The sequence below is a fragment of the Citrobacter sp. 21OH12SH02A-Citro genome, assembly GCF_027919895.1.
Taxonomy (GTDB): domain Bacteria; phylum Pseudomonadota; class Gammaproteobacteria; order Enterobacterales; family Enterobacteriaceae; genus Citrobacter; species Citrobacter braakii.
Genome location: NZ_CP114801.1, coordinates 2,245,393 through 2,303,063, shown reverse-complemented (window position 1 = coordinate 2,303,063; position 57,671 = coordinate 2,245,393). Strand labels below are relative to the sequence as shown.

Genomic DNA, 57,671 nt, shown 5'->3' with positions numbered 1-57,671 from the left:
CAATAAGATAGCGCATTACTTTATATGGCACGCTGTTACACGTGCCGTCGGGAATATAAAGAACTCAGACTCAATGAGGCCTCAGTTCTCCATCGCTATGTTTAGGTCCTAAACGACCAGCTTCTATCAGAATTTCCTCAATGAGCTCTTCGAGGCACTCCCTACCATGATGATCGCAGACCAGATGTACCTGCCGGGAAATCTCCTCAGGTTTCATACCATCACATAATGCCGCCTTAAGCATTAAGGTGGCCCATCGCTTTGCTTCAGAGTGAGTTAACATGACCCCTCCCGATATTTGCTACCTGTATAAGCGTAGCTGTCTGGATGTGATTCGGCTGGCTTTTTACCTGCATCGATTACGGGTATTGAGTTGGACGGAAAAATATCCAGTTGTTGAAATTGAGTAACCTGCCCACACTAACAACAGATGCGCTGAAATTATTCATTACGCCTATGACTATCAATAACTTTTTAGATTTTGTAAAATAATTTGAATTGGATTAATGTGACGTCAAAATCACTGGAGAAAGTCTTATGAAACTCGCCATCTATAGTACAAAACAGTACGACAAGAAGTATCTGCAGCAGGTTAACGAGGCTTTTGGTTTTGAACTTGAATTCTTTGACTTTCTGCTGACGGAGAAAACAGCCAAAACAGCCCATGGCTGTGAAGCTGTCTGTATCTTCGTCAACGACGATGGCAGCCGCCCTGTTCTGGAAGAGCTGAAAAAGCATGGCGTGAAATATATTGCGCTGCGTTGTGCCGGCTTCAATAACGTCGATCTCGACGCGGCAAAAGAGCTCGGCCTGCAGGTCGTCCGTGTGCCAGCCTATTCACCGGAAGCCGTCGCTGAACATGCGATTGGCATGATGATGACGTTGAATCGCCGTATTCACCGCGCCTATCAGCGTACTCGTGATGCCAACTTCTCTCTTGAGGGGCTGACCGGCTTTACCATGTATGGCAAAACGGCTGGGGTGATCGGTACCGGTAAGATTGGGATTGCGGCACTGCGGATCCTGAAAGGTTTTGGGATGCGCCTGCTGGCGTTTGATCCCTACCCAAGCGCTGCCGCACTAGAGTTAGGCGTTGAATATGTCGATCTTAAAACGCTGTTCGCGGAGTCCGATGTCATCTCCCTGCACTGTCCGTTAACGCCGGAGAATTATCACCTGCTCAATCACGAAGCCTTTGAGCAAATGAAAAATGGCGTGATGGTTATTAACACCAGTCGCGGGGCATTGATCGATTCGCAAGCCGCTATCGATGCGCTGAAAAACCAGAAAATTGGTTCTCTGGGTATGGACGTGTATGAAAACGAACGCGACCTGTTCTTTGAAGATAAATCCAATGACGTGATTCAGGATGATGTGTTCCGCCGTCTGTCGGCCTGTCATAACGTGCTGTTCACCGGTCACCAGGCGTTCCTGACTGCCGAAGCATTGACCAGCATTTCTGAGACCACGCTGCAGAATCTGGCACAGATCTCCAAAGGCGAAACCTGTCCAAACGCCCTCTTCTAATCCCTGTGCTCCCCTGGATTCAGGGGGGCATTTTCAGATAATCACCGATGCTAAAATCTTCAGTATCATTATTATATTGAATGTATTCCCGTCACAAACGTAGAGAAATTGAATGAAAAAAGTTGTCACGTTGATTACGCTCAGCATGCTGATGGCTGGCTGTGTGAGCAATGGAAAAGTTTCCGTCAATCGCGAACAGTTGCAGCATCACCGCTTCGTTTTGCAGAGCGTGAATGGTAAAGCCGTCACCGTCGCTAATAACCCACCCGAATTGAGTTTTGGCGAAAACATGACGGTATCGGGAAAGATGTGTAATCAATTCCACGGTCAGGGCAAACTGTCCGACGGCGAGTTGAAGGTTAAAGATATGGCGATGACCCGCATGATGTGCGCCGATCCGCAGCTTAACGCGCTCGACGGGATCGTCAGCGACATGTTTAAGCAAGGCGCACAGGTCGATCTGACTGCTGACCAGTTAACACTGGCGACAGCAGAACAAACGCTGACGTATAAACTCGCGGATTTAATGTAGGAAACGCGGTGGCTTAATAGTTGCCACAGCTTCCGGCGGCAAGCGACTGCTCACTACAGCGTTTGCCGTTGGGTAACGCACACATTCCGATAGCTGAACCATCAAGCTGACGGGCAACGGAGAGCGAACCCCCAATCATGGCGCAATTAGCTTCTCCAGAACTGGACATTGCGGCCTTCATCCCCGGTGCGACATGCGCGGCGGTTGCCTGCTGAACAGGTTCACTACTACAAGCCGATAATAATAACGCGGCACACCCTACCCAAAACGCTGCGCGCATCTTACTCCCCTCTGAATATTAACCAAACGACACAGCCATAAATAATAGGCAGCGGAAACACCGCCGTCGAGAGGCAATATGCGCATTTATGCGCACTGTTTACATTTTCTGGCAATTTTTTGGCTGCTCCTTTGATCAAACCATTCATTCTGTTGATTCGAGGGACACAAAAGCGAAAATCTGTCTTTAGCGCTTTTGCTAAACTAAAAGGATAACTACAGGATTCGCCGCTGTTACGCGTGTCCCTTTTTTTGCGCAATGTAAGGGTGTCAGTATGATCACAATTGACGGTAATGGTGCGGTTGCTTCGGTCGCATTTCGTACCAGCGAGGTTATCGCCATCTACCCGATTACGCCCAGTTCGACGATGGCTGAACAGGCGGATGCCTGGGCCGGGAACGGGCTTAAAAACGTGTGGGGGGATACCCCTCGTGTCGTAGAAATGCAGTCGGAAGGCGGTGCGATAGCGACCGTTCACGGCGCGTTGCAGACCGGTGCGCTCTCTACGTCGTTTACTTCATCGCAGGGCCTGTTGCTGATGATCCCGACGCTGTACAAACTGGCCGGTCAGTTGACTCCGTTTGTGCTGCACGTTGCGGCGCGTACGATTGCCACTCACGCATTATCCATCTTTGGCGATCATTCCGACGTGATGGCGGTGCGCCAGACGGGATGCGCAATGCTGTGCGCCAGCAGCGTTCAGGAAGCACAAGACTTTGCGCTAATTTCGCAAATGGCCACCCTGAAAAGCCGGGTCCCGTTTATTCATTTCTTTGATGGTTTCCGCACATCGCATGAAATCAATAAAATAGTGCCGCTGGCCGATGACACAATCCTCGGGCTGATGCCGCAGGCGGAAATCGATGCTCATCGCGCGCGCGCGCTCAACCCGGAGCATCCGGTTATTCGCGGTACGTCTGCGAACCCGGACACCTACTTCCAGTCACGCGAAGCAACAAACCCGTGGTACAACGCGGTTTACGATCACGTAGAACAGGCGATGAACGATTTCGCTGCTGCGACGGGCCGTCAGTACCAGCCATTTGAATACTACGGTCACCCGCAGGCAGAACGCGTCATTATTTTGATGGGCTCGGCGATTGGAACCAGTGAAGAAGTCGTCGAAGAGCTGCTGGCACGCGGCGAGAAAGTTGGCGTTCTGAAAGTGCGTCTGTTCCGCCCATTCTCTGCCAAACATTTACTGCGCGCTCTGCCGGAAACGGTACGGAGCATCGCCGTCCTGGATCGCACCAAAGAGCCCGGCGCGCAAGCTGAACCGTTGTATCTGGATGTAATGACTGCGCTGGCGGAAGCCTTTAACTGCGGCGAACGAGAAACGCTACCGCGCGTGATTGGCGGGCGTTATGGACTTTCTTCCAAAGAGTTTGGCCCGGACTGCGTCATGGCGGTCTTTAATGAGCTGAGTAGCGCGAAGCCGAAATCTCGCTTTACGGTCGGTATCTATGATGATGTCACCAACCTGTCGCTACCGTTACCGGAAAACACCCTGCCCGGTACCGCGAAGCTCGAGGCACTGTTTTACGGGCTGGGCAGTGACGGTAGCGTGTCGGCCACCAAAAACAACATCAAGATTATCGGTAACTCTACGCCGTGGTATGCGCAGGGTTATTTCGTCTATGACTCGAAAAAAGCAGGCGGTCTGACGGTTTCTCACCTGCGCGTTAGTGAACAACCTATTCGCTCAGCGTATCTGGTGTCGCAAGCCGATTTTGTTGGTTGTCACCAGTTGCAATTTATCGATAAGTATCAGATGGCTGAGCGCCTGAAACCTGGCGGTATATTCCTGCTTAATACCCCGTACAGTGTGGATGAAGTCTGGACACGTCTGCCGCAGGAAGTTCAGGCTGTTCTGAATCAGAAGAAAGCGCGTTTCTACGTGATTAATGCGGCCAAAATCGCCCGCGAATGCGGTCTGGCTGCTCGTATTAACACCGTTATGCAGATGGCGTTCTTCCATCTGACGCAAATCTTACCAGGCGACAGCGCTCTGGCTGAATTGCAGGGTGCGATTGCGAAAAGCTATAGCAGTAAAGGGCAGGATCTGGTTGAACGTAACTGGCAGGCGCTGGCCCTGGCGCGTGAATCCGTCGCCGAAGTGGCGCTTCAGCCGGTTGACTCACATAGCGCTAATCGCCCACCGGTGGTTTCTGATGCCGCACCTGATTTCGTGAAAACCGTCACCGCGGCAATGCTCGCCGGTCTGGGCGATGCCCTCCCCGTTTCAGCGCTGCCGCCAGACGGCACCTGGCCGATGGGCACCACGCGTTGGGAAAAACGCAATATCGCTGAAGAGATCCCCATCTGGAAAGAAGAGCTGTGTACCCAGTGTAACCACTGCGTAGCCGCTTGCCCGCACTCGGCTATCCGCGCCAAAGTGGTTTCACCAGAAGCGATGGAAAATGCCCCTGCCAGCCTGCATTCTCTGGATGTGAAATCACGCGATATGCGCGGTCAGAAATATGTCCTGCAGGTTGCGCCAGAGGATTGCACCGGGTGTAATCTGTGCGTCGAAGTATGCCCGGCGAAAGATCGCCAGAACCCGGAGATCAAGGCCATCAATATGATGTCGCGCCTTGAGCACGTGGAAGAAGAAAAAGTTAACTATGACTACTTCCTCAATCTGCCGGAAATCGATCGCACTAAACTGGAACGCATTGATATTCGTACCTCGCAGTTGATAACACCGCTGTTTGAGTACTCTGGTGCCTGCTCTGGCTGTGGTGAAACGCCGTATATCAAATTGCTTACGCAGTTGTACGGCGACCGCATGCTGATCGCCAATGCGACCGGCTGTTCATCAATTTATGGCGGTAATCTGCCCTCAACGCCTTATACCACCGACGCCAATGGTCGCGGGCCTGCGTGGGCAAACTCCCTGTTTGAGGATAACGCCGAGTTTGGGCTGGGCTTCCGCCTGACGGTGGATCAGCACCGTGTACGCGTCATGCGTTTAGTGGAACAGTTTGCCGATAACATTCCGGCTGAACTGAATGACGCCCTGCACGCTGAAGCTACGCCAGAGGTGCGCCGTGAGCAAGTTGCAGCACTGCGCCAGCACCTGAAAGATGTCGACGGCGCACAGCAGTTGTTAACCGATGCCGATGCGCTGGTCGAGAAATCTATCTGGCTGATTGGCGGTGATGGCTGGGCTTACGATATTGGTTTTGGGGGACTGGATCACGTCCTGAGCCTGACCGAGAACGTCAATATTCTGGTACTGGATACCCAGTGTTACTCCAATACAGGCGGACAAGCATCGAAAGCTACGCCGCTCGGGGCCGTCACTAAATTTGGTGAGCATGGCAAGCGCAAAGCTCGCAAAGATCTTGGCGTCAGTATGATGATGTACGGGCACGTGTATGTTGCACAAATCTCTCTGGGCGCGCAGTTGAACCAGACGGTGAAAGCTATCCAGGAAGCGGAAGCCTATCCAGGTCCGTCGCTGATTATCGCGTATAGCCCATGTGAAGAGCATGGTTACGATCTCGCACTAAGCCATGATCAGATGCGTCAGCTCACGGCAACCGGGTTCTGGCCGCTGTACCGCTTTGATCCACGTCGAGCAGATGAAGGTAAGCTGCCGCTGGCGCTGGACTCTCGGCCACCGTCAGACGCCCTGGCCGAAACATTGCTTAACGAGCAGCGCTTCCGCCGCCTGAATGCCCAACAGCCAGAAGTCGCAGAACAGCTCTGGAAAGACGCCGCAGCCGATCTGCAAAAACGCTACGACTTCCTTGCGCAGTTGGCTGGAAAAGCGGAAAAGAGCGGTACCGAGTAATGCGTTTATCTCAGTATTAACCTGGAACCCAAAAAAAAAGCCCGAACAGTTGTTCGGGCTTGTCAATTTATTCGCTGGCTAATTAATAATAGCTATCAATACGTCAACGAAAAATAAAACGTGACAATAAAGGCATATAACACGCGCAGAATAGCCCAACACAATTCACTTGTATAATTTTTATTTTATATATTTACCATCCATACATTCACCACAATTATCATCATTTCCGTAGAATTATTTCTTTAAGGTTTTACTTAAGGCGTAACAATTCATATTTATCCCTTTACGGAACTTCTCCTTTAGCATGCTTTTACTCCCTACATGGGTAGTCACAGGTTAATAAAAAAACTAAAGGATTATTTCAATGAACAGAAAAGTACTGGCTCTCGTAATTCCTGCCCTGCTGGCTGCAGGCGCTGCTCACGCGGCTGAAGTTTATAATAAAGACGGCAACAAATTAGATCTCTATGGCAAAGTAGACGGCCTGCATTATTTCTCTGATGACGCTAACAGTGATGGCGATCAGACTTATATGCGTATGGGCTTCAAAGGCGAAACTCAGGTTAACGATATGATCACCAGTTACGGCCAGTGGGAATATCAGGTTCAGGCTAACGGCACCGAAGGTGATAAAGGCGACTCCTGGACTCGTCTGGCATTCGCAGGTATTAAAGTCGGCGACTACGGCTCATTCGACTACGGCCGTAACTACGGCGTAATGTACGACGTTGAAGGCTGGACCGATATGCTGCCGGAATTCGGTGGCGACTCTTACACCAAAGCAGACAACTTCATGACCGGTCGTGCGAACGGCGTGGCGACCTACCGTAATACCGACTTCTTTGGTCTGGTTGACGGTCTGAACGTGGCGTTGCAGTATCAGGGCGCGAACGAAAATCAGTCACCAGAGCAGGAAGGCACCAATAACGGTGGCGACGATCGTAACATGAAGAACTCCAACGGTGACGGCTTCGGTATCTCCTCGACCTACGATTTGGGTATGGGTGTAAGCTTCGGTGCAGCATACACCTCTTCTGACCGTACTAACGAGCAGGTTAACGATTCTACCGCGGGCGGTGATAAAGCTGACGCATGGACAGTCGGTCTGAAATACGACGCGAACAACATCTACTTGGCAACCATGTACTCCGAAACCCGCAACATGACCCCTTATGGTGGCTCAAACGGTAGTGATAATACGATTGCCAACAAAACTCAGAACTTTGAAGTGACTGCGCAATACCAGTTCGACTTCGGTCTGCGTCCGGAAGTGTCTTTCCTGATGTCTAAAGGTAAGGATCTGGGTGTAAACGGATCTGATGGCGACCAGGATCTGGTGAAATATGCATCCGTTGGCGCTACTTACTACTTCAACAAAAACTTCTCCACCTATGTTGATTACAAAATCAACCTGCTGGATGAAGATAAAAACTTCTACAGCCAAAACGACATCTCTACCGATGACGTAGTAGCACTGGGTATGGTTTACCAGTTCTAATCCGTCAGCCCGCTGGCAACAGCGGGCTCTCTTTATGTTCTAACAATTCTGTTTTATCCAGATCAAAACATTATATCTGTTGCGCTAAAACACATCTCTGATAGATGATATCTTGCATTAAGACCTGTAGTAGAGGATACCTGCAATGAATCATCATCCTGTAAAATCATCCCGTATTGCATCCGTCGGCTATGACGAATCCTCCCGCACGCTAGAAATTCGCTTTCACCAGTTGTCTACTCTGCAATATCAGCATGTCCCTGCTCGTATTTTTCGTGATTTCCTGAGCGTCGTTTCTAAAGGTCGATTTTACGATGGAGTAATAAAAGGAAAGTTTCCTGAAATAAAAATAAAGTGATGCCAAAATGTGATCTTTGTCATTGTACATAAAGTGCCATTACGCGGTAAGCTTTGGGTGGATACTTAAACAGGAGGTTTTATGAACAGAACGATTCTTGTACCCATCGATATTTCAGACTCAGAATTAACTCAACGTGTTATTGCCCATGTTGAAGCAGAGGCAAAAATTGACGATGCACAGGTTCATTTTTTGACCGTAATTCCGTCACTACCCTACTATGCTTCCCTGGGATTGGCCTACTCGGCAGAGTTACCGGCCATGGAAGATCTGAAAGCCGAAGCAAAATCTCAACTGGAAGAGATTATCAAGAAGTTCAATATCCCAACGGACAGAGTGCACGTTCATGTCACAGAAGGCGCGCCAAAAGATAAGATTCTGGAGATGGCCAAAAAATTACCGGCTGATATGGTCATTATTGCCTCACATCGACCTGACATCACTACCTACCTGCTGGGGTCTAACGCCGCAGCCGTGGTGCGTCATGCGGAGTGTTCGGTACTGGTAGTCCGCTAAGCTGTCTGGCCCGCACATCGCTGCGGGCTTTTTGTTTCTACCTCTTATACCCCACGATTCCTGTCCTAAATGTGCTGACATTTTTCCCGCTTATCCGTACCATACACGCCACAGTTTTTATATCAGACTTCTTTTGCCGGACTATCCGGCGTGATGCATACTCTTCTGATGCCACACTATGAATTGAGCCTCTATTAAATGTCGCAAAATCAAGATATTAGTAAGAAAGAACAATACAACCTGAACAAATTGCAAAAACGTCTGCGCCGTAACGTGGGCGAAGCCATTGCCGACTTCAATATGATCGAAGACGGCGATCGCATTATGGTGTGCCTTTCCGGGGGGAAAGACAGCTATACCATGCTGGAGATCCTGCGTAATTTGCAGCAAAGCGCCCCGATCAGTTTTTCCTTAGTTGCGGTTAACCTCGATCAGAAACAGCCTGGCTTCCCGGAGCATATTCTGCCGGAATATCTGGAACAACTGGGCGTGGAGTATAAGATTGTCGAAGAAAACACCTACGGGATCGTCAAAGATAAAATCCCTGAAGGCAAAACGACCTGCTCGCTCTGTTCTCGCCTGCGTCGCGGCATTCTGTACCGCACGGCAACTGAGTTAGGCGCCACCAAGATTGCGCTCGGTCACCATCGCGACGACATCCTGCAAACGCTGTTTTTAAACATGTTCTACGGCGGGAAGATGAAAGGTATGCCGCCGAAGTTGATGAGCGATGACGGTAAACATATCGTTATCCGTCCGCTGGCTTACTGCCGTGAGAAAGATATCGAGCGTTTCTCCGAAGCGAAAGGTTTCCCGATTATTCCATGTAATCTGTGCGGCTCACAGCCTAACCTGCAGCGTCAGGTCATTGCCGATATGCTGCGCGACTGGGACAAACGCTATCCAGGGCGTATTGAAACCATGTTCAGCGCAATGCAGAACGTTGTACCTTCACATCTGAGCGATATCAATCTGTTCGATTTTAAAGGCATCAGGCACGGTTCAGAGGTTGTGGACGGCGGTGATTTAGCGTTCGATCGTGAAGAGATCCCGTTGCAGCCTGCGGGGTGGCAGCCAGAAGAAGATGATGCTCAACTGGATGAGCTGCGCCTGAACGTCGTGGAAGTGAAGTAAGTCGATAGTGCCGGATAAGCGGAGCGCCATCAGGCGCTCCGACGAGTGGTTATTTCAATAACCGAACCCGGCAAGTCTTGCCTTTTATCTTACCGTTTTGCAATTGCTTCCATGCCTTATGCGCTACAGTCTGGCGAACAGCGACATAGACATGCGCCGGATGAACGGCAATTTTGCCGATATCGGCGCCTTCCAGACCAATATCACCGGTCAGCGCACCGAGAACATCGCCGGGACGCATTTTAGCCTTTTTACCGCCATCAATGCATAACGTCGCCATCTCAGCTTCCAGCGGCAGGATTGGGCCGTTAGCTGGAGCTGGCAGCCAGTTCAGCTTCAGTTGCAGCATTTCAGAAAGAATATTGGCCCGCTGCGCTTCTTCCGGTGCACAGAAGCTAATCGCCAGACCACTGTTGCCGGCACGCGCGGTACGTCCGATACGATGGACGTGGACTTCCGGATCCCACGCCAGTTCGAAGTTAACCACCAGCTCAAGTGATTTAATATCCAGACCACGCGCGGCCACATCGGTAGCAACCAGAACGCGCGCGCTGCCGTTGGCAAAACGCACCAGCGTCTGATCGCGATCGCGCTGCTCAAGATCGCCATGCAGTGAGAGCGCGCTTTGCCCCGCCGCATTCAGTGCGTCACACACGGCCTGACAATCTTTTTTGGTATTACAAAAAACTACGCATGATGCAGGTTGATGCTGACTGAGCAATTTTTGCAGCAGCGCAATTTTGCCGTGGCTGGAAGTTTCGAAAAACTGCTGCTCAATCGCCGGCAGCGCGTCAACGGTATCAATTTCGATCGTTAATGGATTTTGTTGCACCCGGCCACTAATGGCGGCAATGGCTTCCGGCCAGGTCGCAGAAAACAGTAAGGTCTGACGCGAAGCCGGCGCAAAGCGAATGACATCATCAATCGCATCGCTAAAGCCCATATCCAGCATGCGATCGGCTTCATCCATCACCAGCGTATTCAGGGCATCCAGAGAAACAGTGCCTTTTTGCAGATGGTCGAGTAAACGCCCTGGCGTGGCGACAATAATATGTGGCGCATGCTGCAGGGAGTCACGTTGTGCGCCAAAGGGCTGCCCACCGCACAACGTTAAGATCTTGGTGTTTGGCAGAAAGCGCGCTAAGCGACGCAGCTCACCCGCCACCTGGTCAGCAAGCTCGCGCGTTGGGCACAGCACCAGGGACTGCGTCTGAAACAGCGCGACATCAACATGCTGTAATAATCCAAGACCAAAAGCCGCCGTTTTGCCACTGCCGGTTTTAGCCTGCACGCGAACATCTTTCCCCGCCAGAATTGCCGGTAACGCAGCAGCCTGAACAGGCGTCATTTCAAGATAACCCAGCTCGTTAAGATTCTCGAGTTGGGCAGCAGGTAAAACATTCAGGGTTGAAAAAGCGGTCACAATTTAATCTCGCGGTAAAAACTCACAATCAGCAGGCGCGTATCCTCGCAGATCTGCGCCCGCGATGCGACAATTTAATCGGCTCTTCATCCGGTGGGGGATCCGGCATTGGCTGCGGACGAGGTATGGGATCGGGAATGGGAACCGGGTCGGTCGGTAGCGAATCAGTGTGCGGCGTTGCAATCAGACAGTTCATATACCCCTCCAGTTATTCAGGTTGGCTCTTTTAGGGTAGACGCTGATTTCCTGCAGGCAAAAAAAAGCCGACTAATCTAAGTCGGCGTCGTACGAATCAATTGTGCTATGCAGTAATTCAAAAAAGGAAGTAAGACAATATGGAGCGCAACGCCCATCGCTTGACGTTGCATTCACCTGCGAGAGAGATATTGCCCCGAATAGGTAGATGGTTTATTGACTTCGCTCAAAAACCAGGACGTTTTCATGCGCAAAAGTCACTAAAAAACGTTGTTGTTACAACCATTTACTACGATGCAACCATAAAGTAACACCACCAATCAGGACCACTAACAGAATACAAAAAAGTGAGAAGCCAAACTGCCAGCCACCGCCAGGGATACCGCCGAGGTTAACGCCAAACAGCCCGGTTAAAAATGTGCTGGGAAGAAAAACCATTGCCATCAATGACATTGTATACGTTCGGCGAGCCAGAGACTCCTGCATAACCTGCGCAATTTCATCCGCCATAATACCAGTCCTGGCAATGCAGGCATCTATTTCATCCAGCCCTCTCCCTAGCCTGTCAGCGATATCCTGCATCCGCCGCCGATGGTCGTCGGTCATCCAGGAAAAACGTTCGCTCGCCAGTCGGGAATAGACATCGCGTTGAGGCGCCATATAGCGGCGCATCACAATTAACTGCTTACGCAGCAATGCCAGGAAACCACGCGGCGGAATCTGCTGATCAAGCAGGTTATCTTCCAGATCGATAATTTTATCGTGCAGTTGTTCGATAAACTCACTGGCATGATCGGTTAGTGCATCGCAAACATCCACCAGCCAACTACCACAATCAGCCGCTCCCGTGCCTTCCTGGAGATCGCTGACCACATCATCCAGCGCCAAGACTTTACGCTGACGCGTTGAGACAATCAGACGTTCATCCATATATAAGCGCATCGCAACCAGTTGGTCAGGTCGCTCGTCGGTGCTGCCGTTAATACAGCGCAGCGTAATCAACGTACCTTCCCCTACCCGGCTTACGCGTGGGCGCGTGCTTTCACCCGCCAGCGCATCACGCACGTTATTGGGAAGTAAAGGCGTTGTCGCCAGCCATTGCGCGCTTTCAGAATGGGTATAATTAAGATGCAGCCAGCAGGGATGTTGACTGTCGATAACATCGTTATCTTCCAGTGGTTTCACCCCACCACGGCCATCCAACAGCCAGGCAAACACGGCATCCGGCACATTAACATCCGTTCCCTTAATGGCTTCCACAGCGCCTCCACAAACATTCAGCTTTTTTCGTTAGTCTAGCTGTCAGAATATGTTAAGCAATATCTCATTGTCCCATTGTGCTGAAATGATTCATAAAAAGTATCTGATAATAAGAAAAGCGCCGACGAATGCGGCGCTGGTTACGAGATGACCGTCTCAGGCCCGCTGGCGTCTCTCTGATTCAAGCGCATGACTTAAGCGAAATTTATGCGTTCGCGATTGAAGGTCAATCACCTGGTTTTTCAGGATACCTGAGGAGTCAGAAAGCTCATCAACCATAATGGCATTACTTTGGGTGACGTTCTCCAGTTCGGCCAGAGCATGGGTAATTCTGATTATTCCTTTCTCCTGCTCCTGCGTAGTGGTTAATATCTCGCCCATCAGTTGGTTTAATTGCCCGGCCCCCCCGACAATATCATGCATGTTTTTCTCAGCTTCACGCACAATAGCAGCGCCTTGCTGAACATTTTGATGGGTTTGGGCAATCAGTTGCTTAATATTCTTAGCTGCATCTGCACTGCGGTGTGCAAGCATTCTTACCTCACCGGCCACCACAGAAAAACCTTTGCCATGTTCACCGGCCCTTGCAGCTTCCACAGCAGCATTCAATGCCAGAATATTGGTCTGGAATGCAATACCATCTATCAGCGTAATAATTTCTGTCATTTGCTGTGCGCATTCGGTAATTGAACGCATATTTGTCGCAACCTGCACCATTAATTCGCCACCCTGACGTGCGCATTGCGTGGCAATTGTTGCCTGGGCGCTGGCTATTTGCGTGTTATCAGCATTATTCCGCGTATTAACCGCTATTTCATCCATGTTGGCAGCCGTCTGCATTAATGCTCCGGATTGCTGTTCTGTTTTCACTGAAAGCTCGGCGCTGCGTTCCGCCAGCTGTTCAGAAAGCGCCATCGCCGTTTGCGAGGATGTTCTGATCTCATTAACGAGTGCTGAAATATTACTTGATAAACTATTGATGCCAGGAATTAGTCTACCCGCACAGTTATTACCAAATTCGGGAATACTGATTGCCAGATTCCCGGATGTTACTTCTTCAATGCTTCTTTTAACCGTATTAATCGGCATGACCAGATATTTCGTCATGTACCACCACAAACATAATATAGAAATAATGCTTACCGCATTAGTGCCAATAATAATTTCTGGGGTAGCCGAAAAAATCATTTCAACAACATTGAGCGCAACCGCTGTAATGAGCAGAAATAAAACAATAAAGGTTCTGACGCTAATATCATTTAACATTTTAACCCTGTGCACCAAGAAATAACGTGGATGTTATTTTTATAGCATCTGCAATACAGATTTCCATTGCTCTGTGACGAAAGCTGAACTTTCAATGAGAGCCAGCAGACCTTTTACTTAAGTCAATAAATTACACTAGCCATTCATAATAGCTCAGCACTTTATCCCGCCAATGGCGGTAATGTTCCCCACCATCAGATTATTGTGATGGCGAGCACGTGACGAGCATAAAACACACAGAAACATAATTTTTATGAATGGTTATATAAGTAATGGATTATCATTTTCAATATCTTGCTCTTCGCTCTAATACTCATTGTAAAAACACAAGAACATTCCTGGTTTTATCAGGTTAACTGGACAAAACCTGCTAGATTTATCATCACGGCTTTTTTTCGATAGGTAGTAAGATGTTGCACGTGTCGTGGGACCCTGTATTGATTGGGATTTCCTTTGTTGTCGCGTTTATTGCCTCCTTTATTGCCCTCGACAGTGCGGGTAAGGTAGCAATCTCCAGCAAACGTGAATCTACCTTCTGGCGGCTATCTGGCGGCGCTACGCTGGGTATGGGGATCTGGTCGATGCATTTTATCGGTATGCTGGCCATGAAAATGACTATGCCGATCAATTATCACCTATCACTCACCGCGTTTTCGTTCTTTATTGCGCTCATTTCTGCAACCCTCGCCATCAATATCGCTATTTCCGGTAATACGTTATCAACAAAACGACTGGTCATTGCCACCAGCATATTGAGTGCCGGCGTTGTCACGATGCACTACGTTGGCATGTATGCCATTATCGAACATGTGGCCATTTCATGGGATCGCTCGCTGATTTTGCTCTCTGTGATTATTGCCGTCGTTGCGTCTGGCGTAGGTTTATGGCTGGCCTTCCATTTACGCCAAAACACCCGTCGCGTGCTGATTAACCGACTTATTGCTGCCCTTATTATGGCGCTGGCAATTGCTTCTATGCATTACACCGGTATGGGAGCGGCAACGTTCACCCATTTTGGACACACTGCGCACGATGGCCTCAGTACGCTGGAACTCTCTGTCTGGGTCTGCGCCGTCACGCTGATTATTTTGGGTATCATGCTGGTCGTCTCGATGGTGGATTCACAACTGCGCACTTCCCGACTGGCTGACAACCTGCATCAGTTGAACTGCCAGCTTGAACATCAGGTCCACTTCGACGCGCTGACGGGACTTGCTAATCGAACGCAAATAGATACCCGCTTACAAGCCTGCCTGCGGCATTCCAAATTGCATCAACAGCATTTCGCGTTGGTATTTATCGACCTCGATCGTTTTAAAGTCGTTAACGATACCTGGGGGCATCACATCGGCGATCAACTGCTGATTGCTAGTACACAGCGTATCTACAGTTGCCTTGATGATTCAATGACGCTGGCAAGACTGGGGGGAGATGAATTTATCCTGCTGGTTCCAGACTGCAACCAGCAGGCTATCTCCGCCTTGCTTGCGCGAATCTCAGATGCGATCGGTGACCCCTTTACCTTATTCGGTCATACCATTCGGGTTTCGTTAAGTGCGGGAAGCTGTATTTATCCCGAACATGGCTCGACTCTGCATGAGCTAAAAGTGAAGGCCGATATGGCGATGTATCATGTCAAACAGGCGGGCAGAAACGGCTGGGCTATTTATAGTCCCCAGATGGAAGCTATCGCTGATACGCCGCCGACATTTCTACAGGAACTTTCACAAGCGCTTGAACGCAACCAGTTTGAGCTATGGTATCAGCCTAAATATACCGCCGGAGATCATTCCCTGACTGGTTTTGAAGCGTTATTACGCTGGCATCATCCGGAGCGCGGCATGCTGCTACCGGCTGAATTTCTGCCTGCGCTGGAAGAAACGGGCCTGATTATTCCCGTCGGCAAATGGGTTATCCAACAGGCATGTTTGCAGTTGCATCAGTGGACATTACAAGGGAATACAGAATGGACGCTCGCCGTTAACCTCTCCCCCGCTCAGTTTGAACAGCATGATATTATTGATGTTGTTTGTAACGCCCTGGCGCAATACCAACTTTCACCTGCCTGTCTCACGCTGGAGCTCACGGAGAGCACTGCACTTAAAAATTTAAAACGCAGTATTGAAATCCTGAATGCTTTTTCGGCTTTGGGGATCACCGTTTCTATTGATGATTTCGGCACTGGTTATTCAAATATATTGATGTTGAAGTCACTTCCGGCACGGGAATTAAAAATCGACAGGATATTTGTCAAAGATATTAGCGAGAACAGTAAAAATACAAAAATTGTGTCTACCATTATTGACATAGCTCACTCCATGAATATGCGCGTGGTGGCTGAAGGAATAGAAACCCAGGAGCAGGAATTACTTCTTACCCAGATGGGATGTAGCATGCTGCAAGGTTTCCTGTTTGCAAAACCGCTGCCAGCGCATAAGATTCATGAACTGATCCAATCAGAAAACAGCATCAAACAAAAGCCAGTCGTACAACCCTTGTCTCACCGACAATCAAAAACTTTGTGAGACTGTAATATCTAAAATATTCGCCATTAAACGGGCAACACAGCAGATAAAGATAACGGGATTATCGATGAGCACAACCGAGCTGCATTCACTGGATTTGTTAACCTTTCCGGTGTGGATTGTTTCGCCACAAACCGAAGAACTGGTGTTCGCTAATATCGTTGCACGTGAGCTAATGCAGGATCTCTGTTTTTCCCCACTGCGCAAGGGCATATTCTCAACACATTCTCAAAATGATTTAACCATGTATCTCAGTGACTTGAGCAATCATCATCACGTTGTTGAGATCCTCACGGTTTACCGCGATGGTGAGGAAATCGCGTTGGCTAGCCGCCTGTCCATTAAATCTCTGCCGGGCGTGGGGGATGTTATCCTTTTCGAAGGCATTGAAACGCCTACTGCGCAAGGTCTGAAAGCCAGCCGTTCAGCAACTTATCAACGAAAAAAACAGGGCTTTTATGCGCGTTTTTTCCAGACCAACTCCGCGCCAATGTTACTGATTGATCCGTCCCGCGATGGCCTGATCGTTGATGCAAACCTCAGTGCCCTGAATTTTTATGGTTACAACCTTGATGTGATGTGCCAGAAACATACCTGGGAGATCAACATGCTGGGCCGCCATATATTGCCGGTAATGCATGAAATCGCCCATCTGCCCGGCGGCCATAAGCCTTTGCACTTTGTCCATAAACTGGCAGACGGCACCTCACGTCATGTACAAACCTACGCCGGACCGATTGAAATTTACGGTAATAAACTCATGTTGTGCATTATTCATGACATTACCGAACAAAAACGGCTGGAACAGGAGCTTGAGCATGCCGCTCTGCGTGACCCTTTAACGGGATTACTTAATCGCCGACATTTTTATCAGGTAACCGAGCCGGAGCAGACGCATGCGGTATCATTGACGCAGGACTACAGCCTTTTATTGATCGACACCGATCGTTTTAAAAGCATTAACGATCTCTTCGGTCATTTAAAAGGCGATGAAGTGCTTTGCGCTCTGGCCCGCACACTGGAATCCTGTGCACGAAAAGACGATCTTATTTTTCGCTGGGGTGGTGAAGAATTTGTGCTGCTGCTGCCGCGAACCTCGCTGGATGTCGCCCTCAATCTTGCAGAAGTGATCCGCGCGACGGTAGCCAAGGTTACTCTCCCTGGTCTTCCCCGCTTTACCGTCAGCATTGGCGTTGCGCGGCACGAAACGAACGAAAGTATTGATGAATTATTCAAACGCGTGGACGACGCGTTGTACAAAGCCAAGCACGAAGGCAGGAACAGAGTATTGGCCGCCTGATGAATACGTTGATCAGCGGCTGCGCTTAGCGTGACGCTCCCAGTTTTCCTGTTTTGCCTGCGCGGTTTTACGTAATGCCACATAGCATGCCCCGCTGCCGCCGTGATGCGGCAAAGCGGCGCAGTAGGCCTGGACGTCGTCAAATTCTGTCAGCCAGCGCGCCACATAGCTGCGAACAATATTGGCATGAGCGTTATCGTCACGCCCCTTACCGTGTATCACCAACACGTTACGTAATCCATCTTGCTGTGCCTGCAGAATAAAACTGAATAGCATCTGGCGGCATGTTTCTACGGGCTGGCGGATGAGATTAAGGCTCGCCTGCTGCGGATATTTTCCGGTTCGCAGTTTGTCAGTCACGCCGTGCTGTAAACCTTCGCGACGAAACTCAAGCGGCTCGTTCAACGGGATAATATCGAGAAACCCCGTCGTGAGAAAGTTATCCAGTTGAAGCGTATCGATACGCGCCGGAGTGCGGATATTACGCGTTGGCTGCCAGTGTACATCGGCGCAGCCCTTCAGCGGTTGGACATCCCCCATAGCATCCAGAAACAGCGAAGCATCATCAAGGTTCATGTTTCTTTCTCCAGCGAATTACGACGAGCATTATCATAACCGCGCACTATTATACCGACAACGGTTTACGATTATTTCCAATAATTCACCCGGCTCGCTCCGCTGAAAAGATCTACTCACGACATACAGATATCCGTTTTTAGGGGTATAGCTGCAACTGTTGCTGCCGTGATAATGTGTAACCTCGCCTGAACGCTGTAATGAGAGAAACGGATGCTGAACTTACTGGAAGATATCATCGACACGCCGCTGGGCCCGCTGTGGGTTATTTGTGATGAGCAATTTCGCCTGCGCGCGGTGGAATGGGATCAGCACCGCGATCGCATGGAACAATTGCTGGATATTCATTACCGCACAGAAGGTTATCAGCGTTTTACAGCCAAAAACCCTGGCGGATTAAGCGATAAACTGTCGGAGTATTTTGCCGGGAATCTCAGCATTATTGACACGCTGGAAACGGCAACGGCTGGCACACCTTTCCAGCGCGAAGTCTGGCAAGCATTACGCACTATCCCGTGTGGGCAGGTCATGCACTATGGTCAACTGGCCGAACAGTTAGGGCGCGCCGGTGCTGCAAGAGCCGTCGGTGCGGCCAATGGCGCCAACCCGGTAAGCATTGTGGTCCCCTGCCATCGCGTCATTGGGCGTAACGACACCATGACTGGATATGCTGGCGGCGTACAGCGAAAAGAGTGGTTATTGCGTCACGAAGGCTATTTGCTACTCTAGATTCCAGGCAATTAATGCCTTATTCGTCACACTTTCGCATAATGTGACCACAAATTTAATGCGGTTAATCAAGGAGATACAAACATTCATTCCGGTTATACCTGAATTATTCTCTATTGGGAGTAGCTCAGGCTTACGTGCTCACCAAAAAGATGTTAAAATTGACAAATATCAATTACGGCTTGAGCAGACCTATGATCCCGGAAAAGCGAATTATACGGCGCATTCAGTCTGGCGGTTGTGCTATCCATTGCCAGGATTGCAGCATCAGCCAGCTTTGCATCCCGTTCACACTTAACGAGCATGAGCTTGACCAGCTCGATAACATCATCGAGCGCAAAAAGCCTATCCAAAAGGGGCAAACGCTCTTTAAAGCAGGTGATGAACTTAAATCACTCTACGCTATCCGCTCCGGAACGATTAAAAGCTATACCATTACCGAACAAGGCGATGAGCAAATTACCGGCTTCCATCTGGCGGGTGATCTGGTCGGTTTTGACGCGATTGGCAGCGGACATCACCCGAGCTTTGCCCAGGCGCTGGAAACCTCAATGGTTTGCGAAATTCCTTTCGAAACCCTTGATGACCTGTCCGGAAAAATGCCGAATCTGCGTCAGCAGATGATGCGTCTGATGAGTGGCGAAATCAAAGGCGACCAGGATATGATCCTGCTGTTGTCGAAGAAAAATGCAGAAGAGCGCCTGGCGGCCTTTATCTACAACTTGTCTCGCCGCTTTGCCCAGCGCGGATTCTCGCCTCGTGAGTTCCGCCTGACCATGACCCGCGGCGACATCGGTAACTACCTGGGTTTGACGGTTGAAACCATCAGCCGCCTGTTGGGTCGTTTCCAGAAAAGCGGTATGCTGGCAGTGAAAGGCAAATACATAACTATTGAGAATAGCGACGCGCTGGCAGTTCTTGCTGGCCACACGCGTAACGTAGCGTAATCTTTCCGCAAGCATTTCTGTTATCCTTCTGTCAAATCGCTAAATTTTCCCGATTTATTGATCTGGCAGGAGGTTCTCCCCTGTTTCAATCCACATTATTGGGTTACTCTTTTAATTACAAACTGCGATGACAGTTGTAAGGAGACCCTGTATGGCTATGTATAAAAATATGCTGGTCGTCATCGATCCAAACCAGGACGATCAACCAGCATTACGGCGAGCTGTTTATTTGCATCAACGGATTGGTGGCAAAATTAAAGCCTTTTTGCCAATCTATGACTTTTCCTACGAGATGACTACCCTGCTGTCGCCCGATGAGCGTACGGCAATGCGTCAGGGGGTCATCAGCCAGCGAACAGCCTGGATCCGTGAACAAGCAAAATACTACATCGAAGCAGGGATCCCTCTTGAAATTAAAGTGGTATGGCACAACCGTCCCTTTGAAGCCATCATCCAGGAAGTCATTAGCGCTCAGCATGACCTGGTCCTCAAAATGGCACACCAACACGACCGCCTCGAAGCCGTAATTTTCACGCCTACCGACTGGCATTTATTGCGCAAATGTCCAAGCCCGGTATGGATGGTTAAAGATCAGCCATGGCCTGAAGAGGGTAAAGCGCTGGTTGCGGTGAACCTCGCCAGTGAAGAGCCTTATCACAACGCGCTCAATGAAAAACTGGTCAAAGAGACGCTGCAACTAGCAGAACAGGTTAACCATACTGAAGTGCATCTGGTTGGCGCCTACCCTGTTACGCCAATCAATATCGCAATTGAACTACCTGAGTTTGACCCCAGCGTTTATAACGACGCGATCCGTGGACAGCATCTGCTGGCCATGAAGGCGTTGCGCCAGAAATTCAGTATCGATGAGAAAGTGACGCACGTTGAAAAAGGATTGCCTGAAGAGGTCATTCCTGATTTAGCCGAGCACTTGCAGGCGGGTATTGTAGTACTGGGTACCGTCGGTCGTACCGGTATTTCTGCCGCGTTCCTTGGTAACACCGCTGAACAGGTTATCGATCACCTACGCTGCGACCTGCTGGTCATCAAGCCGGATGAATATCAGACGCCAGTTGAACTGGATGATGAAGAAGACGATTAACCACACAACTCAATGCCGGATGGCGATCTCATCCGGCATAACAAACGCTTAGTGTTGCTCTTCGCCGCCGAGGAAATAGATTCCCAGCGGGATAGCCAACAGAATCGTAAACACCATGCTGTAGACACAAATCATTGCCGATTGAATGGCGTACATTGAAGCGGTCCAGTCGGATAGCGGAATGTCATACTGTTCAATCACACCACCGATCGTCGCTCGCGTCACGACCGACGCTGCGATAATAAACACCCCAAGCAGGCACAACAGAAACTTCCGTCCCTTCGCTGTCTTCAGCTTAGCCATGATCATAGTACTGTCCTTTTGCAGATGAAAACCTTGTTACTTTGCGCTAACAATACCATGACATCAACTGACTGTCTGCTACATAAACCGCTTTCAGGGTGGATACCAGCGCTATTTCGCCGAAAATAGCGCTAATTGCATTATATATCTCCCCTATGGATTAATGATCTGACCGCCAGAACTGAGTAAAATATTCGAGGATTAGGATATCAGAAGATATTCCACTACCACGGAGCTGTTGGAAGAATCATGATCGCTGAACTGTTTATAAATAATGCGTTTAATTTGACGGTAATTCTCAGCTGCTGTGCCACGCTGGTTCTGATGAGCGTCTGGTATCATCGTGGAGAGCGTCGCTGCAAAGGATTCATATTTCATGCCGCGCAATTTTTTATCTATGCCATTATCATCGGGACGTTAGGCAGTATTGCTAATAACGTTATCGAAAATTACAGCCTGAAATTTATCTCCTCGAGCGTGGTCGACTTTATCTGCACCTCGTTGATTGCGCAGATCCTCACCATCAAACTTTTTCTGGTAATTAATCAGTTTGAAAAGACGCAGATTAATAAAGGCAGAGATATCACCAGCGCGAGGATCCTGTCGCGAATCATCAAGATTACCATCGTGGTTGCCATCATTTTGCTGTATGGCGAACATTTCGGAATGAGCTTATCCGGCCTGTTAACCTTCGGCGGCATCGGCGGTATCGCTGTAGGTATGGCAGGCAAAGACATTCTGAGCAACTTTTTCTCAGGGATTATGCTCTACTTCGACAGACCCTTTAGCATCGGCGACTGGATCCGCTCCCCGGACCGCAATATTGAAGGTACAGTTACGGAAATCGGCTGGCGAATGACCAAAATAAACACCTTCGATCATCGTCCGTTATATGTCCCAAACTCGATTTTCTCCTCTATCAGCGTAGAAAACCCAGGAAGGATGACGAACCGCCGCATCAAAACGGTGATCGGGTTACGATATGAAGATGCTGATAAAGTCAGTGCCGTTGTCGAGTCGGTCAGAGAAATGCTGCAAAACCATCCGGGAATAGACCAGAAACAAACCCTGCTGGTTTATTTTAATGAATTCGCCGATTCATCGCTGAATATCATGGTGTATTGCTTCACGAAAACCACCGTGTGGGAGAAATGGCTTGCGGTACAGCAGGACGTTTATTTAAAGATTATTTCGATAGTCAAGGCACACGACGCCGACTTTGCGTTCCCCAGCCAGACGCTGTATATGGATAATCCTGAAGCATCGCCATCGACACACTAACAAAAGAAAAGGCGCGGAAATCCGCGTCTTTTTTCTGCACTTATTTCAATGAGGCAATATCAATGACAAAGCAGTACCAGCGTCAGAGTTGGAATATACGGATTCAGGTCATGTAGATACGGGACTGTATCAATAATCAGCTCAAAGTGATTCACTTCGGGCATCGGATTCTTTACCTGCAGAACGCGTGCCCCGCACAGCTCAGGGGAGCAGATTGTACTCAGCGTCGCTTACCGGTTCAAGCCACTCGTTCGATGCGCCAGCGGCCGGGATTTCCACAGCGATATGGGCAAACCAGCTATCACGCGCGGCGCCGTGCCAGTGTTTCATTCCCGCCGGGATGTGTACGACATCACCAGTTTTCAGTTCACGCGCCGGTTGATTCCACGCCTGATACCAGCCTCTGCCGCCGGTCACCAGCAAGATTTGTCCCCCTTGATGATGGATATGCCAGAAGTTACGACAGCTCGGCTCAAATGCTACGTTACCAATGACCACGCCTTCCATGGAGAGCATGGTCAGATAGCTGTCGCCAGTGAAATATTTCGCATACGCTTCATTTTTCTCTCCGCGAGGAAAGACGCTGTTACCATCAAATTGTTGATTCATATTCTCCGCGCCGGCGCTGGAGACGGTATTCCGTTGATTTTGCATTTCGACTCTCCAAAACGGTGGCAGCACGCGCCACCGGATGCTGAAAACTATAAAAATTATAGAGACTCGACAGGCGGGTGATTAGAGGTGAAAAGAAGGACAACCTTATGAATCATGCTCATCAATAGTCGGTAACAGGTACAACATTTCTACTGGAGATGGCGTGAAGCCTTAGGCCACAATTTCAATCAAGTTGCCGTCAGGATCGCGTATCACCGCTTCGTAATAGCCATCACCGGTGGTGCGCGGACCAGAAACTAATATCCCCTGTTCTTTTGCTCGCATCGCCATGGCATCAACGTTTTCACTGCCGCCAACTGAAATGGCGAGATGCACCCAGCCTGAGGTGTTATTGTCGGGAGCATGTTTTGTCAGTCCAGGCTTAGTCATTAACTCAATCGCGATATCCTCACCAATTTTGACAAAATAGGATTCAAATCCAGGATTGGTTTTACTGCAGTATTTTTCGTTGATCTTTGCGTCAAAAAACGTGACCCAGAATTCAGCTTGTTGCTCAAGATCCCGTGTCCATAACGCCACATGCGCAACCTTCATAGCTAACCTCTTCTTGTTGTATCCAAACAATAGGTTCCCTAAAGGGATGTTGACATCGTGAACCATAATGCACAATTATGCTTGTTATTGCTCGATGTTTATTTCACTGGAGTATTGATGCTCGATTACGCAGCATTCCCTGAACAGCGCCAGGCGCTTATCTATCAGATCTTGCAGGAAAACGGCAGAGTCATCTGTTCCGAACTCGCCAGTAGGTTAGGCGTTTCGGAACATACAATCCGTCGCGATCTGCATGAACTGAGTAAAGATGGCGTGTGTAAAAAAGTCTATGGCGGCGCAGTCATTGCACTCCCTGAATCCGAAGACATCACCGTGCGCAAGAGTATTAATGTGGCGAAAAAGAGCAATATCGCGCAGAGATGCGCCCGGATGGTCAAATCCGGAAGCTGCATTTTTATCGACACGGGCAGTACTAATCTGGCGATGGCTGAAGCCCTACCCGCCGAGCTGGCGTTAACCGTGGTAACAAATTCCCCGGAGATTGCCGCCGTTTTACTAAAAAAACCACTGTTTGATGTCATTATGCTGGGCGGCACGGTGCAACGATCTTCTGGAGGGTGCGTGGGTGCCACCGCTATCTCGCAGGTGCAGGGCATTTTATTCGATCAGGGTTTTATTGGCGGCTGCGCGATGTCGCCTGAATCCGGCTTAACCGGATTTGATTACGCGGATTGTGAGTTCAAAAAAGCGGTGATCAAACAGTGTAATGAAACCATTGTCGCGCTGACGGCTGAAAAGATCCCGGCCGTCGCCCGTTATGTCGTTACCGAAAGCAGCAATATCGATGTAATTGTCGTCGAGGAAAATATCAGCAAAGAGTATGCCACAGCGTTTCAGGCGCACGACATTCGTATTTATACAGTGTAACCCATTCTATTGGGTGATACTTTTCCATTGCTTTCATGACCCACCTTCCCTACAACCTTGTCTGTTCGGGAAATCGCCAATGCAACGTCCCGAACAGGCCAGCTATATCAGTGCTTCACAATATACATTGTGCGGCTATAAGCCACATCTTCAGGGTTAGTAATCGGATACCCTTTCAGCCACGGTTTAATTAAACGCCCGTTGGTGTACTGATAAATCGGCGCAATGGGAGCCTGTTCCATCAGAATGTTCTCCGCAGCGTTATAATCAGCATTGCGTGCTTTCTGCGTATTCTCCAGGGTTGCCTGGGTCAACACTTTATCGTACGCCGGATTATTAAAGCGGGAGATATTGCCCGTATGGGTTGATGTTAATAGCGACAGGAACGTAGATGGCTCATTGTAATCGCCCACCCACGAGGCGCGGATCACATCAAAATTACCGGTATTGCGGCTATCGATATAGGTTTTCCACTCCTGGTTTTGCAGTTTCACGTCAACGCCGAGATTTTTCTTCCACATAGACGCGACAGCAATAGCAATCTTCTGATGATTTTCAGAGGTGTTATACAGCAGCGTCAGTTTAAGTGGTTTCTGTGGACCATAGCCCGCCGCACGCAGCAGCGTTTTCGCCTGAGCGTTCAGCTCTTCCTGACTCATTTGCTCAAACGGTGAAGGTTCCGGCACAAACCCTGCCGTTACATCCGGCGTAAAATGCCATGCGGGCTTTTCGCCGGTACCCAGAACTTTCTCCGCCATCAGGCGACGATCGATAGTCATGCTGAGCGCCAGGCGCACGCGTGAGTCGGCAGTCGGTCCCTTCTGGGTATTAAAGGCATAGTAGTAAGTGCCAAGCTGCGGCGGGGTGTAAACCTGGCCCGGGATGTCCTTCAACAGTTTCTGATACATGTTTTTCGGGAACGACTCGGTAATATCGATATCACCAGCAAGATAGCGCTTGGTCGCTGCCGATTCCTGGTTAATAGGCAGGAAGGTGACTTTTTGCAGCACCGTTTTGGCGTTGTCCCAATAATGCGTGTTCGGCACAACGTCCAGTTTTTCGTTCACCACGCGATCTTTGAGCACATAAGCGCCGTTACCAATTAGATTACCCGGTTTGGTCCAATCTTTACCGCTCTCAACGTTAGCTTTTTGTACCGGATAGAAAGCAAAACTCGCCGTCAGATTGGCAAACCAGGGCAGCGGTTTATCCAGTTGGACCTTCAATGTACGCGCATCGATCGCGCTAACGCCGAGCTTATCTGGCGAGGCTTTTCCATCGATGATCGCCTGTGCGTTGTTAATACCCGCCAGCGCAGCAAACCAGGCAAACGGCGACAGCGTTTTCGGGTCAACCAGACGCTGCCAGCTATAGACAAAATCCTGCGCCGTTACCGGCGTACCATCTGCCCATTGCGCATTGTCGCGCAGCGTAAACGTCCAGATACGGTTATCGTTACTTTTCCACTGAGTGGCAACACCGGGCACAATCTCGCCCTTCTCATTCTGGTTGACCAGCCCTTCAAATAAATCACGAATAACCTGAATTTCAGGAAGCCCGACGGCCTTTGCCGGATCCAATGACGCCGGTTCGTCTTTGATATGACGCACCAGTTCTTGCTTTTCTGCCAGTACCGTTCCGCTGGGAACATCAGCAGCCCAGGATAATGAAATGCTGCTTACCAATAGCGCACAACAGGTTACTGAAACAGAATGCTGCATAAAATACCCTCAATTCCGGCTACTAAGTGAATGTGTAATTATTTGTATCGCCAGCAGGAAATGCAATTAACTTTCGACAAGGAAATAATATTACATCTGAAAAGATAAGTGTGTGAAAACGATTTGATTATCCATACATTTTGCACAACACTGCGAGTAACAATCCACGCATTCAGAGATGACTATGACCGTTACCCGACCCCGTGCCGAGCGCGGCGCATTCCCACCTGGAACCGAACATTACGGACGTTCATTATTAGGCGCGCCGCTAATCTGGTTTCCCGCAATGGCGGCCGATCGTGAAAGCGGTCTGATACTGGCAGGAACGCACGGCGACGAAAACGCATCGGTTGTCACCCTTTCCTGCGCATTGCGTACGCTTAATCCTTCCTTACGTCGTCACCATGTGGTGCTGGCGGTTAACCCTGACGGTTGCCAGCTCGGGCTGCGCGCAAATGCGAACGGAGTGGATCTAAACCGTAACTTTCCCGCTGCCAACTGGAAAGCGGGTGAAACGGTGTATCGCTGGAACAGCAGCGCAGAAGAACGCGATGTGGTGTTGTTGACCGGCGAAAATCCGGGCTCAGAACCAGAAACCCAGGCGCTGTGCCAGCTTATTCACCGAATTCATCCTGCGTGGGTGGTCTCTTTTCACGATCCGCTGGCCTGTATTGAAGATCCCAGGCGCAGCGAATTAGGCGCGTGGCTGGCGCAGTCGTTTGAATTACCTCTCGTCACCAGCGTAGGTTATGAAACGCCCGGCTCATTTGGAAGCTGGTGCGCAGACCTGAACTTACACTGTATAACCGCCGAATTTCCGCCCATCTCTTCAGATGAAGCGAGCGAGAAATACCTGCTGGCCATGTCCAATCTCCTGCGCTGGCACCCTAGAGATGAAGTTGTCCGGTCGTAAAATGCAGGGCCGGCTCCGCGTCGCTGGCAAGCCAGGTAGGGCCATCAAGATCGGCAAAGTTAACCTGCGGCGTAAGGGGTAACGCCGCGCCAATCGCCCGGGAAGTACACAACATGCAGCCCAGCATTAGCGCAAATCCCTGCTCGCGGGCTTCGGTTGCCAGCGCCAGCGCCTCCGTCAGGCCGCCTGTTTTATCCAGTTTGATATTGACCATTTCATAGCGCCCGTGCAGCGCTTTCAGGCTGCTGCGGGTGTGGCAGCTTTCATCTGCGCAGATCGGCAGCGGATGCACAAAATTTTCCAACGCGGCATCGTCCTGCGCTGGCAGCGGCTGCTCCAGCATCGCCACCCCTAAATCAGCCAGAAGCTGGCAGCGTGCCGCCAGACCTTCTGCCCGCCAGGATTCATTGGCGTCGACAATAATCGTGGCATCAGGGACTGCTGCACGAATAGCAACCATCCGCTCGCTAATCAAGCGCGCATCCAGTTTAACTTTTAGCAGTTTCGCGCCATTTTCCCACAGTGCAGCCGCACTCACCGCCATTTGTTCCGGCGTGCCAATTACCACTGTTTGCGCCGTCGTCACCACTTCCGCCAGTTCACTTCCCACCAACTCTGCCAGTGACAGTTGCTGTTGACGCGCACTCAGATCCCACAACGCGCAGTCCACAGCATTACGCGCGGCTCCCGCTGGCAGCAGCTTTTGCAGCTCTTCACGCGTCAGTCCATTTTCCAGTTGTGGGGCAATGCTCATAATTTGCGCCAGCACTGAGGCATCGCTTTCACCATAGCGCGGATACGGTGTGCACTCGCCGATACCCGTGACGCCGTTTTCTGCCACTTCAACCACCACCACATGCGCTTCGGTTCTTCTCCCACGGGCAATAACAAAGGGAGTGTGCAGCGGCCAGGCTTCCTCATATACCTTAACTGTTCTCATTTGCTTTCCTTAATGCAGTCCCTGAAGCGGATATCCGCAAATAGCGTTTGCCGTGTTAACTGCTGATGGCATAAACTAGCCTCGACGTTAACTATATGTAAACAGGAAGATAACCATGTCACAAACCGTTCATTTCCAGGGCAACCCGGTTACAGTTGCCGGCTCAATTCCTCAGGCCGGAAGCAAAGCTCAGGCTTTTACCCTTGTGGCTAAAGACCTGTCTGACGTTACGCTGGGCCAGTTCGCAGGCAAGCGCAAAGTGCTGAATATTTTCCCAAGCATCGATACCGGCGTTTGTGCGGCATCGGTACGTAAGTTTAACCAACTGGCGACAGAAATCGACAATACCGTCGTACTGTGCATTTCGGCCGACCTGCCATTCGCCCATTCACGTTTTTGCGGCGCGGAAGGTCTGAGCAACGTTATCACGCTGTCCACCCTGCGCAACGCAGAATTTCTGAAAAACTACGGCGTAGAAATCGCTGAAGGCCCACTGAAAGGTCTGGCCGCACGTGCCGTGGTCGTTATTGATGAAAATGACAACGTCGTTTTCAGCCAACTGGTCAATGAAATCACCAACGAACCAGACTACACTGCTGCGCTGGACGTACTGAAAGCTTAAGCCACGTCTGCATACAAAAATGCCTCCGCAGGGAGGCATTTTCATTTACCGTGTTACTCTTCGCTTTTTTTCTGCTGGCTCAGGCCGTATTCACGCAATTTGTTGGCAATCGCGGTGTGCGAAACGCCGAGGCGCTTGGCAAGTTTGCGCGTGCTGGGATAATTCATATAAAGCTGCGTCAGCACAGAGCGTTCAAAGCGGCTGGTAATTTCATCCAGCGATCCTTCCATCACCTCTTCTCCGACCGCAACCGTTGCCGCATCGTAATCCGGCAGTAAAATATCCTGCGGCCGCAGCTCATAGCCTTCAAGCTGGGTCAGCGCCCGGTAGATGGCATTTTTAAGCTGACGCACGTTGCCCGGCCAACCGTAGCGGGTTAACACCGTGCTGAGATCGGCAGACAGCTTCGGACGCGGCACGCCCTGCTCGTCGGCGAAGCGCGCCACAAACAGTTCGGTAAGCGGCATAATATCCTGCGGGCAATCGCGTAGCGGCGGCAGATTTAGCGTCAGTACATTCAGACGATAATAGAGATCTTCACGGAAAAGCCCTTTCTGCACCATTTCCACAAGGTTCTTTTGCGTCGCGCAAATCACGCGGACATCAACATGAACTTCGTGATCTTCTCCCACGCGGCGGAACGTGCCGTCATTGAGAAAACGCAGCAATTTGGTCTGCATACGCGGCGACATTTCGCCAATTTCATCTAACAGAACCGAGCCGCCATTCGCCTGCTCAAAGAAGCCTTTTTTGCCTTCCGGGGCATGGCCAAACAACTCACTTTCGACCGCATCTTCAGGAATTGACGCGCAGTTCAGCGCCAGATACGGCTTCGACGCACGCGGGCTTGCCAGGTGGCAGGCATGGGCAAAGAGATCTTTGCCGGTGCCGGTATTACCAGTAATCAGCAGCGGCGCACTCAGTGTCGCCAGCTTACGCGCCTGTTCCACTACGTGTTTCATTTTGGCGCTGACGGCAATAATCTGGCTAAACGCGCTCAGATCCTGCGTAGTCATATTTTGCAGCTGACGCCCCATCCGGATGGTGGAGCGCAGCATGACAACAGCACCAGTCAGCATCTGCTCCTGATTTTCACCCTGCAAATGGACAGGCGTAATCTCCATCAGGAAGTTCTGTCCGTTAATTACGACATGCTCGCTATGAGAATCCTGCGGATTGCTTTCGAGCCAGCGCTGGAAGTTAAACCCATTGATTAACTGGGCGGCGGTATGATTGCGCATCCGATCCTGAGTGTGCGCGAAAAGCTGACAGCTCGCAGGGTTCGCCATCTCGATTTTGCTTTTCATATCCAGAGAAAGGACCGGTTCTGGTAACGCCTCAAGCAGCGCACTCAGCGCAAGATGTTCTCGTTCGGAAGGCATCCAGGGCACGGTACGCACATCCGTAACCCCTGAAATACGGCGGATTTCAGCCATCAGGCTACTGAAGTTGGTGAACTCCAGTTCCGCAAAATTGAGGTAAATCCGCCCGATGGGGTCAATCTCGATACCGCGTAAATCAATGCTTCTCAGCACCAGTAAATCGAGCAATTCGCGGGTCAGACCAAGTCGGTCTTCACAAAAGACTTCCAAACGCATAGGAACCTTCACCTGGACAAGGGATTATGTATTAAATGATAAGACAGTATTGGGTTTGCAGGAAGAACTCTGTCAACAAATATTGACAGCTCGCTGGAAAATCAGGCGCCAGGACGTAAAGTTAAACGACTGGCGCCCAAATTTTAGCTAACTTTCGCGCGGCGATTTGTTCTTTTGTAAGGTTTCTTTCACCTGACCAATCAGTTGACGGCGAAAATCGCCCAGTCGTGGCTTATCGTCATCGATCCACGGCAGCGGTCGGCAAAGTTCCATGGCTTTAATACCCAGACGCGCCGTTAATAATCCCGCGCCAATACCCTGCGCGGCACGCGTCGATAAGCGAGCGGCTAAATCCTGCGACATCCAGTCCATTCCCACTTCCCGCACCAGCTCACTGGCCCCGGCAAAAGCGATATTTAGTAGCACCAGGCGGAACAAACGCAGGCGGCTGTAATAACCGAGTTCAATGCCATACAGCGATGCGATGCGATTAATCAGCCGCAGGTTTCGCCAGGCAATAAACGCCATATCCACCAATGCCAGCGGACTGACGGCAATCATCAGCGTGGACTCCGCCGCTGAACGGCTAATCTCACGTCGGGCCTGCGCGTCCAGCACCGGCTGCACAAGATGGGCATACAGGTTGACGACTTCGCGATCGTTCTGCGTTTCATGAATTGAGGCATACCAGCGCTGTAGCGCCGGATGGGACTGATCGATACCCGCCTGCTGCGCCAGCTTTTCGCAAAATGCACGACCTTTTCCGGTTCCATGGCTGTGGAGCAGATCTCGCGCTTCATCACGCTCGTGCGCACGCTGGCGCAAACGCCATAGCCGACGCCACTCGGTCGCAACCGATCCGACACCTGCGCCGATAATCAATGCGCCAGCGGCACATCCTCCCAGCGCGACCCAGTCCTGAGTCTGCCAGGCGTTCATAGTCCATTGTACGCCCTGAGCGACAACGCTCGCGCCAAACAGCGCCAACCCGCCCATCACCATTTTGCGCCACAAACTGCGTTTGGGGCGTAGGGCCGCATCAATGACGGCTTCTGCCTGACCTTCGTCTTGCAGAGGTTCATCCACTGTCGCCGGAGAAAAAGTCTGCGCCTCTGTTTCATTGAACATCTGCTGCGCTTTAAACGCCGCGTTTTGTTCCACGTCCAGCGGACCTGAGAAATCGATACGCGGTTTTAACGGCTCGCTCATCGCAATTTATCTCCTATTAAAAACTCCATCGCGGCATCAAGACGAATATGCGGTAAGGGTTTATCAACATCCATAACCTGCGGGCGAAACGCTTCAAACTGAAAGCCCTGGCTGTCCCAGAATGCTTGTCCAGGTAAACGCGCGGGCACTTCCCCCGGATAAACGGTTAGCGGTTCACCATCGCTCAGACGATGACCACGCAGCGCCGGGATCTTTTCGCCCTTCACATCGATCAGGCCGCTGGTGGTTGCCTGTACTGATGCCAGTCCCAGACAATCCATGCTGATACCTTCAAACGCGGCGTTTTGCCAGGCGTCCTGGATCAACTGCTGCAATAACGACACCATATTGGCGTGCTGATCGACCGTGACGTGGTCGGCTTTGGTGGCGGCAAACAGCAGTTTGTCGATCACCGGGGAAAACAGCCGACGAAACAGCGTACGCTGTCCGTAATGGAAGCTTTGCATCAGTTGGGTGAGTGCCAGACGCATGTCGTTAAACGCCTGTGGCCCGCTGTTGAGCGGTTGCAAACAATCGACCAGCACAATCTGACGGTCAAAGCGCAGGAAGTGATTCTTATAAAATCCCTTCACGACTTTTTCACAGTAATAATTAAACCTGTCGCGCAGCATGCCTGCATTGGTGTGTTTGTCTGCCTGCGCCAGCTTCGATTCCCCCCAGGCATCAACGTCCGGCCACGGGAAGAACTGCAGCGCAGGAGCGCCCGCCATATCTCCGGGCAGAACAAAACGGCCCGGCTGAATAAAATGCAGTCCCTGCTGCTTGCACTGGTGCAGATACTCCGTCCAGGCGGCAGCGATTTCCGCCAGACGGTTTTCATCAGCAGGCGCCAGCGGATCCAACCCCTGGCATAACTGCCGCCATCTTGCCGACCATTCGCCCCGCTGTCCCTGTAATAATCCGGTCATTTGCCGCGACCAGCTGAGATAATCCTGGGCCAGCATCGGTAAATCGAGCAGCCACTCCCCCGGATAATCGACGATTTCCAGGTACAGCGTGGAGGTGTCTTTAAAGTGGCGCAGCAATGAATCATTGGATTTGTAGCGCAGCGCGAGGCGTATTTCACTCACGCCGCGCGTAGGTGTCGGCCAGGTCGGCGGTGAGCCATACAGCTGCGCCAGTCCCTCATCATAGGTAAAGCGCGGAATACCAAAATCGCGTTGTGGAACCCGTTTAACGCCGAGCAGACGCTCTTCGCGCACGCAACTGAGCAACGGCAGACGCGCACCGGCATGAATATTGAGTAACTGGTTTACCATCGCGGTAATAAACGCTGTCTTACCGCTACGGCTAAGTCCGGTGACAGCCAGGCGCAAATGCCGGTCTACGCCGCGATTAACCAGCGAATTGAGTTCATTTTTAAGTCGCTTCATCGCCATCCCGTTTTGCTGAAGGAACCGAAGAAATTATAACAAACAGGAAGTAAAGATAGGGGTCAATTCTTACTTATCAACTACCTGAGCTGTAACAGGCGGCATTATTCTTACCGCCTGGAGCAGAAGGAATGCGAGCGGTTTATTGATTCTCTACTTTAGGAAGCGCTATCTGATTGATGCCACCTTCGTTGGTCACCTGCGTGTAGCCCATTTCCGTCAACATATCCTTCGCCTGCCCCGATTGACGCCCGGAGTTGCAGTACAGCTTCACGGTGTCGGTCTTATCAGGAACTTCAGCAGCGATACGCGCCTTCATCTCTTTTAATGGAATGTTGACCGCCCCCTGAATATGCTGCTGTTGATACTGTTCAGGAACGCGAACATCAATCCAGTGCTCGGCTGCAAAAACCGGCATGCCGATGACCAGTGCCAACGCTAATACGCCTTTTTTCAACATAATATCTTCCTGACTGATAGTTGGATTTAACCAACACACTATACGCCAGTTCTTAAGAAAATATTGCGATCGCATTATCACCCTCTGCACCCGTGGACGAGACTTCCTCTGGTTGCGCATACTGCGGTTAGTTTTTTGATTTTTCTGCCCGCATTCCGATATTGTTGTCATTCGCCAATTAACTCCATAATATGTTCGCCATTGACTCTCGGACGGAGCTTGGGATCTATGTCTCCTACCATTTATGATATTGCACGAGCCGCTGGCGTATCAAAATCCACGGTATCGCGCGTGCTTAATAAGCAAACCAATATCTCGCCGGAAGCGCTTGAAAAAGTGCTGCGTGCTATTGATGAGTTACAGTACCAGCCCAATAAACTTGCTCGCGCACTCACCTCTTCCGGGTTTGATGCAATAATGGTGATATCTACCCGTTCAGCAAAAACAACCGCCGGTAATCCGTTTTTCTCTGAAGTGCTGCATGCTATTACTGCCAAGGCTGAAGAGGTCGGTTTTGATGTCATATTACAGACTTCGCGAAGCACTGAAGATGATTTACAAAAATGTGAGAGCAAAATTAAGCAGAAATTGATCAAAGGTATCATTATGCTGAGTTCTCCCGCCGATGAATCTTTTTTTGCAAGGCTGGATAAATACAACGTACCGGTCGTGGTTATTGGAAAGGTTGAAGGCGACTACGCCAATGTCTATTCTGTAGACACAGATAATTATCGCGACAGCATTACGCTAACTGATGCGCTGATTGAGAGTGGGCACCGTAATATAGCCTGTTTGCACGCGCCGCTTGATGTTCATGTTTCTATCGATCGCGTTAACGGATATAAAGCCAGCCTTCAGGCGCATAATATTAAAATGCGCGATGAATGGATTGTTGACGGGGGCTATACCCATGAAACAGCCCTGCTTGCTTCACGAAAATTACTGAGTCAGCAGCCGTTACCCGATGCCGTATTTGCCACCGACAGCTTGAAATTAATGAGCTTATATCGCGTGGCGGCTGAGAAAAATATAACCATCCCGCAACAACTTGCCGTTGTGGGCTACAGTAATGAGCTGTTGTCTTTTATGCTCACGCCCGTTCCTGGGGGAATTGATGTGCCTACCCAGCAGTTGGGTGAACAAAGCTGTAATTTATTATTTAACCTGATTGCGGGCGAGAAAGGATTACAAAATATCACGGTGAGCACACAAATATCGCTGTCCGACTCACTGGTGTAAAAACTGGGGCATAAATGCCCCAGTATATTTTAGAAGGCGTAGTTCACGCCTATACCAGCATAATGGAATCTGTCGCTTTCGCCTTCGTCGTGATCTTCCCACTCATAGGCATACTCCAGTGACATTGATAAACCATTCTGGAAATCATATGCATACAGTAAACCGAGACGATTGAAATTATGGCCTTCACGTTCCGGATCATCTCGCCAGTCCCAGTTTGACCAGCGATCAAGCCCCAGACGGGTATACGGCGTCAGGGTGGTATTGCCTAAAGACAACGGTAAATATGCACGAATTTCCTGGGTTGAGAACTCACCATTATTGCGCGAATCAGCCAGATTAAAGCCGCGTTCAAGGTAATAGTTGACCGTTAAGCCTACCGTTTCGTTAAACCTGTAATTCAGACCGGTCTCGCTTTCGACACGACTATCGGAGTAGCCAGTAGTATTCAAATCATTAACGAATTGATACATCGACAGCCAACCGCTAAAGCGCAGGTCGTCGGTCAGTTTAACATCCCAATCCGGCTGAACTTTCCAGCGCTGCATATTGGCGGTGTCGTTTCCTGGTTCATTGACATAGTGATAACCGTAATTACGGAAGCCACCGGTCAAACCGAAATTAACATCCTCACTTTCCAGAAATTGATAGCGAATTTCCAGTTCCGGACGATCAAACCAGGTACCACGCTTACCTTCGCTGTAATCAACCGGTCCTTCCTGATAATAGGCCAGCGATATTTTCCACGGCCCATTAGAGGCGTTGAAATAGACGGACGGCTCAGCCAGTCCATCCATATCCTCGCCCTGACCTTCAACGTTTTCTATTTCGTACATAGCACCAATATTAAAGTGCCAGTCATTATTTTCAGCAGCCTGCGCGCAGGCCATTCCTGCGCTCATAATCAGCGCAGTAGCGGACAGTAGGGTTTTCATTATTATTCCTTGTTAAAATACTCGCAAAAATGCCCCAAGGCTTGGGGGGGATTTATCCCCCCGGAATTTTATTGAATAGCCACTTCAGTTTCAGCATCAAAGAAATGGCATTTCGCCATATCAAAATGAATAGTGATATTTTCTCCTGCATGATAATCATTCACTGCCCCAGCACGGACCACCAACTCATGCCCCCCAACAATGGTATAAAGCATAAATTCAGCGCCGGTTAATTCTGCAACGCTAATTTTTGCCGATATACTATTTTCATTATTAAGCTGCGGGTGTATATCTTCAGGACGAATTCCCAGAGTGACCGCCTGATGTTCATAACCCTGCGCTTTTAATTGTGCTAATTTATTTTGTGGAATCGTTAATTTCAGTGTTTCAGTAACAAACTTATCACCATCAATCGCGCCACGAATAAAGTTCATGGCCGGTGAACCAATAAATCCGGCGACAAACATATTAGCCGGGTGGTTATAAACCGTTTTCGGCGCACCAACCTGCTGAACGATGCCATCTTTCATAATCACAATACGCGTCGCCATAGTCATGGCTTCGGTTTGATCGTGGGTAACATAGATCATGGTGGTATTGAGTTTCTGATGCAGTTTGCTAATTTCAGCCCGCATCTGAACGCGAAGTTTGGCATCGAGATTCGATAAGGGTTCATCCATCAGGAAGACCCCCGCTTCACGTACAATCGCACGCCCCAGCGCCACACGCTGACGCTGACCACCGGATAACGCGCCGGGTTTACGCTGCAGATAATCGCGCAGACCAAGGATCTGCGCCGCCCAGTTTACGCGCTCCTCAATCACAGCAGGCGCTATTTTCTGCATTTTCAGACCAAACGCCATGTTGTCATAGACGGTCATGTGTGGGTATAACGCGTAGTTCTGAAAAACCATCGCAATGTTGCGTGATTTCGCCGGCACATCGTTCATCCGTTTACCGTCAATCAGCAGATCGCCGCCGCTGATCTCCTCCAGACCGGCGATCATGCGCAACGTAGTTGACTTCCCGCAGCCGGAAGGTCCAACAAAAACAATAAACTCTTTATCTTCAATTTCCAGATTGAAGTCTTTAACGACGTGTACCTGGTTGTCGTAAATTTTTTGAATGTGTTGCAACGAAAGCTGTGCCATGTTGAATCCTTTACTTGTCGTGTTGCCAGAAAGCCGATAAGCACGGCCACGTCAGAAATTCGGTTGCCGGAAGCAGCAAGTCTGCCCCATTCAGCCCTTTACCGATGCCGACAGAAAGCATGCCGCAAGCGTTGATTGCATCAATTCCCGCTTGTGCATCTTCTATGCCAATACATTGTTGCGGGTCAACGCCAAGACCCGCGCAGGCTGCCAGGAAAATTTCCGAATCCGGTTTCGAGCGGGTGAGCAATGCCGCATCCGCACAAAAATCAAAGCAAGAGCTAAGATTAAGCGCTTGTAAAATAGCCGGGGCATTGCGCGACACAGAGGCCAACCCCACCGGAATCCGTTCTTCCCGCAACGTCATCAACAGCTCACGTATTCCCGGTAATACCGAGTTAACCGTCAGCTGGCGCAAAGAATGGACATACAGTCTGTTTTTTCTCTCGGCCAATTGTGCGCAGGCCTCGGGAGAAAACGCCCCCGCCTTCCCACCATGGTGCAAAATACGCTGTAGTGATTCGCCGCGACTAATCCCTTTCAGGCTGTCATTAAATACTTCGTCGATCACAATCCCTATTTCATCGGCTACCTGCCGCCAGGCCAGAAAATGCAGATGCGCGGTATCGGTAATCACGCCATCCAAATCAAAAATGATGGCCTGTGGTTTGAGTATCATTCATCGCCCCTTTCTGTGGTAGCGGTCCCATGAGTGGGCGAAATAATGGCGTCATTGCGGATTACGGTTTCCCCCTGCACGGAGACCTTTTCACCATTGACCCAAAGGACAATCTGCTCAGTGCTGTTAATACGGATTTCAGCCGCATTAATGATTACCTGCATATCGATGCCCTGCCAGCGCAGCGGGAAAGACAGCGTTTGCCAATGAGTCGGTAAGGCAGGAGCAAGGTGTAACTCCCCGTGGCGAATATTCACGCCGGCAAAACCCTGGATTGCACCCAGCCAGATGGCGCCCGTTGCCGCAGCATGAATGCCGTCATCGCAGCTATGTGGGTCCTCCCCGAGATCGATAAGCGATCCTTCACGCCAGAACCGATAGCCCTGAGCCGGATCACCGCAACGCGCTGCCACAATCCCGTGGATCGCTTTACTCAACGAGGAGTCATGAATTGTGCGCGGCTCGTAAAAGCGCAGGTTTGCCAGACAGGTTTGCGGGCAAAATTGCTCCGGTAACATGTAGGTCAGCATCACCACATCGGCCTGTTTGAGAATTTGCATCTCATTGACCTCTGCACGGGAGTAATCGAGCAAAATCGTCTGCTTGCCCGCTTTGGCTTTGTACTGTGACAGATCGATAGCCGGTTTGCTCAGGAAGGTATCGTCCTGAGGTAGCACGCCATCGGGCTGAACTTCCGGTCGCCAGAGATGCTGTAAAAAATACTCTGCGCGGTGAATAAACGTCTCATCACCGCAGCCCAACCGACGGGCAAAACCCAGCGCCTGTTCCACGTTGTACCAGGCCATGTAGTTAGTGAACGCGTTGTTGTTCACATGCTCAGTGTATTCATCCGGGCCTATCACATCGTGGATCTCTAAACGATCATTAACCATGACCGCCCTGCTGATCCAGAACTTCGCTGTTTCCAGCAGCAGCGTCATTCCCTCACGGGACATGAAGTTTAGATCCCCTGAGGCATGCCAGTAATTGATTACCGCCCAGGCAATATCCGCCACGAGGTGATGTTCAGCCTGCGCCGAGGCCACTTTCTGACGCAGTCCGGTACGGATGTTGATCGCCGCAAATTCAGGCGTTTCCTCATCACCGCTGCGAGCGCTTTCCCAAGGGAAAAGCGCTCCCTGCCAACCGTTACGGCGGGCTTTCTCACGCGCCCCCGACAGATTATGCCAGCGGTAACGCAACAAACTTCTCGCGGTTTTCGGCTCGGTAAAGAGATGAAACGGTAACAGAAAGACCTCGGTATCCCAGAATATGTGACCTTTATACCCTTCCCCCGTCAAACCTTTGGCCGCAATACTGCTGCGCTCATCGTGGTCAGGAGTCATCACACGCAGATGATAGAGCGCATAGTCCAGCGCTCGCTGATCGCTGGCATCAGTGCTGGTGACCTGAACGCGACGATTTTGCCACCAGGCATGCCAGTTAGCAGCCGACTCCGCCAGCAGAGCGTCATAGCCCTGCTGCGCGCACACTTCCAGGTTGCGCAGCGACTGGCGTCCCCAGGTCTCAAGCGACAGGCTGCGTTCGCTCGCCCAGTCTACCCAGCTAATTTTTGTCAGCGTGACGCGCTGTCCGGCTTTCGCCTGCACGCTGTTGTGTTGTAACAGCCGACGTTCTTTCGCGGTGAAGCAGCGCTGCGCTGCACCGTCTACATCGCAATACGTGGTGATAGCGATATCATTGCGGTTGTCCTGGGTGGTGTAAATCCCTTGCATAAGATGCTGGCCAAAGACCCGGACCTGCGTTTCATCCAAATGCTGACGACCATGATTGGTCATCGTGGCGTCAATTCCGGTCGAGATACCAATGCTGGCATCGCCGTCCAGTGGCGTGACGACAACTTCCATAGCAAAAAGCGGCAGTTTTTGTGCCGAGACAAATCGCCGGCTCTCAATGGCAAAACGCGCCCCGCCAGACGCACGCAAGGTAAGCGCACGGCGTAATTCCCCACTGGCAAAATCCAGTTCACGTTGCCAGCTTTCGATAACGCCTCTGGTGAGCGAGAAAATCTCACCATTGAGTGAAATCTCCACCCCCACCACATCAGGCAGATTAACCAGTTCATTAATCTCGCCTTTCCCTGCCCGGTGATACAGTCCAGCAAGGTACATGCCGCGAGTTTGTAAGGTGTAGGCTTCCTCGTGGCTGGCGCGAATCCCCATATAACCGTTACCGGTCGTCATGAGGGACGCATATTTATTCAGGTTGTGTGGGCAAAAAGCCGGTTCAGTTAGCATTACTGGCCTCGTCATAAGTCTACGTAGGTCCCTGTTTCAGCCGATTGATACAGTGCGGCAACCAGTTGTTGAATAACGACGCCTTGCTCTGCGTCAGCAATAGTGACAGGCTCGCCCTGGACATGATTCACAAAAGCTTCCATGCTGCGATAATGTCGATTGTCATCGGCCATTTCACGCTGAAGCAGTACGTCAAGCGTACCCTCACGATCGGTATAAACCTGGGCCGGGAATAACGTCGCCCCTGCCAGATCGCCGCAGAAATTAACGTTCATAATCGATTGTTCCGGGATATTTAGCGCGAAAGAGGTTTCCAGTCGCAGGATACCGCCGTTATGAAATTCAATCGTCCCGAACAGAGAATCCTCCACGGTATACGTCTCGGGATCCCATTTCCCAAACTGGCCGCTGTTTTTACGCGTGCCAATGCGTTGATAGCTGTGTGCGTTAACGCGCTTTACTGCCGGAAACCCCAGCACATACATGGCGGCATCAAGCATATGGATGCCGAGATCAATCAGCGGCCCGCCGCCCTGCAGTTCTTTGTTGGTAAATACCCCCCAGCCGGGCACGCCGCAGCGGCGCAAAGCGCGGACATTGGTGACATAGATTTCACCCAGCACGCCGGCCATCACCTGCTCACGAAGCAGTTGCGTATCCAGTGCGAAACGATGATGAAAATCATAAGCCAGAACTTTCCCCATTCGACGCGCCGTGTTACACATTTCCAGCGCCTCGGCTGGCGTCATCGCCGGAGGTTTCTCACACATCACATGGCATCCGGCGTTCAGCGCCAACATGGTGTGTTCATAATGAAAACGATTGGGTGAACAGATGCTGACGATATCTGGCTTAGCCTCGCGTAGCATCGTCTGAGGATCGTCCCAAACCTGCGGATTGCCGTATTTCTCTGCCAACGCCTGCGCCTGTGACAGGCGGCTGTCACAGACAGCCACCAGTTCCAGATCGTTGCGGGTGCAGTAGTACGAAGCATGAACTTTATCCGCCACCTGCCCGGCGCCGATAATGGCGATGCGTAGCGGAGAGCTTGTCAGTGCACTTTTCACAGAAATCCTCTTAGCAGGTACGCAGCCAGGCCAGTGACTGACGGTACGCTTCCGGCAGGTTCTCTGCCCGTACACGCCCTTCGTACACGACGTAACCCTGATAATTATCTTCACGCAACTGATCAAACAGCGCAGTGAAATCCAGCGTACCGCTCCCCGGCTGATAACGATGGTTATCCGCAATATGGACGTGTCCCAGCAGATCGCGATTGTCATGCAGCGCCTGAGCCATATCGTCTTCTTCGATATTCATATGGTAAAAATCACCAATGATTTGCACATGCTTCAGGTTGTTTTCCACGATATAGCGACGGGCATCCGCCAGGGTGTTGATCATATGATCCTGATAGCGATTAAGCGGCTCCAGATACACCACCGTCCCCGTACGCTCGGCAACTTTATCGAGATAAATCAATGAATCACTTACTGCTTTACGATCACCCGCCAGGCTGCGCGGAGAGGTCATCGGCGGTAAGCGGAAGGTAAACATGCCCCATGCAGCGGGTACAATAATGCCCTGCCCACCGACTTCGGCCAGCGCTTCGAGAATGCGGGTAATCTGCTGTAAGCCATTCAAACGACGCTCTTCGATAAAATCACCGATCCAACCGTCATATCCTCCACAGGCGGTGGTGACGGGCAGGCCTGTTTCTTTGATTGCTGCTTTCACTTCTGCCAGGTTGTTAACCAGCAGCTTGCCGTCAATTTCAAAACCGTCAAACCCCATCTCTTTGATGTAACGGAATTTCTCGAGAATATTTTCCGGAAAAAAAGCCTGGTTCTGTGTTCCAATTTTCATCTTCTGCATTCCTTAATTAAAACGTCACGCCCATTTTGATGCTCTTTTCCGGATGGCGATCGACATACTGCATATAGCTTTCCGGGCTGCTGGCAAATGTCACTACCGGGTCAATAAGTTCTTCACAGTTCAGGTAACCGTTCATCAACAGTTCCCAACAGGTCTCCTCAATACGCTTGCGGCTCCAGCGCGGATAATCCGGATTTGGCTCACTGCAGGCACGGGAGAAGACAATTTTGGCGTTGTTGAAGTGCGCTTCACGCCCCAGGTTGAAGCCTTCAGCAAAAGGTTTCGCGAAAGCGACATAGGAGATTGTTCCACCATAGGCCAGACCGCGTAACGCCGATTGCAACGCATCCGCATAGCCGCTGGTTTCGATAATCACATCCGCGCCCTGCTTGCCGGTCAGCTTCTTAATTTCCATGCCGACATCGGTGCCAATAGGATTCAGACAGAAATCCGCGCCATGACGACGCGCGATATCGCAACGATGGGCAATCGGATCCACGCCAATGACCACCGAGGCTCCCGCTTTCTTAGCCAGTTGGACGGCAATCTGGCCAATCGCCCCTAAGCCGACGATGACAACAAAGTCGCCGACACGCACATTGGCGTCGCGCACGCCACTCATGGCGAACTGTGCCGGGTCATAGCACACGGCATTTTTCCACGAACTACCTTCCGGCATTTTGCGCAGTTTGTAGTTGTTTACCGCATTAAAGAAAACCGTTTCTGCCAGTGGGCCGTAGCCGCAAACTGAATCGCCAACGGCGTATTCGGTCACATCGCTGCCACACTCAATAACATCGCCCACCACCATGTTGCCAAGCTGGAACTTGCCGAATTCAATCCCGCGCGGCGCCCCTTCCGGACGCGGCATGAACATTTGCCATTCGCCGTTGAAATCTTCGTCAATAAACGGACTGGCAGCGCGAAAATCGACCACTTCCGTGCCATGTTTTGGCGCACCAAAGCGAACGCGAACTTTCACTTCATTGGCGGATACAGCTCTGTCTTCATATTCCACCAGCGCCGCAACACGCGGTTCTGTGGCAACTAACTTCTTCATTTACAACTCCTTAATTAAACTGGCCGCTTAGCCTTTCACGCCGCCTGCGGTCAAACCACTTTTAATAAAACGTTCGGAAAGCGCATACATAATGACAACCGGCAATGCGGTGACTAACGATGCCGCCATCATGCGTCCCCAGATATAGTCAGGCGTACTGAACAGCGCGTTCAGACCGACCGGTAAGGTAAAATTGCTGGCGCTGGAGAGGAAAATCGAGGCAAACAGATAGTCATTCCACGCCACCATAAAGCAGTACACAAAGACCGAAACCAGACCGGACATCGCCAACGGCACGGTAATGCGAAAGATGATCTGCAGACGGTTCAATCCATCCATCATCGCGGCTTCTTCTATCTCATCCGGAATGGTGTCGAAGTAGCTTTTCAGCATGAACACCGCGGTCGGCAGCGTCTGGGTGACCATGGTGATAATCAACGCCATTTCGGTGTCATAGATGCCAAGTGCCGTAATGATTTTGAATAGCGGCACCACCAGCAGAATCCCCGAAAACATGTACACCGTGTAAAAGCTGGCATTGATGGTCATTCGCCCCTTAAAACGCAGGCGGGAAGGCGCATACGCTCCGAGTACGCCGAGAAATACCGCCACCACCGAAGAAGTGACCGATACCACCAGGCTATTACGGAAGTAGTCAACAAACGGGAAAATCATCGGGTTGAAGATGTCGATGTAATGTTCCAGCGTCCATTGCTGCGGTAACAGCGTCGGATGCAGCGAGATCGCCTCTTTGGCGCTTTTAAATGAGGTCATCAGCATCACAAAAAATGGAAATAGCGTGATGCCCAGGAAGACAATTAATCCACAGTAAAAGCCGATGCGGCCAAGTGTGCGCTTATTTGTTGCCATTGAGGTTCACCCGTTTTCTGGTCAGCAGGATAACAGCGAAAATAATGACGAAGAGGACGACAGAAATAGCGGCCGCTTTGCCTAAGTCGTTAAATGCAAATGCTGTTTTATAGAGATAGACCCCGAGAATATCGACTTTAGTGGTCAGCAGATAAACATCGGCGAACATGTAAAACATCCAGATCGTGCGCAGCGTGACCACGGTTGCCAGCACCGGCATAATCGCTGGCAGCGTGACGATACGAAACCGTTGCCAGGCGTTCGCGCCGTCCATTTCTGCCGCCTCATACAACGATTTATCAATCGTCTGTAAAATCGCCAGAAACGAGATAAAGGCATACGGGAAGTAGCGCCAGATGGCGAACAGCACGACCAGCGCGAAGCTACTGCCGGGATTGTCGAACCACAGCGGCGCCTGATCGTAGAGATGCAACAGATCCACGCCGAGGTAGTTCACAATGCCGTAGCCGTTGTTGAACATGTATTTCCAGGCAAACACCAGCGAAATTGATGGCGTCACGTAAGAGAGGATGACCAGTGAGCGCGCCGTTTTCCGCAGACGAAACTCACGGTTAAAAAACATCGCTACGCCCAGCCCCAGTACCGTGCTTCCTGCCACAACCAGCGCGGTATACCAGACCGTCATCCACAGCGAATGCCAGAATCCGGGATCGGATAAGATACGGATATAGTTGCTTAGCCCGACAAACGTAGACTCAATTTGCGGATTCAGCGGCAGTCGCATAAAGCTGATTTCGATGTTTGATATCATCGGCCACGCCACTAAACCGCCCAGCAACAGCAAGCTGGGCGCCAGCAGCAGCATGGCGAATGGCATATCAGATCGACCTGAAAAGAACTTATTCATCACGGCTTTCCATTTCCCCATTAGCGCTGTTCAACGAGGTCATCCAGTTTTTTCTGGCTCGCTTCAATCGTGGTGACGAGGTCGGCTTTGCCTACCGTCACGTTGTGCACCATTGAGCTCACAACACCGGAGCCTGTGACGTCGCCCATGCGGGTGAAGTTCTTATCGCCGACGGCACCAAACACCTGGATATTCGGCAGTTCGGCAATCAGTTGATCGGGTAATTCACCCAGCGCTTTGATGACAGTGTTATCTTTCCACGTCGGGGTATTCACCACTGCTTTGTTGACCGGCAGCGCCGCCCCTGGCGACATCATGACCCAGTCCGCGATGTTGTCGGCCTGCTCCATAAAGGTGACAAATTTCTCTGCCGCTTCTGTCTCTTCAGACTTTTGACCCGCGGTAATGGTTAACGACGTCAGCATGCCGTAAACAGCAGAGTTTTTTTCCGTCGGCACCATAAAGCCCACATTTTTAGGATCGCCCTCTTTAATCACCGCCGGGAGGATATAGGTGGAATAAATCGCCATCGGCGCCGTGCCGTTCATGAACGCGTCTTTGACTTCCATGATGTCGTTTGAGCCCGGCATGGTGTTCATTGCCAATTGGCGGTAATACTGCAGCGCCTGCGCCATTTCAGGTGTGTTGAGCGTTATCTTTCCTTGCGCATCAAAAACGTTGGCCTGGTTTGAGAGCGCGAACTGGGAAAATGACTGTTCGGTCAAAACGCTTTCCGCCGTGGGCAGCGCAATACCATATTTCTTACTACCAGGATTGTTTAGCTTCTGCGCCACGCTCAGCAGTTGTTGCCAGTCTTTTGGCTCTTCCAGCCCAGCGTTTGCCAGCACATCTTTGCGATACCAGATCCCGCCAATCCAGGCGCTAACCGGAACCCCGGTCCAGGCGGTACCGTCTTCAGTGCGCACAATACGCAGCACGCCATCATAAAAAGTACCTTCACCTACAGCGTTGATGACCTGCGCTACGGCTTTACGATCGATAAGTGATTCTTTATCCATAACCTTCGCGTAGTCATGGCTGGTTTCAATGACTTCAGGCAGTGAACCGCTCCGCGCCAGGGTGATGACCTTGGTGTTGTACGCATCTTCTTCTACAGGAACCTGTTTGACACTGATCCCCGGGTTCTCTTTTTCAAAACGCTCAATCAGTTTTGCAATAACCGCCTGCCGCTCCTGTTCAACAGAAGAGTGCATAAATTCAATCGCAACAGAGGACGTTTTATCATCCTTACACCCGGAAACCAGGGCGCAGGAAACCAGTGCTGAAATCAGCACAATTTTAGTTTTAAGCATGAAATGTTCCTTTTTATTACTTAACCCACATGACCTGCCAGGCGTTCAACGTTAATTCTTTACCTGAAATAGTTTTACCGCTAATCAAATCAAATCCATTTTCAACATCAATACTAATGGTTTGCGTATGACCGCTGACATTAAATAATCCGGTAATTTTTTCGCCTGTTTCCGCCGTACGTTTAATTTGCATTACAGCCGGTGTAACACTGCTAATCTGAAAATCACTATCAGGGTGAAATGCTTTATTACTACGACGTATTACAATTAATCGGGATAATTCATGATAAATAGCATGGCGCAAACTGGTTTCATCTGCCAGCTCCGTTTCGATTTGGCTTATTTGATATTTTTTGCGGTTGATCGCACGGTTATAACCTAGCGCCTCGACACCTTTATAATCATTGCGTGACCCAAGAATGCTTTGAATGTAAACCGCAGGTACCCCCGGAAAACTCAGCAAAATGGCATGTGCGAGAATAAAGCGGGAAAAACGTTCGGCATCACTACAATTGCCTGGCGTTAGTGCGTCCATATATGTGACGTTAATTTCATACGGACTGCGACTACCATCAGGGTTATTTTTCCAGTTAACCAGCGCGCCTTCCTGTTGTAATTCCGTCACCAGGCGCACGATCTCGTCTTCAGGTAACAAACCACGTAATGGGTTGAGACCAATGCCGTCATGCGATGCGAGGAAATTAAACCAGGTGGTCTCACTGGACGGCAGTTCCAGTGATTGCGCCCACTGGCACAAGGTTGAGGTATCCTGGCGTTGTACCGCATGCAGCACCAGCGGCGGTAACGAGAACTGGTACACCATATGCGCTTCATCACGACCATTTCCGTAGTAGGACACATTATCCTTATGCGGAACGTTTGTTTCAGTAATAATCGCCGTACCAGGCGCTGCGCAGTCAGCAATAGCGCGAAATAGTTTGATAAGCTGATGCGTTTTTTCCAGGTGAATACAGGTCGTTCCTGGCTCTTTCCACATAAAGCCAACCGCATCCAGGCGGACATAATCGGCGCCCTGCTCAAGATAACTCAATAGCACATCGACCATCGCCAGTAACACTATCGGGTTGGCATAGTTGAGATCGATCTGGTCGTCGCTGAACGTCGTCCATAAATAGCGTACGGTGTTATCTTTCAGCGTAAAAGGCGTCAGTAACGGTAATGCGCGTGGACGCGTTACGTTGCTCAGGTCCGTATCAGGATCCATCGCAATAAAGAAATCTTCATAACCGTCAAGCTGTTGCAAATAGTTATTAAACCATTCGCTTTTCGCTGACATATGGTTACAAACAAAATCAAACATCAGTCGACTGGATTTACCCAATTGCTTAATATCATTCCAGTCACCGGTTTCTTCGGCAACCTGATGGTAATTAATTACGGAAAAACCATCATCCGATGACCACGGATAAAACGGCAACAGATGCACATGAGAAAATGTCGACTTAAGCCATTCATTATAAAATTGATTAAACATCGGCAGTGGTTTTTTGCCTGCCCCGTGGAATTGATCGGCGTAGGTAATAAGAACTACATCGCCCTCGTCCCAATGCGCTTTACGGATTTTTTTAATTAATCCCTGTGATTTCTCTAAACGTGCAATCAGCGCTTCATAGTGGCATGAAGTAAACGTATCACCATAAACTTCTGCCAGGCATTTTTGGATTTTTTGGTTCACCTTCAATTCTCGTGGTAGCGGTCCCATGAGTCAAGAGACTACTCTGCGGGAAATAAGCTGTCAATCGGCTGAGGTGGCCAGGAGGGGGATAATAAAAGAATTTTGGCAGCCAAAAAATCGTATTTGTGAGCTGCCGCAAATTAACAGAGGGAATGTTGATTAATTGTTGCTTGCTTTTGCTGATTCGGATATCAGGGTTGATTACCTGAATAGCGTTTCGATAATTTTGCCGCTGCCCGACTCAAAACCGGCTCCAGGACCAACGCCAGCAGCATTTTAAGCGGGCGTCGAGCGACGGACTTCACCGCCCACCCTGCTACCCCCGCCGGGCCGTAACGAAGCGCAGTTAAAAGCACCAGCTTACCTGCTATTTTAAAGCCCGGCTTAACCCTTTGCCCGGCACGTTGCCAGCGATTGTTCATTTCTATCCTCACAATTGGCGGAAACGGCTGCGCAATGAAAAGGTATCAGACGTGACATAACGCTCCATTTCACGCAAACGCTTTTCACTTGCCGCCAGCTCGCGATCGACGGCATCCAACAGCTCGCCGCTTGATGGCTGCTGCTCACCGGAAACCACATTGTCCGGCATCAGGTCCAACACAAACGTCAGCACGATGTAAGCGACGAAGGTGAAAAAGGCCAGACCAAAAAAGACGGACAACACCACCAGGATCCGTACCAGCTTCACAGGCACATCGAGGTAATGCGCAATACCTGCGCAAACCCCCTTCACCATGCCCTGTTGCGGAATACGCCACAGTTTTTTGTTCAGATTAACGCCTCCCATTAGCGGTCCCTCCAGTTTGGATGTTCAGCATCAAGGATGTCTTCCAGCGCCTGAATGCGCTCGCGCATCCGCTGTGCGTCATCGTTGAGTTCTACCAGACGTTGCTGTTCACTTTGCGCCAGTTCGCCACGACTGGAACGGTTGCTGTAATGCAGCCAGAGCCAAATCGGTAAAACGAACAACACAAAGATGGTTAATGGGATAGCCAGAAATAGCGCGCTCATGAGTACTCCTTACAGGTGATGAGCGGCGGCGCGTTCGGGCGCCGCCAGATGTTATTATTGCTTATCTTGCTGCATTTTGGCTTTAAGTTGCGCCAGCTGCTCGCTGATTTCATCATCTGCTTTCAGGTCAGCAAATTGCTGATCCAGAGACTGCTGTTTACCGAAGTTATGGCTTTCGGCCTCAGCTTCCATCTGATCGATACGACGCTCGAAAGATTCAAAGCGTGCCATCGCTTCATCCAGCTTACCGCTGTCCAGTTGACGACGAACATCACGCGAAGAGCTCGCAGCCTGATGGCGCAGCATCAATGCCTGCTGACGAGCACGGGTTTCACTGAGTTTATTTTCCAGCTCACCGATCTCTTTTTTCATTCGCGCCAGCGTATCGTCAACCAGCGTCACCTCATGCTCCAGAGAAGCAATCAGATCAGTCAGTTTCTGTTTTTCGATTAAGGCAGAACGCGCCAAATCTTCTTTCTCTTTACGCAGCGCCAGCTCGGCTTTTTCTTGCCACTCTGCCTGTTGTGCGCTGGCCAGTTCGATACGGCGAGATAATTGTTTCTTTTCTGCCAGAGCGCGTGCGGAGTTTGAGCGCACCTCAACCAGCGTGTCTTCCATTTCCTGGATCATTAACCGCACCAGTTTCTGCGGATCTTCAGCCTTTTCCAGCAACGCATTAATGTTGGCGTTCACGATGTCGGCAAAACGAGAAAAAATACCCATAATGTAATCCTCACTTACTGTTCTGATATCGGGCTATGCCCTGCTGTTTTCGTAATGCACTTGGCGTGCCAACTTTTTAACTAATTGATTTTAATGTAAATATCCAATTTTACCTGACGGGAGAATTAGGGTAAATTGGTGAATAACACTAACAAGTGGTGAATTTCATCATGGCAGGATACAAAGACAATATTCTTGGCGAAGCGAACAGCTTTATTGAAGTGCTGGAACAGGTTTCTCATCTGGCGCCGCTGGATAAACCTGTACTGGTTATCGGTGAGCGAGGTACGGGGAAAGAGCTTATTGCCAACCGTCTGCACTACCTCTCCAGCCGTTGGCAGGGCCCATTTATTTCGCTTAACTGCGCAGCTCTCAACGAGAACTTACTTGATTCCGAACTGTTTGGTCACGAAGCCGGTGCGTTTACTGGTGCGCAAAAACGCCATCCAGGACGTTTCGAACGCGCCGACGGTGGCACGCTGTTTCTTGATGAACTGGCGACAGCGCCAATGCTGGTACAGGAAAAACTGCTGCGCGTAATTGAGTATGGCGAGCTGGAACGCGTCGGCGGCAGCCAGCCCTTGCAGGTTAACGTGCGTCTGGTCTGCGCGACCAATGCCGACCTGCCACGTATGGTCAGTGAAGGCACTTTCCGCGCAGACCTGCTGGATCGTCTGGCCTTTGACGTGGTGCAACTTCCCCCACTACGCGAGCGTCAAAGCGACATCATGTTAATGGCCGAACACTTTGCCATTCAGATGTGCCGCGAGATCGGGTTACCGCTTTTTCCGGGATTCAGCGCCGAGGCCAGAGAAACCCTCCTCCATTACCGTTGGCCGGGTAATATTCGTGAACTGAAAAACGTCGTGGAGCGCTCCGTTTACCGGCACGGTACCAGCGATTACCCGCTGGATGAGATCATCATTGACCCCTTCCGCCGCCACGTTGCGCAGCCACAGGCAGCACCACCAAAGCAGACATCTGTAGCATTACCGCTGGATCTTCGTGAATTCCAGCAGCAACAAGAGAAAGACTTTCTACAAACCAGCTTGCAGCAGGCGAAATTTAATCAGAAAAAAGCCGCTGAGTTACTGGGTCTGACTTACCATCAGCTACGCGCGTTGCTTAAGAAACACCAGATTTAGCGCGCCTCTGCCAACGTTATATTGGAGGGTTTGACGCTTTATTGTCAGCACTCGTCCATTAAAGTCACTTTCCCCTCTGACTTTTCGACTCACGGAGCATAAACGTCAGAGGGTCCCTGTCCCCCCATCAGAGCACCAAACCTGGCCGGATGTATAACTGTTCTCTTCAGCGGCCAAAGTGACATAAAGCGGCGCAATTTCCACTGGTTGACCCGGACGACCCAGCGGTGCATTTGCCCCAAACTTCTCCACTTTTTCCTGTGGCTGACCGCCACAGCATTGCAGTACAGTCCAGTATGGGCCTGGCGCTACGGCATTAACCCGTATCCCTTTCGGTGCCAGCTGTTTCGCCAGCGATTTAGTAAATGCCACGATCGCCGCTTTGGTCTGAGCATAGTCAAGCAGGATTTCACTAGGCTCATAAGCCTGTACCGAGGAGGTATTAATTATCACGCTGTCTCGTGAAAGATGGGGGATAGCCGCTTTGGTGATCCAAAACATAGCGTAGACATTAGTCTTGAATGTGGCATCGAAATCTTCTGTGGTGAGCGCCTCAATAGACTCGCAAAATTGCTGACGACCCGCATTATTGACGAGGATATCCAACCCACCCAGCCCTTTTACCGCCTGTTTAACCAGTTGGCCGCAAAAAGTTTCATCTCGAATATCTCCGGGGATAGCCACGACATTTCTGCCTGCTTTTTTTATCAAGTCGACCACTTCACGCGCATCGTCTTCTTCATCAGGTAAATAGTTGATCGCAACATCAGCGCCTTCACGGGCATAAGCGATGGCAACAGCACGGCCAATCCCTGAATCCCCCCCGGTAATTAATACCTTGCGCCCATTCAATCGACCGCTTCCCTGATAGCTCTCCTCTCCATGATCGGGACGCGGTTGCATTTTTCCGGCCAGCCCTGGGAAGGGTTGCTTCTGCTGTGGAAAAGGCGGTGCCGGAAAACGCGCAGAATGAGTTTTATTGATGGTCTTTTTTTCATTGTTTAAGTCAGCCATTTAAATACCTCTCATTTTTTATCACAAAGATTATTAAGCGTAGACCAAAATGAGTGGCGTGACCTTTGTAATTCACCGCAATTTAATATTTCGCGTAATATCACCTCTACCGATACACTAATCACCGTATCGCGCTTTCGAGTATTTTATGAGATTAATCCCTGCTTAACCCATAGCACTTAAATCCATATATATCAATGAGCTATATAAATAAAACCTTAACAGGCCAGACAATTTTATTGAGTAACGAGATACCACTCAGAAGCGAGAGGTTAATAGAGTCCTATGCAATTGTTTTTCCTGTATTCATCTACCTACGTCGCCTCGCTTATATTTTACCAACGTTATGATTCAATACTCGTTATCATTTAAGAATTATCCAACAATCAGCATAAATAAATAGCAACCAAATTTAACATCTCAGCCCTATCGAAATGGAGAACGAATGAAATTATCCATAGCGCCATTATGAGATTATTTTTATATTTCACTTTCCCCGCGATATTGCTGATGCTCTCTCCTGGCGGTCATGGTCACTTTCCCCCACGTCCCCCTCACATTTTTCTGTCAGCCAGCGAATCCCGCGTTTTAACGAGTCAGATGGGTCATGAAAATGCTAAGATAGTTAACAGAGTAAATTCAAAGTGGATAGCGGGTATGAAGGGTGACCCTGTCGCGATGTTGAATTCGCGGTTATCACCTATGCGGTCCCCAAACACAAACGGTAATGGCAAATGTCATTAAATATTAGTAAGATAGCCTCTTTATTTATAATCCTTTAAAATTATGCGCCTGGTTTTATCATCTCTGATCGTGATGGCTGGATTTCTGAGTGGTCAGGCTGCTGCCGCGCCTGAACAGGCTTCGCATGCTGATGCTGATATTCGTGACAGCGGCTTTGTCTATTGCGTTAGCGGGCAGGTCAATACGTTTAACCCGCAAAAAGCGAGCAGCGGTCTTATCGTCGACACCCTGGCAGCCCAGCTGTATGACCGACTACTCGATGTCGATCCGTACACCTATCGACTGGTGCCTGAGCTGGCTGAAAGCTGGGAGGTGCTGGATAACGGCGCAACCTACCGCTTCCATCTGCGTCGTGACGTCCAGTTTCAGAAGACGGCCTGGTTCACCCCCACCCGCAAACTGAATGCGGACGACGTGGTGTTTACCTTCGAGCGCATCTTTGATCGCCAGCATCCGTGGCACAATGTAAACGGTAGCAGTTTCCCCTACTTCGACAGCCTACAGTTCGCCGATAACGTCCAAAGCGTACGCAAGCTGGACAACAACACCGTTGAGTTCCGCTTAACTCAGCCCGACGCCTCCTTCATGTGGCACCTCGCCACGCATTATGCCTCCGTGATGTCAGCAGAATATGCGGCTAAATTGGCAAAACAGGATCGTCAGGAGCTGCTCGACAGACAACCCGTCGGCACCGGACCGTACCAGCTTTCGGAGAATCGCGCAGGGCAATATGTTCGACTGCAGCGCCATGAAAAATTCTGGCGTGGTACTCCTCTGATGCCGCAGGTGGTTGTGGACCTCGGCTCTGGCGGCACCGGACGTCTATCGAAACTCCTGACCGGTGAGTGTGATGTTCTGGCCTGGCCCGCCGCCAGTCAGCTCAGCATTTTGCGTGATGACCCGCGCCTGCGTCTGACCCTGCGCCCGGGGATGAACATCGCCTATCTGGCATTCAATACCAATAAACCACCGATGGATAATCCCGCCGTGCGGCATGCGCTGGCGCTGGCCATTAATAACCAACGGCTGATGCAGTCCATCTACTACGGGACGGCGGAAACCGCAGCATCTATTTTGCCTCGCGCCTCGTGGGCTTATGACAACGAAGCTAAAATTACAGAGTACAATCCGGCAAAATCGCGCGAGCAGTTAAAAGCACTGGGGCTGGAGAACCTGACATTACAGCTTTGGGTACCCACCAGTTCTCAGGCCTGGAACCCCAGTCCACTGAAAACCGCCGAGCTGATTCAGGCTGACATGGCTCAGGTGGGTGTGAAAGTTAAAATCATTCCGGTAGAAGGTCGTTTTCAGGAGGCGCGATTAATGGATATGAACCATGATCTAACGTTATCCGGTTGGGCGACGGACAGTAACGATCCTGACAGTTTTTTCCGACCGTTGCTAAGCTGCGCCGCCATCAACTCGCAGACTAACTTCGCCCACTGGTGTAATCCGGAATTTGACAGCGTTCTGCGCAAGGCCCTCTCTTCGCAGCAACTCTCATCGCGAATTGATGCCTATGACGAAGCGCAAAATATTCTCGCGAAAGAGTTACCGATCCTGCCGCTGGCCTCTTCACTGCGTCTGCAAGCTTATCGTTACGATATCAAAGGACTGGTGCTGAGTCCGTTCGGCAATGCATCTTTTGCCGGGGTTTCCAGGGAAAAGAAAGATGAGGTGAAAAAGCCATGATTATCTTCACCCTGCGTCGTTTTTTATTGCTGCTGGTCACCCTCTTCTTCCTGACCTTTATTGGATTCAGCCTGAGCTACTTCACACCTCATGCGCCGTTACAGGGCGCATCGCTGTGGAACGCCTGGGTATTCTGGTTCAATGGCCTCATTCACTGGGATTTTGGTGTATCCAGTATTAACGGTCAGTTGATTTCAGAACAGTTGAAGGAGGTGTTCCCGGCGACGATGGAACTGTGCATTCTGGCCTTTGGTTTTGCGCTGATGGTTGGGATCCCCGTTGGTATGCTGGCAGGGATCACGCGGAACAAGTGGCAGGACCGCTGCATCAGCGCCTTAGCGTTGATGGGTTTTTCCATTCCGGTTTTTTGGCTGGCGCTGTTGCTGACGTTGCTCTTCTCACTGACTCTCGGCTGGCTTCCCGTTTCGGGACGCTTTGATCTTCTCTATGAAGTGAAGCCCGTTACCGGATTTGCCATTATTGATGCGTGGATCTCCGACTCGCCCTGGCGCGATGAAATGCTGGTCAGCGCAATCCGTCACATGGTGCTTCCGGTGTTGACGCTTTCCGTCGCCCCTACCACGGAAGTTATTCGCCTGATGCGAATCAGCACCATTGAGGTCTTTGATCAAAACTATGTTAAAGCGGCCGCCACGCGCGGTCTGTCACGCTTAACCATTTTGCGCCGTCACGTTCTGCACAACGCCCTTCCGCCGGTGATCCCGCGTCTGGGCTTACAGTTTTCCACCATGCTGACGCTGGCGATGATCACCGAGATGGTCTTTAGCTGGCCAGGTCTTGGTCGTTGGCTGATTAACGCAATTCGCCAGCAGGATTACGCGGCAATTTCGGCGGGCGTCATGGTGATTGGCTCACTGGTTATCATCGTTAACGTCATCTCTGATATTTTGGGTGCTATGGCTAACCCTCTGAAACATAAGGAATGGTATGCCTTACGATAGCGTCTACAGCGAAAAGCGCCCGCCGGGTACGCTGCGCACCGCATGGCGCAATTTTTACGGCGATGCGACTGCGATGATCGGCCTGTATGGCTGCGCAGGATTGGCGATTCTGTGTATTTTTGGCGGTTGGTTTGCCCCTTATGGCATCGACCAGCAGTTTCTCGGCTATCAGCTTTTACCGCCGTCATGGTCGCGCTATGGCGAAGTCTCATTTTTCCTCGGAACTGACGATCTCGGGCGTGACGTGCTAAGTCGCCTGCTCAGCGGTGCGGCCCCAACCGTTGGCGGCGCGTTTGTCGTCACCCTCGCCGCCACACTATGTGGCCTGTTACTGGGCGTGGTTGCCGGTGCAACGCACGGTTTGCGCTCCGCGGTGCTGAACCACATTCTGGACACCCTGCTCTCGATCCCTTCGCTGCTGCTGGCGATTATTGTGGTGGCCTTTGCCGGACCGCATCTGACACACGCGATGTTTGCCGTCTGGCTGGCGCTGCTGCCGCGCATGGTACGCTCCGTCTACAGCATGGTGCATGACGAGCTGGAAAAAGAGTACGTTATCGCCGCTCGCCTGGACGGCGCAACCACGCTCAATATCCTGTGGTTTGCCGTTCTGCCCAATATTACCGCCGGACTTATCACTGAAATCACCCGTGCGCTGTCGATGGCGATTCTGGACATCGCCGCGCTGGGTTTTCTCGACCTTGGCGCACAGTTGCCGTCACCAGAATGGGGAGCCATGCTTGGCGACGCGCTGGAGCTGATTTATGTCGCACCGTGGACGGTTATGCTGCCAGGTGCGGCGATTATGATAAGCGTGCTGCTGGTTAACCTGCTGGGTGATGGCGTGCGCCGGGCAATTATTGCGGGGGTGGAATAATGCCATTACTGGATATCCGCAACCTGACCATTGAATTCAGAACCGGCGACGACTGGGTGAAGGCGGTTGACCGCGTCAGCATGACCCTCAATGAAGGTGAAATCCGCGGACTGGTTGGCGAGTCTGGATCGGGCAAGAGCCTGATCGCCAAGGCCATTTGCGGCGTCGCTAAAGATAACTGGCGCGTAACCGCAGACCGCATGCGCTTTGATGATATCGATCTGTTGCGCCTTTCCGCTCGTGAACGACGCAAGCTGGTCGGCCATAACGTTTCCATGATCTTTCAGGAACCGCAATCGTGTCTCGATCCGTCTGAGCGCATTGGACGACAACTGATGCAAAATATTCCGGCATGGACTTATAAAGGCCGCTGGTGGCAGCGCATCGGCTGGCGTAAACGCCGCGCGATTGAACTCCTGCACCGCGTCGGGATAAAAGATCATAAAGATGCGATGCGCAGCTTCCCGTATGAACTGACCGACGGCGAATGCCAGAAGGTGATGATCGCAATCGCCCTGGCTAATCAGCCGCGTTTACTGATTGCCGACGAACCAACGAACGCGATGGAGCCAACCACTCAGGCGCAAATTTTCCGCCTGCTGACCCGGCTGAACCAAAACAGCAATACCACCATTTTGTTGATCAGCCATGACCTGCAAATGCTCAGCCAGTGGGCTGACAAAATTAACGTGATGTACTGTGGGCAAACGGTGGAAACTGCGCCCAGTAAAGAGTTGGTGACTATTCCGCATCATCCTTATACCCAAGCGTTGATTCGCGCCATTCCTGATTTTGGTAGCGCAATGCCGCACAAAAGCCGCCTGAATACCATGCCAGGAGCCATTCCATTGCTGGAACAATTACCTATCGGCTGTCGTCTGGGGCCGCGCTGCCCTTATGCTCAGCGCGAATGTATCGAAACCCCAAGACTGACCGGAGCAAAGAATCATCTCTACGCCTGTCATTTCCCGCTGAACATGGAGAGAGAGTGAGATGGTAGAAACCCTGCTCGAAGTTCGTAATCTGAGCAAAACCTTTCGCTACCGGACGGGCTTATTCCGCCGTCAGACCGTTGAGGCCGTTAAACCCCTGAGCTTTACCCTGCGCGAGCGTCAGACGCTCGCCGTTATAGGTGAAAATGGTTCCGGTAAATCTACGCTGGCGAAGATGCTGGCCGGTATGATTGAGCCCACCAGCGGTGAGCTGCTGATTGACGATCACCCGTTAAAATATGGTGATTATTCATTCCGTAGTCAGCGTATCCGTATGATTTTCCAGGATCCATCAACGTCGCTTAACCCACGGCAACGTATTTCGCAGATCCTCGATTTTCCGCTACGTCTGAACACCGACCTCGAGCCTGAACAGCGCCGCAAACAGATCATCGAGACCATGCGGATGGTCGGTCTGTTGCCTGACCATGTGAGTTATTACCCGCATATGCTGGCTCCGGGACAAAAACAGCGTCTGGGCCTTGCCCGAGCGCTCATTTTGCGACCCAAAGTCATTATCGCCGACGAAGCCCTGGCCTCTCTGGACATGTCGATGCGTTCGCAGCTCATCAATCTGATGCTGGAACTACAGGAAAAACAGGGGATTTCATATATCTATGTGACTCAGCACATCGGCATGATGAAGCACATCAGCGATCAGGTATTAGTCATGCATCAGGGTGAAGTAGTTGAACGCGGCAGTACAGCAGATGTTCTGGCCTCGCCGTTGCATGAGCTGACCCGTCGCCTGATCGCCGGTCATTTCGGCGAAGCGCTTACCGCTGACGCGTGGCGAAAAGATCGCTAGCAAATGCAGCCCTCCTCAACCGGAGGGCAATTTTGCAATCAGTGACAAACATTTGGTAAGAGCAGTGTATCAACCTCGCTAAACGCGACCGAAGGGAAAAGGGATCCCTGCATCACCCAAACACCAGCCGCGCCTACTTCGTCGATAAGCTGTTTGGTTTCCACGCCCTCCACCGCAATGCGGTCGCAATATTCGCGGATGTTTTTAATTAGCACCGGGAACATCGGTTTTTCAGCCTGATCCAGGAA

54 protein-coding genes and 1 pseudogene (1 of these 55 running past the window's edge) are annotated in these 57,671 nt (G+C 50.7%); 23 read left to right on the top strand and 32 right to left on the bottom strand.

Features of this window, described 5'->3' with window-relative positions; translation table 11 throughout:
- The first annotated feature begins 537 nt into the window (after positions 1 to 537).
- Positions 538 to 1,527: a 2-hydroxyacid dehydrogenase gene (locus tag O6D90_RS11170; RefSeq protein WP_003833196.1), complete on the top strand. Its 990-nt coding sequence runs from the start codon at positions 538 to 540 to the stop codon at positions 1,525 to 1,527.
- Between the two features lie 112 nt (positions 1,528 to 1,639).
- Positions 1,640 to 2,059, top strand: a complete 420-nt coding sequence (gene hslJ / locus O6D90_RS11165; protein ID WP_016156614.1) for a heat shock protein HslJ — start codon at positions 1,640 to 1,642, stop codon at positions 2,057 to 2,059.
- A gap of 13 nt (positions 2,060 to 2,072) precedes the next feature.
- On the opposite strand, the gene O6D90_RS11160 is transcribed toward hslJ, so the two are convergent.
- Entirely contained in the window at positions 2,073 to 2,339 is a 267-nt protein-coding gene (locus O6D90_RS11160) for a putative hemolysin (protein ID WP_003020360.1), read from the bottom strand.
- Positions 2,340 to 2,613: 274 nt separating this feature from the next.
- On the opposite strand from O6D90_RS11160, the gene nifJ reads away from it, so the two are divergent.
- From nifJ to ttcA, 5 genes are all read left to right on the top strand, one after another.
- On the top strand, positions 2,614 to 6,138 hold the full coding sequence (nifJ, locus tag O6D90_RS11155; protein ID WP_016156615.1) for a pyruvate:ferredoxin (flavodoxin) oxidoreductase: 3,525 nt from the start codon (positions 2,614 to 2,616) through the stop codon (positions 6,136 to 6,138).
- Between the two features lie 367 nt (positions 6,139 to 6,505).
- Positions 6,506 to 7,639, top strand: coding sequence for a porin OmpC (gene ompC / locus O6D90_RS11150; RefSeq protein ID WP_271143309.1), 1,134 nt, complete (start codon positions 6,506 to 6,508; stop codon positions 7,637 to 7,639).
- A gap of 145 nt (positions 7,640 to 7,784) precedes the next feature.
- On the top strand, positions 7,785 to 7,997 hold the full coding sequence (locus O6D90_RS11145; protein ID WP_016153189.1) for a KTSC domain-containing protein: 213 nt from the start codon (positions 7,785 to 7,787) through the stop codon (positions 7,995 to 7,997).
- 81 nt (positions 7,998 to 8,078) lie between these two features.
- Entirely contained in the window at positions 8,079 to 8,513 is a 435-nt protein-coding gene (uspF, locus tag O6D90_RS11140) for a universal stress protein UspF (protein WP_016153190.1), read from the top strand.
- 198 nt (positions 8,514 to 8,711) lie between these two features.
- Positions 8,712 to 9,647: a tRNA 2-thiocytidine(32) synthetase TtcA gene (gene ttcA / locus O6D90_RS11135; RefSeq protein WP_016156617.1), complete on the top strand. Its 936-nt coding sequence runs from the start codon at positions 8,712 to 8,714 to the stop codon at positions 9,645 to 9,647.
- A gap of 49 nt (positions 9,648 to 9,696) precedes the next feature.
- Here the strand turns inward: ttcA and dbpA are convergent, their stop codons facing one another.
- From dbpA to O6D90_RS11115, 4 genes and pseudogenes are all read right to left on the bottom strand, one after another.
- Positions 9,697 to 11,070 (bottom strand): ATP-dependent RNA helicase DbpA, encoded by a 1,374-nt coding sequence (dbpA, locus tag O6D90_RS11130; RefSeq protein ID WP_016156618.1) that lies wholly within the window; start codon positions 11,068 to 11,070, stop codon positions 9,697 to 9,699.
- Between the two features lie 28 nt (positions 11,071 to 11,098).
- A pseudogene (ynaL, locus tag O6D90_RS11125) lies at positions 11,099 to 11,227 on the bottom strand (protein YnaL); the annotation flags it as partial.
- Between the two features lie 314 nt (positions 11,228 to 11,541).
- Positions 11,542 to 12,525 carry a zinc transporter ZntB gene (zntB, locus tag O6D90_RS11120; RefSeq protein WP_016156619.1) on the bottom strand — a complete coding sequence of 328 codons (984 nt, stop codon included), beginning with the start codon at positions 12,523 to 12,525 and terminating at the stop codon, positions 11,542 to 11,544.
- Positions 12,526 to 12,681: 156 nt separating this feature from the next.
- On the bottom strand, positions 12,682 to 13,791 hold the full coding sequence (locus O6D90_RS11115; protein WP_016156620.1) for a methyl-accepting chemotaxis protein: 1,110 nt from the start codon (positions 13,789 to 13,791) through the stop codon (positions 12,682 to 12,684).
- A gap of 410 nt (positions 13,792 to 14,201) precedes the next feature.
- On the opposite strand from O6D90_RS11115, the gene O6D90_RS11110 reads away from it, so the two are divergent.
- A complete protein-coding gene (locus O6D90_RS11110; RefSeq protein ID WP_016156621.1) occupies positions 14,202 to 16,316 on the top strand; it encodes a putative bifunctional diguanylate cyclase/phosphodiesterase in 2,115 nt (704 codons plus the stop codon).
- 67 nt (positions 16,317 to 16,383) lie between these two features.
- Positions 16,384 to 17,616 (top strand): GGDEF domain-containing protein, encoded by a 1,233-nt coding sequence (locus O6D90_RS11105; protein ID WP_016156622.1) that lies wholly within the window; start codon positions 16,384 to 16,386, stop codon positions 17,614 to 17,616.
- A gap of 12 nt (positions 17,617 to 17,628) precedes the next feature.
- Here O6D90_RS11105 and smrA read toward each other — a convergent pair whose 3' ends face one another.
- Complete coding sequence (gene smrA / locus O6D90_RS11100; RefSeq protein WP_016153202.1) at positions 17,629 to 18,192, bottom strand: DNA endonuclease SmrA; 564 nt, start codon at positions 18,190 to 18,192, stop codon at positions 17,629 to 17,631.
- Positions 18,193 to 18,405: 213 nt separating this feature from the next.
- Here smrA and ogt point away from each other — a divergent pair, with 213 nt between their 5' ends.
- From ogt to uspE, 3 genes are all read left to right on the top strand, one after another.
- On the top strand, positions 18,406 to 18,921 hold the full coding sequence (ogt, locus tag O6D90_RS11095) for a methylated-DNA--[protein]-cysteine S-methyltransferase (RefSeq protein ID WP_271143308.1): 516 nt from the start codon (positions 18,406 to 18,408) through the stop codon (positions 18,919 to 18,921).
- A 194-nt stretch (positions 18,922 to 19,115) separates the two neighbouring features.
- The gene (gene fnr / locus O6D90_RS11090; protein WP_003020397.1) at positions 19,116 to 19,868 is read left to right on the top strand and encodes a fumarate/nitrate reduction transcriptional regulator Fnr; all 753 of its coding nucleotides are present in this window, start codon (positions 19,116 to 19,118) and stop codon (positions 19,866 to 19,868) included.
- 151 nt (positions 19,869 to 20,019) lie between these two features.
- The gene (gene uspE, locus O6D90_RS11085) at positions 20,020 to 20,970 is read left to right on the top strand and encodes a universal stress protein UspE (protein ID WP_016153204.1); all 951 of its coding nucleotides are present in this window, start codon (positions 20,020 to 20,022) and stop codon (positions 20,968 to 20,970) included.
- Positions 20,971 to 21,018: 48 nt separating this feature from the next.
- Here the strand turns inward: uspE and O6D90_RS11080 are convergent, their stop codons facing one another.
- Positions 21,019 to 21,279: a DUF2534 family protein gene (locus O6D90_RS11080; protein ID WP_003020403.1), complete on the bottom strand. Its 261-nt coding sequence runs from the start codon at positions 21,277 to 21,279 to the stop codon at positions 21,019 to 21,021.
- Positions 21,280 to 21,522: 243 nt separating this feature from the next.
- Between O6D90_RS11080 and O6D90_RS11075 the strand changes: the two genes are divergently transcribed.
- Entirely contained in the window at positions 21,523 to 22,554 is a 1,032-nt protein-coding gene (locus O6D90_RS11075; protein ID WP_218731497.1) for a mechanosensitive ion channel family protein, read from the top strand.
- A 201-nt stretch (positions 22,555 to 22,755) separates the two neighbouring features.
- Here the strand turns inward: O6D90_RS11075 and O6D90_RS11070 are convergent, their stop codons facing one another.
- Both O6D90_RS11070 and O6D90_RS11065 read right to left on the bottom strand, forming a co-directional pair.
- A complete protein-coding gene (locus O6D90_RS11070; RefSeq protein WP_192575225.1) occupies positions 22,756 to 23,163 on the bottom strand; it encodes a cupin domain-containing protein in 408 nt (135 codons plus the stop codon).
- A gap of 216 nt (positions 23,164 to 23,379) precedes the next feature.
- Positions 23,380 to 23,763, bottom strand: a complete 384-nt coding sequence (locus O6D90_RS11065; RefSeq protein ID WP_016156627.1) for a VOC family protein — start codon at positions 23,761 to 23,763, stop codon at positions 23,380 to 23,382.
- Positions 23,764 to 23,880: 117 nt separating this feature from the next.
- Between O6D90_RS11065 and O6D90_RS11060 the strand changes: the two genes are divergently transcribed.
- Positions 23,881 to 24,651: a DeoR/GlpR family DNA-binding transcription regulator gene (locus O6D90_RS11060; RefSeq protein ID WP_016153208.1), complete on the top strand. Its 771-nt coding sequence runs from the start codon at positions 23,881 to 23,883 to the stop codon at positions 24,649 to 24,651.
- Positions 24,652 to 24,758: 107 nt separating this feature from the next.
- Here the strand turns inward: O6D90_RS11060 and mppA are convergent, their stop codons facing one another.
- Positions 24,759 to 26,372 carry a murein tripeptide ABC transporter substrate-binding protein MppA gene (mppA, locus tag O6D90_RS11055; RefSeq protein ID WP_016153209.1) on the bottom strand — a complete coding sequence of 538 codons (1,614 nt, stop codon included), beginning with the start codon at positions 26,370 to 26,372 and terminating at the stop codon, positions 24,759 to 24,761.
- A gap of 184 nt (positions 26,373 to 26,556) precedes the next feature.
- Here mppA and mpaA point away from each other — a divergent pair, with 184 nt between their 5' ends.
- On the top strand, positions 26,557 to 27,285 hold the full coding sequence (gene mpaA, locus O6D90_RS11050; RefSeq protein WP_016153210.1) for a murein tripeptide amidase MpaA: 729 nt from the start codon (positions 26,557 to 26,559) through the stop codon (positions 27,283 to 27,285).
- Here the strand turns inward: mpaA and ycjG are convergent.
- Positions 27,260 to 28,225 (bottom strand): L-Ala-D/L-Glu epimerase, encoded by a 966-nt coding sequence (ycjG, locus tag O6D90_RS11045; protein WP_271143307.1) that lies wholly within the window; start codon positions 28,223 to 28,225, stop codon positions 27,260 to 27,262. The genes mpaA and ycjG overlap by 26 nt on opposite strands.
- 115 nt (positions 28,226 to 28,340) lie before the next feature.
- Between ycjG and tpx the strand changes: the two genes are divergently transcribed.
- The gene (gene tpx / locus O6D90_RS11040; RefSeq protein WP_016153212.1) at positions 28,341 to 28,847 is read left to right on the top strand and encodes a thiol peroxidase; all 507 of its coding nucleotides are present in this window, start codon (positions 28,341 to 28,343) and stop codon (positions 28,845 to 28,847) included.
- Between the two features lie 53 nt (positions 28,848 to 28,900).
- On the opposite strand, the gene tyrR is transcribed toward tpx, so the two are convergent.
- The 4 genes from tyrR to pspE all read right to left on the bottom strand — a co-directional run bounded on the left by tyrR (position 28,901) and on the right by pspE (position 33,508).
- The gene (gene tyrR, locus O6D90_RS11035) at positions 28,901 to 30,445 is read right to left on the bottom strand and encodes a transcriptional regulator TyrR (protein ID WP_016153213.1); all 1,545 of its coding nucleotides are present in this window, start codon (positions 30,443 to 30,445) and stop codon (positions 28,901 to 28,903) included.
- 147 nt (positions 30,446 to 30,592) lie between these two features.
- Entirely contained in the window at positions 30,593 to 31,654 is a 1,062-nt protein-coding gene (locus tag O6D90_RS11030) for a YcjF family protein (protein WP_016156628.1), read from the bottom strand.
- Positions 31,651 to 33,048, bottom strand: coding sequence for a YcjX family protein (locus O6D90_RS11025; RefSeq protein ID WP_016153215.1), 1,398 nt, complete (start codon positions 33,046 to 33,048; stop codon positions 31,651 to 31,653). The genes O6D90_RS11030 and O6D90_RS11025 overlap by 4 nt, the downstream gene beginning before the upstream one ends.
- A 142-nt stretch (positions 33,049 to 33,190) precedes the next feature.
- Positions 33,191 to 33,508, bottom strand: coding sequence for a thiosulfate sulfurtransferase PspE (gene pspE / locus O6D90_RS11020; protein ID WP_016153216.1), 318 nt, complete (start codon positions 33,506 to 33,508; stop codon positions 33,191 to 33,193).
- A gap of 228 nt (positions 33,509 to 33,736) precedes the next feature.
- Between pspE and O6D90_RS11015 the strand changes: the two genes are divergently transcribed.
- Positions 33,737 to 34,747, top strand: a complete 1,011-nt coding sequence (locus tag O6D90_RS11015; RefSeq protein WP_016156629.1) for a LacI family DNA-binding transcriptional regulator — start codon at positions 33,737 to 33,739, stop codon at positions 34,745 to 34,747.
- A 29-nt stretch (positions 34,748 to 34,776) separates the two neighbouring features.
- On the opposite strand, the gene O6D90_RS11010 is transcribed toward O6D90_RS11015, so the two are convergent.
- From O6D90_RS11010 to pspA, 15 genes are all read right to left on the bottom strand, one after another.
- Positions 34,777 to 35,682 carry an OmpG family monomeric porin gene (locus O6D90_RS11010; protein WP_016156630.1) on the bottom strand — a complete coding sequence of 302 codons (906 nt, stop codon included), beginning with the start codon at positions 35,680 to 35,682 and terminating at the stop codon, positions 34,777 to 34,779.
- A 68-nt stretch (positions 35,683 to 35,750) separates the two neighbouring features.
- The gene (locus tag O6D90_RS11005) at positions 35,751 to 36,833 is read right to left on the bottom strand and encodes an ABC transporter ATP-binding protein (protein WP_016153219.1); all 1,083 of its coding nucleotides are present in this window, start codon (positions 36,831 to 36,833) and stop codon (positions 35,751 to 35,753) included.
- Between the two features lie 10 nt (positions 36,834 to 36,843).
- Positions 36,844 to 37,512, bottom strand: coding sequence for a beta-phosphoglucomutase (gene pgmB / locus O6D90_RS11000; RefSeq protein ID WP_016156631.1), 669 nt, complete (start codon positions 37,510 to 37,512; stop codon positions 36,844 to 36,846).
- A complete protein-coding gene (locus tag O6D90_RS10995) occupies positions 37,509 to 39,785 on the bottom strand; it encodes a glycoside hydrolase family 65 protein (protein WP_271143306.1) in 2,277 nt (758 codons plus the stop codon). The genes pgmB and O6D90_RS10995 overlap by 4 nt, the downstream gene beginning before the upstream one ends.
- Complete coding sequence (locus tag O6D90_RS10990) at positions 39,782 to 40,837, bottom strand: Gfo/Idh/MocA family protein (RefSeq protein WP_016156633.1); 1,056 nt, start codon at positions 40,835 to 40,837, stop codon at positions 39,782 to 39,784. The genes O6D90_RS10995 and O6D90_RS10990 overlap by 4 nt, the downstream gene beginning before the upstream one ends.
- Positions 40,838 to 40,847: 10 nt before the next feature.
- Entirely contained in the window at positions 40,848 to 41,636 is a 789-nt protein-coding gene (locus tag O6D90_RS10985) for a sugar phosphate isomerase/epimerase family protein (RefSeq protein ID WP_016156634.1), read from the bottom strand.
- Positions 41,637 to 41,652: 16 nt separating this feature from the next.
- Positions 41,653 to 42,705 carry a zinc-dependent alcohol dehydrogenase gene (locus tag O6D90_RS10980; RefSeq protein ID WP_016153224.1) on the bottom strand — a complete coding sequence of 351 codons (1,053 nt, stop codon included), beginning with the start codon at positions 42,703 to 42,705 and terminating at the stop codon, positions 41,653 to 41,655.
- A 27-nt stretch (positions 42,706 to 42,732) separates the two neighbouring features.
- Positions 42,733 to 43,575 (bottom strand): carbohydrate ABC transporter permease, encoded by an 843-nt coding sequence (locus O6D90_RS10975; protein WP_271143305.1) that lies wholly within the window; start codon positions 43,573 to 43,575, stop codon positions 42,733 to 42,735.
- Entirely contained in the window at positions 43,562 to 44,443 is an 882-nt protein-coding gene (locus O6D90_RS10970; protein ID WP_003840754.1) for a carbohydrate ABC transporter permease, read from the bottom strand. The genes O6D90_RS10975 and O6D90_RS10970 overlap by 14 nt, the downstream gene beginning before the upstream one ends.
- A 20-nt stretch (positions 44,444 to 44,463) precedes the next feature.
- Positions 44,464 to 45,756 (bottom strand): ABC transporter substrate-binding protein, encoded by a 1,293-nt coding sequence (locus tag O6D90_RS10965; RefSeq protein WP_016156636.1) that lies wholly within the window; start codon positions 45,754 to 45,756, stop codon positions 44,464 to 44,466.
- 16 nt (positions 45,757 to 45,772) lie between these two features.
- Positions 45,773 to 47,479, bottom strand: a complete 1,707-nt coding sequence (locus O6D90_RS10960; RefSeq protein WP_016156637.1) for a sugar phosphorylase — start codon at positions 47,477 to 47,479, stop codon at positions 45,773 to 45,775.
- Positions 47,480 to 47,643: 164 nt separating this feature from the next.
- On the bottom strand, positions 47,644 to 47,874 hold the full coding sequence (gene pspD / locus O6D90_RS10955; RefSeq protein ID WP_003833267.1) for a phage shock protein PspD: 231 nt from the start codon (positions 47,872 to 47,874) through the stop codon (positions 47,644 to 47,646).
- An 8-nt stretch (positions 47,875 to 47,882) separates the two neighbouring features.
- On the bottom strand, positions 47,883 to 48,242 hold the full coding sequence (pspC, locus tag O6D90_RS10950) for an envelope stress response membrane protein PspC (RefSeq protein ID WP_271143304.1): 360 nt from the start codon (positions 48,240 to 48,242) through the stop codon (positions 47,883 to 47,885).
- Positions 48,242 to 48,466, bottom strand: a complete 225-nt coding sequence (gene pspB / locus O6D90_RS10945) for an envelope stress response membrane protein PspB (RefSeq protein WP_016153227.1) — start codon at positions 48,464 to 48,466, stop codon at positions 48,242 to 48,244. Before pspB ends, pspC begins: the two co-directional genes overlap by 1 nt.
- 54 nt (positions 48,467 to 48,520) lie before the next feature.
- Positions 48,521 to 49,189, bottom strand: coding sequence for a phage shock protein PspA (pspA, locus tag O6D90_RS10940; protein WP_016153228.1), 669 nt, complete (start codon positions 49,187 to 49,189; stop codon positions 48,521 to 48,523).
- A gap of 155 nt (positions 49,190 to 49,344) precedes the next feature.
- Between pspA and pspF the strand changes: the two genes are divergently transcribed.
- Positions 49,345 to 50,334 carry a phage shock protein operon transcriptional activator gene (pspF, locus tag O6D90_RS10935; RefSeq protein ID WP_029139556.1) on the top strand — a complete coding sequence of 330 codons (990 nt, stop codon included), beginning with the start codon at positions 49,345 to 49,347 and terminating at the stop codon, positions 50,332 to 50,334.
- Positions 50,335 to 50,439: 105 nt separating this feature from the next.
- Here pspF and O6D90_RS10930 read toward each other — a convergent pair whose 3' ends face one another.
- The gene (locus tag O6D90_RS10930) at positions 50,440 to 51,348 is read right to left on the bottom strand and encodes an SDR family oxidoreductase (RefSeq protein WP_016156638.1); all 909 of its coding nucleotides are present in this window, start codon (positions 51,346 to 51,348) and stop codon (positions 50,440 to 50,442) included.
- A gap of 786 nt (positions 51,349 to 52,134) precedes the next feature.
- Between O6D90_RS10930 and sapA the strand changes: the two genes are divergently transcribed.
- From sapA to sapF, 5 genes are read left to right on the top strand one after another with little or no spacing between them, the layout of a single operon-like run.
- Positions 52,135 to 53,784, top strand: coding sequence for an ABC transporter substrate-binding protein SapA (sapA, locus tag O6D90_RS10925; RefSeq protein WP_016156639.1), 1,650 nt, complete (start codon positions 52,135 to 52,137; stop codon positions 53,782 to 53,784).
- Complete coding sequence (sapB, locus tag O6D90_RS10920) at positions 53,781 to 54,746, top strand: peptide ABC transporter permease SapB (RefSeq protein WP_003020545.1); 966 nt, start codon at positions 53,781 to 53,783, stop codon at positions 54,744 to 54,746. The genes sapA and sapB overlap by 4 nt, the downstream gene beginning before the upstream one ends.
- Positions 54,733 to 55,623, top strand: a complete 891-nt coding sequence (sapC, locus tag O6D90_RS10915) for a peptide ABC transporter permease SapC (RefSeq protein ID WP_016156640.1) — start codon at positions 54,733 to 54,735, stop codon at positions 55,621 to 55,623. Before sapB ends, sapC begins: the two co-directional genes overlap by 14 nt.
- On the top strand, positions 55,623 to 56,615 hold the full coding sequence (gene sapD, locus O6D90_RS10910; protein ID WP_016153234.1) for a peptide ABC transporter ATP-binding protein SapD: 993 nt from the start codon (positions 55,623 to 55,625) through the stop codon (positions 56,613 to 56,615). Before sapC ends, sapD begins: the two co-directional genes overlap by 1 nt.
- Before the next feature lies 1 nt (position 56,616).
- Positions 56,617 to 57,423 carry a peptide ABC transporter ATP-binding protein SapF gene (gene sapF / locus O6D90_RS10905; RefSeq protein WP_016153235.1) on the top strand — a complete coding sequence of 269 codons (807 nt, stop codon included), beginning with the start codon at positions 56,617 to 56,619 and terminating at the stop codon, positions 57,421 to 57,423.
- A gap of 38 nt (positions 57,424 to 57,461) precedes the next feature.
- Here the strand turns inward: sapF and O6D90_RS10900 are convergent, their stop codons facing one another.
- A protein-coding gene (locus tag O6D90_RS10900) for an EAL domain-containing protein (protein WP_016156641.1) crosses the window boundary here: on the bottom strand, positions 57,462 to 57,671 show its final stretch. The gene runs 480 nt beyond the window's last position; only the last 210 of its 690 coding nucleotides appear in the window; its start codon lies off the right edge, out of view; the stop codon is at positions 57,462 to 57,464.

Coding starts and splice junctions, on each gene's coding strand:
- O6D90_RS10965 (WP_016156636.1), bottom strand. CDS start 45,756: ATGCTTAAAACTAAAATTGTGCTGATTTCAGCACTGGTTTCCTGCGCC.
- O6D90_RS11065 (WP_016156627.1), bottom strand. CDS start 23,763: ATGAAGGTTGCGCATGTGGCGTTATGGACACGGGATCTTGAGCAACAA.
- nifJ (WP_016156615.1), top strand. CDS start 2,614: ATGATCACAATTGACGGTAATGGTGCGGTTGCTTCGGTCGCATTTCGT.
- smrA (WP_016153202.1), bottom strand. CDS start 18,192: ATGAACCTTGATGATGCTTCGCTGTTTCTGGATGCTATGGGGGATGTC.
- O6D90_RS11060 (WP_016153208.1), top strand. CDS start 23,881: ATGCTCGATTACGCAGCATTCCCTGAACAGCGCCAGGCGCTTATCTAT.
- ogt (WP_271143308.1), top strand. CDS start 18,406: ATGCTGAACTTACTGGAAGATATCATCGACACGCCGCTGGGCCCGCTG.
- O6D90_RS10960 (WP_016156637.1), bottom strand. CDS start 47,479: ATGGGACCGCTACCACGAGAATTGAAGGTGAACCAAAAAATCCAAAAA.
- pspD (WP_003833267.1), bottom strand. CDS start 47,874: ATGAACAATCGCTGGCAACGTGCCGGGCAAAGGGTTAAGCCGGGCTTT.
- mppA (WP_016153209.1), bottom strand. CDS start 26,372: ATGCAGCATTCTGTTTCAGTAACCTGTTGTGCGCTATTGGTAAGCAGC.
- hslJ (WP_016156614.1), top strand. CDS start 1,640: ATGAAAAAAGTTGTCACGTTGATTACGCTCAGCATGCTGATGGCTGGC.
- tyrR (WP_016153213.1), bottom strand. CDS start 30,445: ATGCGTTTGGAAGTCTTTTGTGAAGACCGACTTGGTCTGACCCGCGAA.
- sapB (WP_003020545.1), top strand. CDS start 53,781: ATGATTATCTTCACCCTGCGTCGTTTTTTATTGCTGCTGGTCACCCTC.
- O6D90_RS11115 (WP_016156620.1), bottom strand. CDS start 13,791: ATGTTAAATGATATTAGCGTCAGAACCTTTATTGTTTTATTTCTGCTC.
- sapC (WP_016156640.1), top strand. CDS start 54,733: ATGCCTTACGATAGCGTCTACAGCGAAAAGCGCCCGCCGGGTACGCTG.
- O6D90_RS11170 (WP_003833196.1), top strand. CDS start 538: ATGAAACTCGCCATCTATAGTACAAAACAGTACGACAAGAAGTATCTG.
- mpaA (WP_016153210.1), top strand. CDS start 26,557: ATGACCGTTACCCGACCCCGTGCCGAGCGCGGCGCATTCCCACCTGGA.
- O6D90_RS11160 (WP_003020360.1), bottom strand. CDS start 2,339: ATGCGCGCAGCGTTTTGGGTAGGGTGTGCCGCGTTATTATTATCGGCT.
- O6D90_RS11015 (WP_016156629.1), top strand. CDS start 33,737: ATGTCTCCTACCATTTATGATATTGCACGAGCCGCTGGCGTATCAAAA.
- tpx (WP_016153212.1), top strand. CDS start 28,341: ATGTCACAAACCGTTCATTTCCAGGGCAACCCGGTTACAGTTGCCGGC.
- sapD (WP_016153234.1), top strand. CDS start 55,623: ATGCCATTACTGGATATCCGCAACCTGACCATTGAATTCAGAACCGGC.
- O6D90_RS11005 (WP_016153219.1), bottom strand. CDS start 36,833: ATGGCACAGCTTTCGTTGCAACACATTCAAAAAATTTACGACAACCAG.
- O6D90_RS11080 (WP_003020403.1), bottom strand. CDS start 21,279: ATGATCATGGCTAAGCTGAAGACAGCGAAGGGACGGAAGTTTCTGTTG.
- uspF (WP_016153190.1), top strand. CDS start 8,079: ATGAACAGAACGATTCTTGTACCCATCGATATTTCAGACTCAGAATTA.
- O6D90_RS10995 (WP_271143306.1), bottom strand. CDS start 39,785: ATGACGAGGCCAGTAATGCTAACTGAACCGGCTTTTTGCCCACACAAC.
- O6D90_RS10970 (WP_003840754.1), bottom strand. CDS start 44,443: ATGAATAAGTTCTTTTCAGGTCGATCTGATATGCCATTCGCCATGCTG.
- O6D90_RS11010 (WP_016156630.1), bottom strand. CDS start 35,682: ATGAAAACCCTACTGTCCGCTACTGCGCTGATTATGAGCGCAGGAATG.
- O6D90_RS11110 (WP_016156621.1), top strand. CDS start 14,202: ATGTTGCACGTGTCGTGGGACCCTGTATTGATTGGGATTTCCTTTGTT.
- O6D90_RS11030 (WP_016156628.1), bottom strand. CDS start 31,654: ATGAGCGAGCCGTTAAAACCGCGTATCGATTTCTCAGGTCCGCTGGAC.
- sapA (WP_016156639.1), top strand. CDS start 52,135: ATGCGCCTGGTTTTATCATCTCTGATCGTGATGGCTGGATTTCTGAGT.
- O6D90_RS11145 (WP_016153189.1), top strand. CDS start 7,785: ATGAATCATCATCCTGTAAAATCATCCCGTATTGCATCCGTCGGCTAT.
- ompC (WP_271143309.1), top strand. CDS start 6,506: ATGAACAGAAAAGTACTGGCTCTCGTAATTCCTGCCCTGCTGGCTGCA.
- ycjG (WP_271143307.1), bottom strand. CDS start 28,225: ATGAGAACAGTTAAGGTATATGAGGAAGCCTGGCCGCTGCACACTCCC.
- O6D90_RS10975 (WP_271143305.1), bottom strand. CDS start 43,575: ATGGCAACAAATAAGCGCACACTTGGCCGCATCGGCTTTTACTGTGGA.
- O6D90_RS11075 (WP_218731497.1), top strand. CDS start 21,523: ATGATCGCTGAACTGTTTATAAATAATGCGTTTAATTTGACGGTAATT.
- sapF (WP_016153235.1), top strand. CDS start 56,617: ATGGTAGAAACCCTGCTCGAAGTTCGTAATCTGAGCAAAACCTTTCGC.
- O6D90_RS11105 (WP_016156622.1), top strand. CDS start 16,384: ATGAGCACAACCGAGCTGCATTCACTGGATTTGTTAACCTTTCCGGTG.
- ttcA (WP_016156617.1), top strand. CDS start 8,712: ATGTCGCAAAATCAAGATATTAGTAAGAAAGAACAATACAACCTGAAC.
- O6D90_RS10980 (WP_016153224.1), bottom strand. CDS start 42,705: ATGAAGAAGTTAGTTGCCACAGAACCGCGTGTTGCGGCGCTGGTGGAA.
- pspC (WP_271143304.1), bottom strand. CDS start 48,242: ATGGGAGGCGTTAATCTGAACAAAAAACTGTGGCGTATTCCGCAACAG.
- pspA (WP_016153228.1), bottom strand. CDS start 49,189: ATGGGTATTTTTTCTCGTTTTGCCGACATCGTGAACGCCAACATTAAT.
- pgmB (WP_016156631.1), bottom strand. CDS start 37,512: ATGATACTCAAACCACAGGCCATCATTTTTGATTTGGATGGCGTGATT.
- pspB (WP_016153227.1), bottom strand. CDS start 48,466: ATGAGCGCGCTATTTCTGGCTATCCCATTAACCATCTTTGTGTTGTTC.
- O6D90_RS11025 (WP_016153215.1), bottom strand. CDS start 33,048: ATGAAGCGACTTAAAAATGAACTCAATTCGCTGGTTAATCGCGGCGTA.
- uspE (WP_016153204.1), top strand. CDS start 20,020: ATGGCTATGTATAAAAATATGCTGGTCGTCATCGATCCAAACCAGGAC.
- pspE (WP_016153216.1), bottom strand. CDS start 33,508: ATGTTGAAAAAAGGCGTATTAGCGTTGGCACTGGTCATCGGCATGCCG.
- fnr (WP_003020397.1), top strand. CDS start 19,116: ATGATCCCGGAAAAGCGAATTATACGGCGCATTCAGTCTGGCGGTTGT.
- O6D90_RS10930 (WP_016156638.1), bottom strand. CDS start 51,348: ATGGCTGACTTAAACAATGAAAAAAAGACCATCAATAAAACTCATTCT.
- O6D90_RS10985 (WP_016156634.1), bottom strand. CDS start 41,636: ATGAAAATTGGAACACAGAACCAGGCTTTTTTTCCGGAAAATATTCTC.
- O6D90_RS11070 (WP_192575225.1), bottom strand. CDS start 23,163: ATGAATCAACAATTTGATGGTAACAGCGTCTTTCCTCGCGGAGAGAAA.